The sequence below is a fragment of the Burkholderia sp. 4NA327C6 genome, assembly GCF_005502655.1.
Lineage (GTDB): Bacteria > Pseudomonadota > Gammaproteobacteria > Burkholderiales > Burkholderiaceae > Burkholderia > Burkholderia contaminans.
On sequence record NZ_SCNZ01000051.1, the window covers coordinates 1 to 56,491 of the forward strand.

Annotated in this window: 53 protein-coding genes and 1 pseudogene (1 of these 54 cut by a window edge); 22 read left to right on the plus strand and 32 right to left on the minus strand. The window is 68.0% G+C overall.

Going from position 1 to position 56,491, the window contains the following annotated elements; translation table 11 throughout:
• The first annotated feature begins 8 nt into the window (after positions 1–8).
• A complete protein-coding gene (locus FFS49_RS34450) occupies positions 9–230 on the plus strand; it encodes a hypothetical protein (RefSeq protein WP_039371644.1) in 222 nt (73 codons plus the stop codon).
• A gap of 248 nt (positions 231–478) precedes the next feature.
• The gene (locus FFS49_RS34455; protein WP_105816993.1) at positions 479–1,018 is read left to right on the plus strand and encodes a GNAT family N-acetyltransferase; all 540 of its coding nucleotides are present in this window, start codon (positions 479–481) and stop codon (positions 1,016–1,018) included.
• Between the two features lie 69 nt (positions 1,019–1,087).
• Here the strand turns inward: FFS49_RS34455 and FFS49_RS34460 are convergent, their stop codons facing one another.
• Complete coding sequence (locus FFS49_RS34460; protein WP_226285426.1) at positions 1,088–1,342, minus strand: hypothetical protein; 255 nt, start codon at positions 1,340–1,342, stop codon at positions 1,088–1,090.
• A 19-nt stretch (positions 1,343–1,361) separates the two neighbouring features.
• Positions 1,362–1,727, minus strand: a complete 366-nt coding sequence (locus FFS49_RS34465) for a hypothetical protein (RefSeq protein WP_105816991.1) — start codon at positions 1,725–1,727, stop codon at positions 1,362–1,364.
• Between the two features lie 630 nt (positions 1,728–2,357).
• Here FFS49_RS34465 and FFS49_RS34470 point away from each other — a divergent pair.
• A complete protein-coding gene (locus FFS49_RS34470; RefSeq protein WP_105816990.1) occupies positions 2,358–3,068 on the plus strand; it encodes a response regulator in 711 nt (236 codons plus the stop codon).
• A gap of 51 nt (positions 3,069–3,119) precedes the next feature.
• Here the strand turns inward: FFS49_RS34470 and FFS49_RS42760 are convergent.
• The 10 genes and pseudogenes from FFS49_RS42760 to FFS49_RS34520 all read right to left on the minus strand — a co-directional run.
• Positions 3,120–3,212 (minus strand): annotated as a pseudogene (locus tag FFS49_RS42760) (DUF1641 domain-containing protein); the annotation flags it as partial.
• A 22-nt stretch (positions 3,213–3,234) separates the two neighbouring features.
• The gene (locus FFS49_RS34480) at positions 3,235–4,410 is read right to left on the minus strand and encodes a YncE family protein (protein WP_105816989.1); all 1,176 of its coding nucleotides are present in this window, start codon (positions 4,408–4,410) and stop codon (positions 3,235–3,237) included.
• 61 nt (positions 4,411–4,471) lie between these two features.
• On the minus strand, positions 4,472–5,284 hold the full coding sequence (locus tag FFS49_RS34485) for a creatininase family protein (protein WP_105816988.1): 813 nt from the start codon (positions 5,282–5,284) through the stop codon (positions 4,472–4,474).
• A gap of 230 nt (positions 5,285–5,514) precedes the next feature.
• A complete protein-coding gene (locus tag FFS49_RS34490; RefSeq protein ID WP_105816987.1) occupies positions 5,515–5,913 on the minus strand; it encodes a RidA family protein in 399 nt (132 codons plus the stop codon).
• Between the two features lie 92 nt (positions 5,914–6,005).
• Entirely contained in the window at positions 6,006–6,776 is a 771-nt protein-coding gene (gene benD / locus FFS49_RS34495; protein ID WP_105816986.1) for a benzoate diol dehydrogenase BenD, read from the minus strand.
• Positions 6,777–6,778: 2 nt separating this feature from the next.
• Entirely contained in the window at positions 6,779–7,801 is a 1,023-nt protein-coding gene (gene benC, locus FFS49_RS34500) for a benzoate 1,2-dioxygenase electron transfer component BenC (RefSeq protein WP_105816985.1), read from the minus strand.
• A 45-nt stretch (positions 7,802–7,846) separates the two neighbouring features.
• Positions 7,847–8,335: a benzoate 1,2-dioxygenase small subunit gene (gene benB / locus FFS49_RS34505; protein WP_039371619.1), complete on the minus strand. Its 489-nt coding sequence runs from the start codon at positions 8,333–8,335 to the stop codon at positions 7,847–7,849.
• Positions 8,332–9,690: a Rieske 2Fe-2S domain-containing protein gene (locus tag FFS49_RS34510; RefSeq protein ID WP_105816984.1), complete on the minus strand. Its 1,359-nt coding sequence runs from the start codon at positions 9,688–9,690 to the stop codon at positions 8,332–8,334. The genes benB and FFS49_RS34510 overlap by 4 nt, the downstream gene beginning before the upstream one ends.
• A 121-nt stretch (positions 9,691–9,811) precedes the next feature.
• Complete coding sequence (gene catA, locus FFS49_RS34515; RefSeq protein ID WP_039371613.1) at positions 9,812–10,756, minus strand: catechol 1,2-dioxygenase; 945 nt, start codon at positions 10,754–10,756, stop codon at positions 9,812–9,814.
• A 51-nt stretch (positions 10,757–10,807) separates the two neighbouring features.
• The gene (locus tag FFS49_RS34520; RefSeq protein WP_105816983.1) at positions 10,808–11,944 is read right to left on the minus strand and encodes a muconate/chloromuconate family cycloisomerase; all 1,137 of its coding nucleotides are present in this window, start codon (positions 11,942–11,944) and stop codon (positions 10,808–10,810) included.
• On the opposite strand from FFS49_RS34520, the gene FFS49_RS34525 reads away from it, so the two are divergent.
• A complete protein-coding gene (locus FFS49_RS34525) occupies positions 11,928–12,242 on the plus strand; it encodes a hypothetical protein (protein ID WP_137910296.1) in 315 nt (104 codons plus the stop codon). The two genes, FFS49_RS34520 and FFS49_RS34525, sit on opposite strands and share 17 nt — an antisense overlap.
• 295 nt (positions 12,243–12,537) lie before the next feature.
• Complete coding sequence (locus tag FFS49_RS34530) at positions 12,538–13,185, plus strand: PAS domain-containing protein (protein ID WP_105816982.1); 648 nt, start codon at positions 12,538–12,540, stop codon at positions 13,183–13,185.
• Positions 13,186–13,296: 111 nt separating this feature from the next.
• Here the strand turns inward: FFS49_RS34530 and FFS49_RS34535 are convergent, their stop codons facing one another.
• Positions 13,297–14,421: an aminotransferase gene (locus tag FFS49_RS34535; protein WP_105816981.1), complete on the minus strand. Its 1,125-nt coding sequence runs from the start codon at positions 14,419–14,421 to the stop codon at positions 13,297–13,299.
• A gap of 87 nt (positions 14,422–14,508) precedes the next feature.
• Positions 14,509–15,291 carry a transporter substrate-binding domain-containing protein gene (locus tag FFS49_RS34540; RefSeq protein ID WP_105816980.1) on the minus strand — a complete coding sequence of 261 codons (783 nt, stop codon included), beginning with the start codon at positions 15,289–15,291 and terminating at the stop codon, positions 14,509–14,511.
• A gap of 207 nt (positions 15,292–15,498) precedes the next feature.
• Between FFS49_RS34540 and FFS49_RS34545 the strand changes: the two genes are divergently transcribed.
• The 3 genes from FFS49_RS34545 (at position 15,499) to FFS49_RS34555 (ending at position 18,845) form a co-directional block, all read left to right on the plus strand.
• Positions 15,499–16,470: an ornithine cyclodeaminase family protein gene (locus FFS49_RS34545; RefSeq protein ID WP_105816979.1), complete on the plus strand. Its 972-nt coding sequence runs from the start codon at positions 15,499–15,501 to the stop codon at positions 16,468–16,470.
• Positions 16,471–16,533: 63 nt separating this feature from the next.
• On the plus strand, positions 16,534–17,676 hold the full coding sequence (locus FFS49_RS34550) for a succinylglutamate desuccinylase/aspartoacylase family protein (RefSeq protein ID WP_171026881.1): 1,143 nt from the start codon (positions 16,534–16,536) through the stop codon (positions 17,674–17,676).
• A 44-nt stretch (positions 17,677–17,720) separates the two neighbouring features.
• Positions 17,721–18,845: a succinylglutamate desuccinylase/aspartoacylase family protein gene (locus FFS49_RS34555; RefSeq protein ID WP_105816977.1), complete on the plus strand. Its 1,125-nt coding sequence runs from the start codon at positions 17,721–17,723 to the stop codon at positions 18,843–18,845.
• A gap of 165 nt (positions 18,846–19,010) precedes the next feature.
• On the opposite strand, the gene FFS49_RS34560 is transcribed toward FFS49_RS34555, so the two are convergent.
• Together FFS49_RS34560 and FFS49_RS34565 are read right to left on the minus strand one after the other, a co-directional pair.
• Positions 19,011–19,448: a hypothetical protein gene (locus FFS49_RS34560; protein ID WP_137910297.1), complete on the minus strand. Its 438-nt coding sequence runs from the start codon at positions 19,446–19,448 to the stop codon at positions 19,011–19,013.
• Between the two features lie 204 nt (positions 19,449–19,652).
• The gene (locus FFS49_RS34565; protein ID WP_105816975.1) at positions 19,653–20,555 is read right to left on the minus strand and encodes a LysR family transcriptional regulator; all 903 of its coding nucleotides are present in this window, start codon (positions 20,553–20,555) and stop codon (positions 19,653–19,655) included.
• A 184-nt stretch (positions 20,556–20,739) separates the two neighbouring features.
• Between FFS49_RS34565 and FFS49_RS34570 the strand changes: the two genes are divergently transcribed.
• On the plus strand, positions 20,740–21,516 hold the full coding sequence (locus FFS49_RS34570) for a glucose 1-dehydrogenase (protein ID WP_105816974.1): 777 nt from the start codon (positions 20,740–20,742) through the stop codon (positions 21,514–21,516).
• A gap of 67 nt (positions 21,517–21,583) precedes the next feature.
• Here FFS49_RS34570 and FFS49_RS34575 read toward each other — a convergent pair whose 3' ends face one another.
• Complete coding sequence (locus FFS49_RS34575) at positions 21,584–22,768, minus strand: sugar transporter (protein ID WP_105816973.1); 1,185 nt, start codon at positions 22,766–22,768, stop codon at positions 21,584–21,586.
• Between the two features lie 217 nt (positions 22,769–22,985).
• Here FFS49_RS34575 and FFS49_RS34580 point away from each other — a divergent pair, with 217 nt between their 5' ends.
• A complete protein-coding gene (locus tag FFS49_RS34580) occupies positions 22,986–23,660 on the plus strand; it encodes an HAD family hydrolase (RefSeq protein ID WP_011349726.1) in 675 nt (224 codons plus the stop codon).
• Between the two features lie 109 nt (positions 23,661–23,769).
• On the opposite strand, the gene FFS49_RS34585 is transcribed toward FFS49_RS34580, so the two are convergent.
• Positions 23,770–24,012 (minus strand): DUF6566 family protein, encoded by a 243-nt coding sequence (locus tag FFS49_RS34585; protein WP_105816972.1) that lies wholly within the window; start codon positions 24,010–24,012, stop codon positions 23,770–23,772.
• Positions 24,013–24,355: 343 nt separating this feature from the next.
• Here FFS49_RS34585 and FFS49_RS34590 point away from each other — a divergent pair, with 343 nt between their 5' ends.
• The 9 genes from FFS49_RS34590 (at position 24,356) to treY (ending at position 43,098) form a co-directional block, all read left to right on the plus strand.
• Positions 24,356–24,640 carry a hypothetical protein gene (locus FFS49_RS34590; protein WP_105817150.1) on the plus strand — a complete coding sequence of 95 codons (285 nt, stop codon included), beginning with the start codon at positions 24,356–24,358 and terminating at the stop codon, positions 24,638–24,640.
• 69 nt (positions 24,641–24,709) lie between these two features.
• Entirely contained in the window at positions 24,710–25,198 is a 489-nt protein-coding gene (locus tag FFS49_RS34595; RefSeq protein ID WP_105816971.1) for a phage protein NinX family protein, read from the plus strand.
• A 149-nt stretch (positions 25,199–25,347) separates the two neighbouring features.
• Entirely contained in the window at positions 25,348–28,485 is a 3,138-nt protein-coding gene (locus tag FFS49_RS34600; protein ID WP_137951045.1) for a maltotransferase domain-containing protein, read from the plus strand.
• Positions 28,485–31,898 (plus strand): maltose alpha-D-glucosyltransferase, encoded by a 3,414-nt coding sequence (gene treS / locus FFS49_RS34605; RefSeq protein ID WP_105816969.1) that lies wholly within the window; start codon positions 28,485–28,487, stop codon positions 31,896–31,898. Before FFS49_RS34600 ends, treS begins: the two co-directional genes overlap by 1 nt.
• The gene (gene glgB / locus FFS49_RS34610) at positions 31,895–34,105 is read left to right on the plus strand and encodes a 1,4-alpha-glucan branching protein GlgB (protein ID WP_105816968.1); all 2,211 of its coding nucleotides are present in this window, start codon (positions 31,895–31,897) and stop codon (positions 34,103–34,105) included. Before treS ends, glgB begins: the two co-directional genes overlap by 4 nt.
• A 29-nt stretch (positions 34,106–34,134) precedes the next feature.
• On the plus strand, positions 34,135–36,261 hold the full coding sequence (gene glgX / locus FFS49_RS34615; RefSeq protein ID WP_105817149.1) for a glycogen debranching protein GlgX: 2,127 nt from the start codon (positions 34,135–34,137) through the stop codon (positions 36,259–36,261).
• Positions 36,258–38,129: a malto-oligosyltrehalose trehalohydrolase gene (treZ, locus tag FFS49_RS34620; RefSeq protein WP_105816967.1), complete on the plus strand. Its 1,872-nt coding sequence runs from the start codon at positions 36,258–36,260 to the stop codon at positions 38,127–38,129. The genes glgX and treZ overlap by 4 nt, the downstream gene beginning before the upstream one ends.
• Positions 38,126–40,345, plus strand: a complete 2,220-nt coding sequence (gene malQ, locus FFS49_RS34625; protein ID WP_105816966.1) for a 4-alpha-glucanotransferase — start codon at positions 38,126–38,128, stop codon at positions 40,343–40,345. Before treZ ends, malQ begins: the two co-directional genes overlap by 4 nt.
• On the plus strand, positions 40,342–43,098 hold the full coding sequence (treY, locus tag FFS49_RS34630) for a malto-oligosyltrehalose synthase (RefSeq protein WP_105816965.1): 2,757 nt from the start codon (positions 40,342–40,344) through the stop codon (positions 43,096–43,098). The genes malQ and treY overlap by 4 nt, the downstream gene beginning before the upstream one ends.
• A gap of 294 nt (positions 43,099–43,392) precedes the next feature.
• On the opposite strand, the gene FFS49_RS34635 is transcribed toward treY, so the two are convergent.
• The 3 genes from FFS49_RS34635 to FFS49_RS34645 form a co-directional block, all read right to left on the minus strand.
• Complete coding sequence (locus FFS49_RS34635) at positions 43,393–43,620, minus strand: hypothetical protein (protein WP_105816964.1); 228 nt, start codon at positions 43,618–43,620, stop codon at positions 43,393–43,395.
• A 231-nt stretch (positions 43,621–43,851) separates the two neighbouring features.
• Positions 43,852–44,205 carry a DUF1488 domain-containing protein gene (locus FFS49_RS34640; RefSeq protein WP_105816963.1) on the minus strand — a complete coding sequence of 118 codons (354 nt, stop codon included), beginning with the start codon at positions 44,203–44,205 and terminating at the stop codon, positions 43,852–43,854.
• Positions 44,206–44,412: 207 nt separating this feature from the next.
• Positions 44,413–44,784: a DUF3022 domain-containing protein gene (locus FFS49_RS34645; protein ID WP_105817148.1), complete on the minus strand. Its 372-nt coding sequence runs from the start codon at positions 44,782–44,784 to the stop codon at positions 44,413–44,415.
• Between the two features lie 170 nt (positions 44,785–44,954).
• On the opposite strand from FFS49_RS34645, the gene FFS49_RS34650 reads away from it, so the two are divergent.
• The gene (locus tag FFS49_RS34650; protein ID WP_071336158.1) at positions 44,955–45,311 is read left to right on the plus strand and encodes a DUF3175 domain-containing protein; all 357 of its coding nucleotides are present in this window, start codon (positions 44,955–44,957) and stop codon (positions 45,309–45,311) included.
• A gap of 37 nt (positions 45,312–45,348) precedes the next feature.
• Entirely contained in the window at positions 45,349–46,668 is a 1,320-nt protein-coding gene (locus FFS49_RS34655) for a cation:proton antiporter (protein ID WP_105816962.1), read from the plus strand.
• A gap of 131 nt (positions 46,669–46,799) precedes the next feature.
• Here FFS49_RS34655 and FFS49_RS34660 read toward each other — a convergent pair whose 3' ends face one another.
• The 9 genes from FFS49_RS34660 to FFS49_RS34700 form a co-directional block, all read right to left on the minus strand.
• On the minus strand, positions 46,800–47,186 hold the full coding sequence (locus FFS49_RS34660) for a DUF3022 domain-containing protein (RefSeq protein ID WP_105816961.1): 387 nt from the start codon (positions 47,184–47,186) through the stop codon (positions 46,800–46,802).
• A complete protein-coding gene (locus FFS49_RS34665; protein WP_011349711.1) occupies positions 47,183–47,344 on the minus strand; it encodes a DUF1328 domain-containing protein in 162 nt (53 codons plus the stop codon). The genes FFS49_RS34660 and FFS49_RS34665 overlap by 4 nt, the downstream gene beginning before the upstream one ends.
• 46 nt (positions 47,345–47,390) lie before the next feature.
• The gene (locus FFS49_RS34670) at positions 47,391–47,666 is read right to left on the minus strand and encodes a DUF3008 family protein (protein WP_317633885.1); all 276 of its coding nucleotides are present in this window, start codon (positions 47,664–47,666) and stop codon (positions 47,391–47,393) included.
• Positions 47,663–49,123, minus strand: coding sequence for an RNA polymerase factor sigma-54 (locus FFS49_RS34675; RefSeq protein WP_105816959.1), 1,461 nt, complete (start codon positions 49,121–49,123; stop codon positions 47,663–47,665). The genes FFS49_RS34670 and FFS49_RS34675 overlap by 4 nt, the downstream gene beginning before the upstream one ends.
• A gap of 207 nt (positions 49,124–49,330) precedes the next feature.
• Positions 49,331–49,639, minus strand: coding sequence for a hypothetical protein (locus FFS49_RS34680; protein WP_105816958.1), 309 nt, complete (start codon positions 49,637–49,639; stop codon positions 49,331–49,333).
• 435 nt (positions 49,640–50,074) lie between these two features.
• Positions 50,075–52,381, minus strand: a complete 2,307-nt coding sequence (locus tag FFS49_RS34685; protein ID WP_105816957.1) for an ATP-binding protein — start codon at positions 52,379–52,381, stop codon at positions 50,075–50,077.
• Positions 52,382–52,418: 37 nt separating this feature from the next.
• Positions 52,419–53,786 (minus strand): sigma-54 dependent transcriptional regulator, encoded by a 1,368-nt coding sequence (locus FFS49_RS34690; protein ID WP_105816956.1) that lies wholly within the window; start codon positions 53,784–53,786, stop codon positions 52,419–52,421.
• Between the two features lie 461 nt (positions 53,787–54,247).
• Positions 54,248–54,712, minus strand: coding sequence for a DUF1269 domain-containing protein (locus tag FFS49_RS34695; RefSeq protein WP_105816955.1), 465 nt, complete (start codon positions 54,710–54,712; stop codon positions 54,248–54,250).
• Positions 54,713–54,757: 45 nt separating this feature from the next.
• Positions 54,758–55,396 carry an NAAT family transporter gene (locus FFS49_RS34700; RefSeq protein ID WP_105816954.1) on the minus strand — a complete coding sequence of 213 codons (639 nt, stop codon included), beginning with the start codon at positions 55,394–55,396 and terminating at the stop codon, positions 54,758–54,760.
• Between the two features lie 134 nt (positions 55,397–55,530).
• On the opposite strand from FFS49_RS34700, the gene FFS49_RS34705 reads away from it, so the two are divergent.
• On the plus strand, positions 55,531–55,749 hold the full coding sequence (locus FFS49_RS34705; RefSeq protein ID WP_071336166.1) for a DUF6566 family protein: 219 nt from the start codon (positions 55,531–55,533) through the stop codon (positions 55,747–55,749).
• A gap of 38 nt (positions 55,750–55,787) precedes the next feature.
• On the opposite strand, the gene FFS49_RS34710 is transcribed toward FFS49_RS34705, so the two are convergent.
• Together FFS49_RS34710 and FFS49_RS34715 are read right to left on the minus strand one after the other, a co-directional pair.
• A complete protein-coding gene (locus tag FFS49_RS34710; protein WP_105816953.1) occupies positions 55,788–56,165 on the minus strand; it encodes a DUF5594 family protein in 378 nt (125 codons plus the stop codon).
• A 37-nt stretch (positions 56,166–56,202) separates the two neighbouring features.
• Positions 56,203–56,491: part of an FAD-dependent oxidoreductase coding region (locus FFS49_RS34715; protein WP_171026882.1), annotated on the minus strand (this coding region is incomplete at its 5' end). The annotated region continues 666 nt past the right edge of the window; the window shows 289 of its 955 annotated nt.

The following is a 56,491-nucleotide window of genomic DNA, read 5'->3' on the forward strand; positions in this document are numbered from 1 at the left end:
AGGAAGCGATGAGCGATAACTTCACGTCCAACACCCCGAACCTGTCGGCCTCCGCCATCTGGGCGCTCGAACGTCTCGCCGACGTCCGCTACGGGCGCGATGCGCCGGCGCTCGGCTGGTCGATCGCGAGCGAACTCGTCAGCGCGGGCTTCGTCAGCCATCCCGCGCACGGCCGCTCGGGCGCGTCGATCACGGCCGAAGGCCGGACCTTCCTGAAGAACCGGAAGTAGGCCGCCAGCGGCTGCACCGCAGCCCGTCCGTGCAGGGGTTTTGCTATCATTCCGGCTCCCTGTCTTGCCGAATTGGACATGCCCGCTCGCAGCGGGCCGCCGTCGCCTGCCGTCAATCGCACGTCGTCGCTCGCCGAGGAACAGCGCCGCCCGATCTGCCTGCCGGCGCGTGAACGGAACCCAACCAGCGCGGCATCGACATGCTGACGGCGTGGCCGTCCCATGCCCCCTCCTCTCCGGAAACCGCGATGCCGCCTGTCTCCTCCCCGCCCGTTCTCGACACGCCACGTCTCATCCTCGAAGGCCATCCGCTCGGCGACTTCGAGGCGCTCGCCACGATGTGGGCCGAGCCGAAGGTCGTCGAGCACATCTTCAACGGCGCGCCGTCCGCGCCCCGCGACTCGTGGATGCGCATGCTCGCGTATCGCGGGCTGTGGCCGCTGCTCGGCTATGGCTACTGGGCGATTCGCGAGAAGGCATCGGGCCGCTATGTCGGCGATCTCGGCTTCGCCGATTTCCACCGGCTCATCGAGCCGTCGATTCGCGGCGTGCCGGAAGCCGGCTGGGCCCTCGCGACGTGGGCGCACGGCAAGGGTTACGCGACCGAGGCGCTCTCGGCCGCGCTGGCATGGCTCGACGGGCAACACCGGTTCGAGCGCAGCGTGTGTCTCATCGCGCCGACCAACGTCGCGTCGATCCGCGTGGCGGAAAAGGCGGGTTACGGGGCGCCGGTGCAGATCCGGTTCAACGACACCGACTCGTTGCTGTTCTCGCGCGCGAGCCGATAGGCTGTTGACGACGGACAGGTTGCCGCCCGCGCACCGCATCAACTGGCGGCGCCGGCGCGCCCTCCCTGCTCATTCCCCCGCCGGCTCATAAAGGCGCGTAAAGAGCCCGTTGTCCATCGGCCAGCAGTTGCCGCAATCATCGCGCAAGATCCAGTCGCCGGACTTTACCGAACGCCAGCCCTCCGGTGTGGCGATCGCTCGTCCGCCTTCACGGGTTTCCACCCGATCATGGTCGCCATCGGCGAACCACTGTGTTGCATCGACATAACTGATGCGTTTTCGAAATCGCATACCGCCACCGAAATGTGGAGACCTGAACGGCACGTTCAAGAACGTGTCCGTGTCAATGCATGTGCGGCGCGAAACGCCGTGAAATGGATGCGCGCCACGAAGGAGATCGGGCGGCCATGACATCCGCCCCGGGCGACGGCGGCCGGGGCGCCAGCCCGGCTTCGCGCAACGCCTTCCGGCCCTCCGAGACGAGTGTCTCCAGCGTTTCCCGTGCGGTGATCGAGATCCGGATATCGATCTCCCGCATTCTGCCGATCGCCGTGTGAACCTCGTCGGGTTGATCGGGTGACAGCGCCATCAGGAATGCAGAACGTGTTTCTGCCGCCCGGACGGCCTCGCTCCAGTCGGCACTGGCAACTGCGACTTCGATCGCGTTCGTGAGGGATTCGAGACTCCGGATGATTTGAAGCGGCGTCATTTCGCATTCCTGTCAAAACGTCGTACCGGCCTTACGTTTGCCTCTGGAAGGCGGAGGTGACGTCGGCATCGATTCACACGCGTCGAACCTCGGCAGTGCGTCGCCGAACGGACGCACATGGCGAGCAATGGCACGCTGTCGGTCACCGCCTTCGCATCTGGATTCCTTCGGCGGCCAGCCGGAAGCGGGTGTGCTTCATGCTCGCCACCGAATCGCCACGATTGTAAGGACCTGTCCGTTGCCCGTTTCGTAATATTTTGTAATGATATGTCGAGCAATCTTTACCGGTTTGCGGCCCGGGCAGGCGTGCTTTCCATGCGCCATTTTTCCGCAAACGTTTTCGCGCGCACGACACCACGCCCGCCGTTGCTGCCGGCCGTGAGCCGGATACCACGCCTGACCTTATCGCCCAGCCATCTCCCGTTCCACAGCGACGCGACTTCACACTTGTGCCCGTCTTCCTGGCTGCATGGGCGTGGTGATTCGCGTGCGGACGGGGCGGCCCGGTGATGCAGATTTCGCCACATTCCACGGGAATGTTCAGAAGTATCATGCGCGTCTCTTCAGCTACCCCATGTCGGACTGGGCTTGAGCGCTCGCCACCATCCCGTTTCATCCCCTCGTTTAGCGATGCCCATCCGAATCCTGCTCGTCGAAGACGACGTCCAATTGTCCGCGCTGATCGCGGACTATCTGCGCACGCATCAGTACGAGGTGGACCGCCTGTTCGACGGCACCGACGCCGTAGCCACGATCGTCGCGCGTCACCCCGACCTGGTGCTGCTCGACATCAACCTGCCGGGCAAGGACGGCTTCGAGATTTGTCGCGAGGCACGCATGCAGTACGACGGCATCGTCATCATGATGACGGCCCGCGATGAACAGTTCGACGAGTTGCTCGGCCTGGAATTCGGCGCGGACGACTTTCTCCACAAGCCGGTCGAGCCGCGCATCCTGCTCGCGCGGATCAAGGCCCATCTGCGACGGGTGCGCATGCGCCCGGACGATGCCGCACCGGCATCGCCTCATCGTTTCGAGTTCGGCAAGTTTTCGATCGACCGGGCCGATCGCAAGGTTCGTCTTCCCGACGGCAGCACACCCCGCCTGACGTCGACCGAGTTCGACCTGCTGTGGGCGCTCGTCTGCCGGGCCGGCGAGGTGGTCAGCCGAAAGGACCTGACGCTGCTGCTACGCGGCATCGAGTTCGACGGCTTCGACCGCTCGATCGACGGCCGCATCTCGAAGCTGCGCCGCAAGCTGGGTGACGACCTGACGGAACCGAAGCGGATCAAGACGATCCGCTGCAAGGGCTATCAGTTCAGCAAGCACGGGTGGGATTGATTGGCTGCGATCGGGGGCCTGCGGTCTTCTCGCCGAGCGCGGTAACGGGGGCTCCGGGGCGAGCGCCAGCCGTTGCGCGAACACCTTCAACCCTTCGAGCAACGGCGTCAGCGCGTCCCACAGCGCTTTGTCGTGCAGGAGCCGAACGCGCCGACCGGCTGCCGCCCTACCGCATGTTTCCCGTATGACCGAGCGAATAGCGCCCCGGCTGCGGCCACACCGTCAGGCCGTGCGGCTCCATGCCGACGGGAATCGACCGGACCGCGCCGCTCGCGGTGTCGATCGCGTAGACGACGTCATCGAAGCGTCCCGACAGCCACAGCGTGTTGCCGTCCGCGCTGACGTTGCCCATGTCGGGGCTGCCGCCGCCGGGAATCGGCCAGGTTGCGACCACCTTGCGCGTCGCGAAATCGAGCACCGATACACTGCCCTTGCCGTGACGCGGCCCGTGGACGCGATTGGAGCCGCGATTCGCGATATAGAGCTTCGTGCCGTCGCGGCTCGGGTAGAGGCCGTGCGTTCCGACGCCGGTCGGGATGAAGCCGATCTTCGTGAACGCGTCGCCATCGACGACGTAGACACCGTCCGCCATCATGTCGGCGACATAGAACACCTTGCCATCGGGCGACACGCGGATGTCCTGCGGCATCCCTTTGCGGTCGAGTTCGAGATAGCCGACCACCTTGCGGTTCACGAAATCGATCTTGGCCAGCTTGCCGCCGAACTCGCACGTGAAGAGCGCGTACCGGCCGTCGATCGAAAAGTCGGCATGGTTGATGCCCTTGCATTGCGGCACCTCGAGGCTCGATTTCAGCGCCATCGTTTTCGGGTCGCGGAAGTCGAGCCGCGCATGTGCCTCGGCCACCACGATCGCGTCCTTGCCGTCGGGCGTGAAATACATGTTGTACGGATCGTCGACGTTCACTGTCTTGCCGGGCTTGCCCGTCTTCGGGTCGATCGGCGTCAGGCTGCCGTCGGTTCGCCCTTCCGCATTGTTCGCAACCCACAGCGTCTGCAGGTCCCATGCCGGCACGACGTGCTGCGGGCTACGGCCGACCGCGAACCGGTCGACGACCTTGTACGTGGCCGGGTCGATCACGTAGACGTCGTTCGATCTCAGGTTCGGCACGTAGATGCGCGGCAACGCGCCCGCTACCGCCGCGCTCATGCGGCCGGCCTGCGCCTCGCTGTACAGGTTGTCGGGATGGAGGACGGGCGGCATGCCGGGTACGGTCGCGACGGCGGCCGCCGCGATCGCCCCGCGGGCACCGAAGGCCAGCGCTGCCACGATGACGATCGCGGGGCGGGAGAAGCGGAGGTGACGGCAAAAGCGCGGTTGCATGACGATGCCCCGGTTCGATTGAGTGGAACGACGACAAAAGTAGCGCGATGGCGCGGCTGCGTCAGCGGCCGGCGATTTCCTTTCTGATAGCGTCGACGGTGCGCGACACGATGGCGTCGGTGCCCAGCCGGCCCAGCTCGACACTCGCATGACGCGGATCGCCGCCGTAGACGCCGTCGACGGCGCCCGGCTTCGCGGCGTTGCGCAGCTTGTCGACCCGGACCATGCGCGGCTCGACCGCCAGCAGCAGCGCCGTGTCGGCCAGCCCCGCATGCGTGCCGATATCCGCGGCCGGCACGCCATGCTCGCGCAGGATCTGGTCATAACCGTCGGAACTGGTGCCGTAATATGCGGCCGGCACGAACGCGCGCGCCCCCGTGCCGGCCCACGACTTGTTGAGCCTGGCGACCGACTGCTTGATGTCGTTCTGGTAGCCGCCGTGGTCGCCGAGAAACACGATGTTCGTGAAGCCGTGCACGCGGAAACTGTTGGCGGCGGATTCGAGGGTCTTTTCGAAGGCGTCGTCGGGCACGGTGATCGTGCCCGGGAAGCGCATGTGCGACGTCGGCGGCGCATAGCCGCCCTCGGGCACATAGGCGATGACGGGTGCGACGATCGCGTTGCCGAGGCCTTCCGCGATCCGCTCGGACAGCACCCTGACCCGCGCGTTGTGCTTGCCGAGCGCGACGTACGGCCCGCTTTGCTCGGTCCCGCCGATCGGAATCAGCAGGGTGGTCTTGCCGGCCCGGATGCTGTCGCGCAGTTCGGTCCAGGTCATGTCTTCGAGCTGCACCGTGCCCGGCGCCTGGGCGAGCGCGGCCTGCGCGACGGTGACAGCGAGGGCGGCGAAGACGGCGCGTGGCAGGCATTTCATCGCGGATTCTCGACGGAGGGAAAGGGGTGACGCTGCGTTCCCTCGAACCATAAACGAACTCGCCCGGCTTGTCGCTGACGTGGCGCAACGATTCACGCCGAAGGTCGCGAGAAAGCCATTCGTCAGGATTCCGTCTCGCGTCGCGAAGCCTGCCGCTCCCGGTCAGCACGCGACGAGCCCGTTCGAGGCGCGGTCGAGGGCCTCTCGCGCCCGCTCCTCGTCACCGCCGATCACGCCGGCAATACGGCCACCGCCTTGATCTCGACGATATAGCCGGGCGCGCCGCCCAGCATGTGCGCACCGACCGCCGTCCACGCCGGCTTCGGGTGCGCGGCGAGGTAACGGTCGCGTACCTGCATGAACAACGGCAGGTCGCGCATGTCGGTATGGAAGGTCGTCAGGTCGACCACGTCGTTGAACGACGCGCCGGCGGCTTCCAGCACGAGCTTCAGATTTTCGAACGCTTGCACGATCTGCGCTTCACGGCCTTCGACGATCTGCATCGCCGCATCGCGGCCGATCTGGCCGGATACGTACAGCGTATCGCCGACCTTCAGGCCCGGGGCATAGCCGATTTTCTCGTACACCGCTTCCATTCCCGCCGGAACGATGGCTTTGCGATTACTCATGGGAGTCTCCGTGGCCGGCGTCTTCGCGCCGGCCGGTGGGGTTGTCGATGAATACACGTTGACCGCGTGCAGGCGGCATCACGACACGCCGCTCAACCCGTATCGCCGCCCGCGACCGGCAGCACCGTGCCGGTGATGTAGCTCGCCTCGTCGGACGCGAGGAACAGGATCGGCGCGATCTGTTCGTCGAGGCTGCCGTAGCGCTTGAAGAACGTCGATTCCGTGACCTGGCGCACGGCCTCGCCCATCCATGCCTGTTCCTGCTCGCTGTCGCCGGCCGCATTGCGCGGCACGCGGCGCGGCGGCGCGCTGGTGCCGCCCGGCGCGGTGGCCACGACCCGGATGTTGTGCTCGGCGTATTCCATCGCGAGCGCCGCTGTGAGCGCATTGACGCCGCCTTTCGCCGCCGAGTACGGCACGCGGCGGATGCCGCGCGTCGCGTTCGACGAGACGTTGACGATCGTGCCGCCGCCGCGCGCGAGCAGGTGCGGCAGCACCGCGTGGCATGTATAAAGCGTCGGCATCAGCGAACGGCGGATTTCCGCATCGATCTGCGCCGGTTCGAATTCGGCGAACGGGCGCATGCGGATCGCGCCGCCGACGCCGTTGATCAGGATGTCGATGCCGCCGAACGTCTGCACGGCGTGCGCGATCGCCGCATGCGCACCGTCGTACGTTTCGAGATCGGCGACGAAGCCGGCCGTCTCGCCCCCCGCCGCTTCGGCCGCGACCTCGGCGACGAAATCCGCGCGGTCGACGAACAGCACCCTGCCGCCTTCGGCCGCCGCGCGCAGCGCGACGCCGCGGCCGATGCCCTGCGCGGCGCCCGTGACGACGATGACCTTGCCAGAGAATCGTTGCATGATCACGCCGCCTTTGCCGTGACGTTGGGGGTGAACTTCTCGTAGTGGAAGCTGTTCGGCTTCACGCCTTCGTCGTCGAAATACCTGCGCACCGCGTCGACCATCGGCGGCGGCCCGCACAGATACACGTCGACGTCGCCGTCGTTCAGCGCATCGGCCGGGATGTGCTGTGTGACCCAGCCCTTGCGCGCATGGCTCGACGCCCCATCCGCGACGACCGTCGCGAAGCTGAAGTTCGGCAGTTTCGCCGCGTAGGCTTCGATCGCGTCGACCAGTACGAGGTCGAGATCGCGGGTCACGCCGTAAATCAGGTGCACCTTCTGCTGCGACCCGGTGCGCGCGAGCACCTCGAGCATCGACAGGAACGGCGCGAGCCCCGTGCCGCCCGCGAGGAACAGCAGCGGCCGCTGCACGTCGCGCAGGTAGAAGCTGCCGAGCGGCCCGTGCAGTTGCAGCGTGTCGCCGGGCTGCGCCGATTCGAGCCACGTGCTCATCACGCCGCCGGGAATCTTCTTGATCAGGAAGCTGACCTTCGCATCGGCCGGTGCCGACGAGAACGAATAGGAACGATGTTGCCCGCTCGCGGGCACGTCGATGTTCACGTACTGGCCCGGCAGGAACACGGGCGCGGCCGCGCCGACGTCGAGTTCGAGCACGACGGCCGCATCGTTGTGCTGCTCGACCTTCGTCACCGTCGCGGCAAAGCCGCTCTGGCCCGTCTTGCATGCGACCGACGACGTCGGCACCGCGATCACGCAGTCGCTTTGCGGCACCATCTGGCAGGTCAGCACGAGGCCGCCGTCCTTTTCGTCCTCGGTGAGCGCGTCGTCGATGTAGTCGTCGCCGAGGTCGTAGCGGCCGCTTTCGGCGCGGCACTTGCAGGTGCCGCACACGCCGTCGGAGCAATCCATCGGCAGGTTGATCTTCGCGCGAAAGGCCGCGTCGAGCACCTTCTCGCCGGCCTTGCAGTCGATGAAGCGGGTTACCCCGTCCTCGAAGTTCAGTGCAATCGTGTAGCTGGACATGGCGTCGTCTCCACTTCCTTGTCTTTCATGACGAAACAACGGGCGTCAGACGTGATAGACGTCGAGCACCTGCCGGATGTAGTCGTTCTTCAGCACGATCTTCTTGTACGAGATCAGCAGTTCATCGCCCACCTGGCGCAACGTGACGAACATCGTGCCGAAGAAGTGATCGGTCACGCGGTAGCGGTGGTTCAGCGTGTGAAAGTTGTAGCGCACGTCCACCTCGTCGTCGCGTTCGGCCAGCACCTCGACGTTCGTCACGTTGTGGCTGGTGCGCGGCTCGGGCGTCGATGCGCCGCTGCGCTCCGTCTTGATCCGGAACACGCGATCCTCGAGGCCGCCGCGGTCCGGGTAGTACATCAGCGAGATCTGGCTCTGGTGATCGTCGGTCGGCCGATCGTCGTCGTCCCATGCGGGCATCCAGTACGTGACGTCCTCCGTGTAGCAGGTCAGCCACGCGTCCCACTGGCGATCGTCGAGCAGGCGCGCTTCGCGATACAGCGCCGCGCAGACAGTCCGGTAATCGAAGCTCATGCTGCCACCTCCCCGCGTTCCTTCTTCAGCGCATCGCGCATCACGTTCACCCAATGTTCGTGCTGGCACACGAACAGCCCTTCGTCCTCGCTGCGCTCGCCGGAAATGCGCGGGTTCAGCCCCATCTTCTTCGCGTTCTCGTCGGGCCCGTCGATCCACAGCGGCGCACCGCGCGACAGGTCGTTCCACATCGCCGTGATGCCCGCGTAACCGGCCTGGCATGCGCGGAACTCCTCGAGATCGTCGGCGGTGCCCATGCCCGTCACGTTGAAGAAATCCTCGTACTGGCGGATCCGCACCGTGCGGTCGGCCTCGCTCTCGCCCTTCGGCGCGAAGCAGAAGATCGTGACTTCGGTCCTGTCGACACCGAGCGGCCGCACCACGCGGATCTGCGTGCTGAACTGGTCCATCAGGAACACGTTCGGGTACACGCACAGGTTGCGCGTCTGGTTGACGATGAAGTCGGCCTGCACGTCGCCGACGCGCGCCTTGATCTCTTCACGGTGCTGATACACGGGCCGCACTTCGGGGTTCATCGTCTTGGTCCACAGCAGGATGTGGCCGTTGTCGAAGCCGTACACGCCGGCGACCGACTTGCTCCAGCTGTTCGCATCGACGGCCTTGGTGCCGTCCTCCTTGCGGCGGCCCATCGTCGCCGCGTAATTCCAGTGCACGGTGCTGACGTGGTAGCCGTCGCAGCCGTTCTCCATCTGCATTTTCCAGTTGCCTTCGTAGATGTAGGACGAGTTGCCGCGCAGCACTTCGAGCCCGTTCGGCGCCTGGTCGACGATCTGGTCGATGATCACGCGCGCTTCGCCGAGATACTCCTCGAGCGGCAGCACGTCGGCGCTGAGGCTGCCGAACAGGAAACCGCGATAGTTCGCGAAGCGCGCGACCTTCTTCAGGTCGTGCGAGCCGTGCGTGTTGAACTGCACCGGGTACTCGGTCGTCTTCTCGTCCTTCACCTTCAGCAGCTTGCCGGTGTTCGAGAACGTCCAGCCGTGGAACGGGCACGTGAAGCTGCCCTTGTTGCCGTGCTTGCGGCGGCACAGCATCGCGCCCTTGTGCGCGCAGGCATTGATCACCGCGTGCAGCTCGCCGGTCTTGTCGCGCGTGATCACGATCGGCTGGCGGCCGATCCACGTCGTGTAGTAATCGTTGTTGGCCGGGATCTGGCTTTCGTGCGCCAGGTACACCCAGTTGCTCTCGAAGATGTGCTTCATCTCGAGCTCGTACAGCTCGGCGTTCGTGAAGATGTCGCGGCGGCAGCGGAATACGCCGGCTTCCTTGTCGTCCTGCACGGCGGTGGCGAGCAGGTGATCCAGGTCGGTGGCTTGGTCGGTCGTGGCGGACATGTTGGCTCCTCCCATGCGCGTGCCGCGTCCTGCAAGCACGCTCGCATCGGTAATCGGTTGAATCTCGCGGGAACCCGGCCGGCGGCGGCGTATCGGCGCCGCGCCGGCGGGCGGTTGGCAGTTACGCCGTCGCGGCCGCGCGCAGGCGGTGGACGATCTGGTTGTCCTTGCCCTGCACCAGCGGCGTCAGCACGAAGTTGAACTCGATGTCCTTGTACGCATCGGCCTTCATGCCGAGTGCTGTGCCGCCGGTCTTGTCGACCACGGGCGGGATCAGCTCCTCGCGCGTCGCATACGCGAAGTCATCCCAGATCAGGGGATCGCCTTCGATGTTGAACTGCGTCGTCAGCTTGCGGTGGTCGTGGCTGTCGACGAAGAAGTGCACGTGCGCCGGACGGTTGCCGTGGCGGCCGAGGCGGTTCAGCAGTTGCTGCGTCGCGCCCTGCGGCGGGCAGCCGTAGCCGACCGGCATCAGCGTGCGGAATTCGTATTTGCCGTCGGCGCCCGTCTTCACCGCGCCGCGCAGGTTGAAATCGCTCTGCTTGCCGGTCGGGTCGAAGTGCGAATAGAAGCCGTGCGAGTTCGCGTGCCAGCATTCGACCACCGCGCCCGCGACCGGCTTGCCGTCGAGGCCCGTGACCGTGCCGTGGATCACGAGCGGGCCCGCGCCGTCGTCCGCGTCGAGGTCGATCTTCGACACGCCGTCGCGCACGGGCGCGCCGGCCACGTACAGCGGCCCCTCGATCGTGCGCGGCGTGCCGCCGTCGAGGCCGATCGCCTTGTCCGCGGCATCCATCCGGATGTCGAGAAACTTCTCGAGGCCGAGGCCGGCCGCAAGCAGCGCCGCTTCGCCGTCCTGGCCGAGCTTGTTCAGGTAGTTGACGCCGGCCCACACTTCGTCGGGCGTGATGTCGAGATCGTCGATCGCCTTGAACAGGTCGCCGAGCAGCCGCAGCACGACCTGCTGCGTGCGCGCGTTGCCGCCGTTCGTGCCGCTCGCGCCCGCGTTCGACGCAGCCTTCAGCAGATCCTGCACTTCCCGGGTATCGAAAACTTTGACGCTCATGATGATGTCTCCACGTGTATTGGGGGAATGACGGCCTTTGCCCGGCCAGGGTTATCGCGCGACTTTCGTCAGCCCGTCGCGGGTAAAACGCCTGACCTTGTTCTCGTCGAGTTCGATGCCGAGGCCAGGGCCGTCCGGCACGGTCAGTTCGAAGTCGCTGTAATCGAGCGGCTGCGTCAAGATCTCTTCGGTGATCAGCAGCGGCCCGAACAGTTCGGTGCCCCACTGCAGGTTCGCAAAACTCGCGAACAGATGCGCGGACGCCACCGTGCTGAACGCGCCTTCGAGCATCGTGCCGCCGTACAGCTCGATGCCGGCCGCATCCGCGATCGCGGCGACGCGCTGCGCGGCGAACAGGCCGCCGCTTTGCTCGATCTTGATCGCGAACACGTCCGCGCCGTGATGCTTCGCGATGTCGAACGCGCTGTCGGGGCCCTGCAGGATTTCGTCGGCCATCAGCGCGACCGGGAAGCGGCGCATCAGGCGCGCCAGCGCCGCGGCCGAGGCCACCGGCTGCTCGACCAGTTCGCAGCCGGCATCGGCCAGCGCCGGAATCGCGCGCGCGGCCTGCGTTTCGCTCCACGCCATGTTCACGTCGACACGCACCGACGCGCGATCGCCGACGGCTTTCTTGATCTCGGCCACGTGGCGGATATCGGCCTCGGGCGCCTTCGCGCCGATCTTCAGCTTGAATACGTTGTGGCGGCGCAGGTCGAGCATCCGCTCGGCTTCGGCGATGTCGGTGGCCGTGTCGCCCGATGCGAGCGTCCATGCGACCGGCAGGCGGTCACGTCGGCGGCCGCCGAGCAGCTCGCTCACCGGCACGCCGAGCCGCTTGCCATGCGCGTCGAGCAGCGCGGTTTCCAGCGCGCTCTTCGCGAAGTGGTTGACCTTCGCGAGCTTGCCGAGAAACGCCATCAGCGTCTGGATGCGCGTTGCGTCCTTGCCGATGATCGCCGGCGCGAGATACGTGTCGATCGCCAGCTTCATCGCCTCGGGGCTTTCCGGGCCGTACGCCATGCCGGCGATCGTCGTGCCTTCGCCGAGACCCGTCACGCCGTCGCTGCAGAACACCTTCACGAGCATCAGCGTCTGGCCGTGCATCGTGGCCACCGACAGCTTGTGCGGGCGGATCGTCGGCAGGTCGACGAGGCGGGTTTCGATGCGTTCGATGGTGACGGAGGACATGGGGCACGCCGTGTGGGTGAAGTTCTTGAGGCGATTTATACGTCTCGGCCAGATCGAGCGTCCAATACTTTTAGGCGGTCATTTCAATACCTGGCAGGTATTGAAATTCGGGGATATTCGTTGGATGTCGCTGTTTACCATACCCGTCTTGACAGGTGGTGCGGTCTGGAAGCCATGCTGGATCGGGGGGAGCGGCCACCCGGGATATGGGCAGCCGAAGACGCGAATGGCATCGGTCGCCACGCGCGCGGCGACGCAAAAAAATGGCCTCGGCGTGCCGCTGTCAGGGTTTTCCTGATGCCTCACCCGGAGGGCTCGTGGGCGAATTTCTCGATATGCGCGGTTGGCGGCTGGCTTCGCGTGCGCTTTGTTCGGCTGGTTGTCGGCTCGAGACCCGGTGGCGCTGGCGGGGTTTCCGTATGCAGCGGAGCGTGCTGACAGCGCCCCGTGAACCCGCACCGCCTGTTCATGAATCCGACGTCTATTTCGATCGGATCGGGTTGGTGAAATCGCATGGACGCTCACCGAACTTCAGACTAGCTCCGCGAATTTGCCATTACCATGTGCATTCCGTTGCAAGAGACCGACGATCGATGTCTTCCCCAAAAAAGAGAAAGTCCACTGCCGATCAACTGCTGCTCGACAGATATCGGAATATCGCTGACGGTATCGCTGCGCTGTTTTTCCCCTACGCGGAAGTCGTCATCCACGACCTGACGAGCCAGTCCGTCGCCTACATAGCCAACAACCTGTCAAAGCGCGAGGTCGGCGACGATTCCGCTCTGGAGGAAATAGAAGGTACGGCGATCGAAAATGTGATCGGCCCATACGAGAAGATCAACTGGGATGGCCGTCGGATGCGTTGTGTGAGTGTCCTGGTGCCAGGCGAATCGACAAACCCTGTCGGCGTCATGTGCGTCAATTTCAACGTGGCGGCTTTCGATGATGTCAAGCAAGTGCTCGATTTGTTCATCACGGGCGCTGGACTGGTGCGGCCACCGGAGGAACTGTTCAAGGACGATTGGCAGGAGCGGATCAACGCCTTCCTGCATGGGTGGTTGCGCGAACGGCAGCTTGCGCTCAATTCGCTCTCGCGTGAGCGCAAGCGTGAACTCGTGGAAGCCTTGTATGAGGAAGGCGCGTTCAACGGGAAGAGTGCCGCGAACTATATCGCCAACGTCCTCGACATGGGGCGGGCGACCGTCTACAAACACTTGAAGCAAATGCGCGAAGTTGCATGACGCACGCGGGTGAGCGGCACTGCGGCGCGTACTCGGACGTCGCGTTACTCCGCGGTGCGCAATGTCGGTCCAGGCGGCCGCAGAGCCGCCCGAACGATCAGTGAAAACGAATCAGCTGACTTTGCTCCGCAGGAAGTCCGACACGCGCGCAAGCCCCTCTTCCAGAACGGCTCGGTTGTTCGCATATCCGATCCGCACGTAGCCTTCCATGTCGAGCGCGCTACCGGGCGTAAACATCACACCCGTTGCTTCGAGCAACTCCGTGCAGAATTCGCGCGACGGCATGTCGAACGCATATTTGAGCAGCGCGGTCGTTCCGGACTTCGGCTTGATCCACGAGATCGCCGGCTCCCGCTCGACCCATGCTTCGAGAATCGCCAGATTGGTCCGCACGATGTCGTGATTGCGCTTCAGGATCGCGTCACGATGCTCGAGGGCCAGCGTCGCGAAGTAATCGTCGATCATGCCGACACTGATCGTGTTGTAGTCGCGATGCACGGCGACTGCGTGAATCAGCTCGACGGGGCCAGCGATCCAGCCAAGGCGCAGCCCCGCGAGCGAGTACGTTTTCGACATGCTCGCGGTGCTGATGCCTCGCTCGTAGAGGTCTGCGATCGACGCGCTGTAACCGCTGCCTGCCTGGTCGGTCCCACGATACACTTCGTCGCAGAGCACGTACGCGCCGCGGCGCCGCGCGATCTCGGCGATCTTCCCAAGGAACGCTTCGTCCATCAGCGAGCCGGTCGGGTTGTTCGGGTTGTTGATGGCAATGAGGCGCGTCTTGTCGTCGACGAGCGATTCCAGTTCCGCAAGGTCCGGCAGGAACCGGTTTTCCTCGCGGAGCTTGAGGGTCTTGACGTTAGCGCCGTAACTTTCCGGAATCGAGTAGTGTTGCTGATACGTCGGCAGCACGGAGACCACCGTATCGCCGGGTTCGACAAGCGTCTCGTAAATGAGCGCGTTGCCTCCGATCGCGCCGTGCGTCACGATCACGTTCGATACGGCTTGTCGCGCGTACGTGCCGGCAATCGCTTCACGCAGGCGCTGCGTACCTTCGATCGCACCATACGTCAGCTTCATCGGACGCAGGTCGTCGAGTACGGATTCCTGGCGGCCTGTCATCGTGAGAAGCTGATCGACCGTCAGGGATTCGACGCAGGTCTCCGCGAGGTTATATGTGCAATGGTTTTCATAGAGGTCCATCCAGCGCTCGACGCCGAATTCCTTGATCTTCATGGTCGTTCCTTCAGTGAGATGGGTTGAGCGGCCAGACAGCGGCCACAGGCAATGTGAATGATGTTCGTGCGGTGGTCGCCGTGACGGTTACTTGGCGATGATGTCCCGTTTGAAGTATTGAACCGACAGCTTGCTCAATGTACCGTCCTTCTTCAGTTCGGCAAGCGCCGCGGAGACCTGGCCACGAAGGGCGGCGTCTTGCTTCCTGAACGCCCAGCCGACGCCCTCACCGAGAGTCGCAGGATCTTGTAACGGTTTGCCGAGCATCGCAAAGTCACGGCCCTCCGGTTTGTCCAGGAAGCCTTCCTGAGCTGTTTGCGATTCTTGCACGGCAGCATCCAGGCGACCTGCGGCGAGGTCCGCATACACCAGATTCTGGTCTTGGTACGGTGTAATCGTGATCCCGTGCGGCTCCCAGTTGTGCTTCAGGAAATCCTCCTGGGACGAGCCTTGCAGCACGCCGATACGCTTGCCTTTGAGGCGGTCGACATCCGGCAACAGTCCGGAATCCTTGCGGGCGATCATTACCATCGGGACAACGTAGATCGGCGGAGTGAAATCGACCAGTTGCTTGCGCTTTTGCGTAATGTTCAACGCCGAGTTGACCACGTCGAACTTGCGGGCCTGGAGTGCCGGCAAGAGCCCGTCGAAAGCATTCTCGACCCATACGCACTTGACCTTCATCCTTGCACACACCGCGTTGCCGACGTCGATATCGAACCCCTGCAGTTGCCCCGCCGCCGTTTTGCTCTCGAACGGAGGATAGGCGGCTTCGATGCCGAATTTCAGCGCTGCCTGACTGCCGGCGCACGCAAATCCAGCCGTTCCCAGGGACAGGGCGACGGCGCAAACCAGATGCTTCATCTTCATACCAACTCCGCAGGCGATGATCGAGTAATGGGGCCGCAACCTGTTGATGGGTGGGCCTCGGCGGGCTACCTCGTACGGCACAACACAATGAAGACAAATTGTCCATATGAGACACCTTGGCCAAGTATCACCTTCCAAAACACGAATGTCCATAGTAGACTAAAAATCTACATACGGACATGGAACGGGTTCGCCCGAGATCACTGGATGAATGCTCGACTGAACGATTTGCCGTGCGTCGTGGATGAGGCGCGGGTTCGCGCCGCATTGCCGGAACTGGATATTCGCGGCGCACTGGAGCGGATGTTCCGCTCGCTCGCCGACGGCCGCGCGGTGCAGCCGCCGCAGACGCTGACGCTGTTCCCCGATAACGCCGGTGACTTCATTACCTACCTCGGCACGCTGGCGGACGAGCGCGTGTTCGGCGCGAAGCTTTCGCCGTACGTGCCGACCAGTGGCCGCGCCATCGTGACCGCGTGGACAGCGCTCATGTCGATGGAAACGGGGCGACCGCTGATGTGGTGCGACGCCGGCCTGCTGACCGCCGAGCGCACTGCAGGGGCGACGGCATTGGCGGTTGAGCGTCTCGCGAGGCCCGATGCGGCACGACTGGCGCTGATCGGGACCGGGGCGCTGGGCCTGGCGCACCTGCGCCACCTCGCGGCCGTTCGCGCGTGGCAAACCATTCACGTGTATTCGCCGGAGCTGGCCACAGACCTCGGCAGACGCAATCTGGTGAAATCGATCAATTCGCGGATCGTCGTCACCGAAAGTCTGGACGCATGCGTGCGCGATGCGGACGTCGTCTCCCTTTGCACATCATCCGGCAAGCCAGTGCTGACGGACGGCATGCTGACGCGTCCGGCGCTCGTGACGTCGATCAGCACAAACGTCGCCGACGCGCACGAAATTCCGCCGGCGTGGCTGCCGGAGATGGACGTCTACTGCGACTATCGAGCGACGACACCGATGAGTGCCGGAGAGATGAAAATTGCGGCGGCCAGGTTCGGTTGGAGCGCTGACGCGATTGTGGGTGATCTGCCGGAGCTGGTTGCGAACCGTGCGCGGTTGCCATTGTATGAGCGCCATGCGTTCTTCCGTTCTGTCGGACTCGGGCTGGAAGACATCGCAGTCGCTACGGCGCTTTATCGGCTCGTCGCCGGTGACGTCCGGCATTGATTGAACATGCGCGCCCCGGCGGCATTCATGCCGGCCGCCAAGACGCGCCCGAGGAGACCACACATGACCTATCGACGTATCGAGATCCCTCTGCCGTCCCCGGCGCCGGGCGTTGCGCTCCACCTGACGGCGCATCAGTTCGGTCGCCCCGATAACGGGCGCAGCATCTATCTGCATGCGGGGCTGCATGCCGACGAACACCCGGGCCTGCTGGTCCTGCAACATCTGCTCGAGCGGCTACATGTCCTCGACGAGGCCAATAGAATCAGCGGCTGTGTCACGGTGGTGCCGTACGCAAACCCGATCGGTCTGTCGCAACGATTGTTCGGTCCCGTCGTGGGCCGTTTCGACTTCGAAAACGGGGAAAACTTCAACCGCAACTTTCCATTGCTGGATCGGGCCGTTGCAACACGCCTGCGTGAGGCTGATGCGCGCGGTCTGACGCGGCCCCAGTGGAAGCGCTATTTCCACGGCTTGCTCCTCGAGCGCGACGATCTGAGCCCCGCGGCGGCGATGAAGCTCGAACTGGCGAGGCTCGCAATCGAACACGACATCGTCCTCGATCTGCACTGCGACACGGACGCGGTAGCACACGTCTATGCGTCGACACTGCAGCGCGATCGGGCCATCAAGCTCGCTCACCTGATCGGGGCGCCGGTCGTGATGCTCGAGCCGTCACTGGCAGGTGGCGGCGCATTCGATCAAACGCACTCGAGCGCATGGGGTGAATTGCAGAAGGCCGGTACGTTCAATGCGGACGAATGCGGTTTCTCGGCGACGATCGAATTGCGCGGTCAGGCGGACGTCGACGATGCGCTTGCGCTGGACGATGCCCGGCGTCTATTGCATTTCGCAGAATCGGAGGGGGTGTTGTCTCTGCCCGAGGCAGACGACGATCCGCGACTGGACGAGCCGCCCAAGGTGTTTCCTCTGCAGGGAGCCGCGCATGTCCGATGCCCGTGCGCGGGCGTGATCGTCTACCGGCGCGCGCCCGGAGAGCACGTCAGTGCGGGCGAGACATTCGCGGAAATCGTGCGTCTCGACGGGGAGATCAATTCGCGCGCCCCGGTGATCAGTCCGATCGACGGCGTACTGGTTGTGCGTCAGTTGCAAAAGCTCGTCAGGCCGGGGCAGCGGGCGGCATTGATCGTCGGAGATGCAGCGCTGGATGGACGCGAGCCCGGCAATCTGCTGCTCGATTTCTAATCGCCCTATTGCATGCCGGACCCGCAGGGAATGGGAGTCAAGTGATGGAGAAAGTGGAAATCCCGCTGCCCGGTACCGCTCCGGGGATGCGCCTGATGCTGCGCGAATATGCATTCGGCCCCAAAGATGCGGATCGATCACTTTACGTGCAGGCTGCATTGCACGCGGGCGAGGTGCCGGGGCTTCTCGTCATCCAGCATCTGCTGGAACGGCTCGCGTCGCTGGAGCGCATTGGGGCCTTGCGCGGGCGCATCGCCGTCATGACCTGGGCGAATCCGATCGGTATGCAGCAGGTCGTTGGTGGAGCGCTGACCGGGCGCTTCGATTGCGCAGGAAGCGGCAATTTCGATCGTCGATTCCCGGATATCCGCGCGGAGGTCGTCCGGCGGATCGCGTCTGGCGATCGTCCCCTGACTCGCCGAAACGCGCAGGCGTGGCTGACGACGATCGCGGCGCCGCCGACACACGGTACGGACCCGGTCGAATACCTGAAATCGGTGCTGCTATCCCGCGCATTTGCCTACGATATGGCGCTCGATCTGCATTGCGACAAGACGGCCGTCATGCACGTGTACAGCAATTGGGCGCACGAAGCGCGCGCTGTCGCACTTGCGCGGTGCCTTGCCGCTCCCGTGCTGCTTCTCGAGGAGCACGCTGGTGGCGGAACGTTCGACCAGGCATTTCACGATGCATGGAATGTATTGCGCCAATCCGGCTTGCCATGCGATTCCCGTCAGGGATTCGCCGCGGTTGTCGAGCTGCGTGGACAGCGCGATGTGTCTGATGAGCTAGCGACTCACGACGTCGATGCATTGCTTGACTTTCTGAGAGTCGAGGGCTTTGTCACGGATCGACTGGCAGGGGCACCGCAAAAGGCGCCGGCAATCGCCGCACTCGAAGCCGTCGATCACTTGAAGGCAACGCAAACCGGAATGGTCACGTGGCATGTGCCGGTCGGGACGCGCGTCGAGCGAAATGAGGGGATCGCGGAGATCGTCGGCGAGGCGCGCGATCGGACCGTGTGCCGAACGATGGTCCGATCGCGCACGGACGGGATTCTCGTCGCCAGAATGCATGTCCACTACGTTCTGGCCGGACAGCGGATCGCAATGATCGCGGGGAGCGAGCGAATTCCCGAGCGCATCACGGGGGCGCTTCTTCCGGACTAACTAGCTGTAATGGCTGCGACGCGATCTGACAGGCGGTCGGACCGATGGAGAAAAGGCCGCTAATGACGGAACGCTTCTCTTCGGCGAGTTCCAACCGCGCCATCGACTGGATCACGGCATGAGCGGCGCCAAGCGCAGCGCCATTACGCAGGCGTGAAGCCCCGTTCAGCGGCCGGCACCCGCCACCGACGCCTGCCATTGCGCGGCCACGGCGGCGTAATCGCTGACCTTGAACGCGGAGCCGTCCTTGACGTGGACCCAGCCGAGCGTGCGCTCCGCGAGCGGCTTGTCGTGGTCGTCCGTCGCGATCTTGACGATCGCCTGCGCACGCACATGGACGAGACCGTCCGGATAGTCGGACGACGGGTTCGCCAGCGTCACCGTCACGAACGGCCCGAGATCCTGCAGCAGTTGGGCGGCCGGCGGATGGTCGGCCATCAGCAACGAACCGCCCTTCACGCGGTCGTCCACGCGAATCGCCGTGCCGCCCGGCCGCCGCTGCGCAGCGGTCGGCTGCGACATCCACAGCACGTGATCCGGGTTGAGATAGACCACATCGGGGTCGCCCATCGCGTCGCGGGTTTCAATCCGGGGTATCGGCATGCAGCGTCTCCAGTCGAATATCGGGCACCGAATGCCGGTGCGTCGGCATCCATGATGATGCCGCAATATGTCGGTTTGCCGCGTACCACGCCAGGCCGGATAGCCGTGCGCGACGCACGTTACCGTTTCGCAGGTGCGCCGACGTCGTCGAGCCGTGGCTGACACCGCTTCGCGCCAACGCGACCCGCGGCCGGGCCGCACCGCCTACCCCCGCCACGTCGCGTCCGCGAGCTTCGCCACCAGCTCGTCGTACACGACCCGGATGCGCCGGGGCATCGGCCCGCGCCGCGGCCGATAGACGTGCAGCTTCCACGGCTCGGGCTCGAGGCCGGGCAGCAGCCGCACGAGGCGCCCGTTGTCGACGTACGGCCGGACGAGGTACTCCGAGCACTGCCCCAGCCCCACCCCCGCACAGATGGCCTCGATCTCCACCTCGGTATCGTCCGTCAGGTATGCCGGCGACGACGGGACGAACTGCTGCTCCCCCCGAAACATCCACGGCCACGGGCGGCCGCTCGCGCGATCGATCAGGCACGTCACCGGCATCGATTCGAGGTCCTTGCGGTTTTTGGGCTCACCCAGCCGCCGGATCAGCGACGGTGCGCCGACGATCCACATCGGCAACGGCCCGACCATGCGCGCGACGAAGCGGTTGTCGCCGATCGCCCCGACGCGCACGCCGATGTCGATCTGCTCGTCGACCACCGGCGACGGCACGTCCGACAGCCGCAAGTCGGGCACGAGCCCCGGATACCGCTGCATGAGATCGCCCAGGATCGGCTGGACGTAACGACGCCCCATGCCCGACGGCGCCGTGATCCGCACGACGCCCACCGGCTCGTCGGCCTGGCCGGTCGCGGGGCCGAACAGCCCGTCGACGGCAGCCAGCGCCGTCTGCGCGTCGCGCGCGAAGGCTTGCCCGAACGCGGTGATCCGGATGCTCCGGGTCGTCCGGTGAAACAGCGTTTCGCCGAGCATCTCCTCCAGGTCGCGCACCGCGCGTGTCACCACCTGCGGCGACACGCCGAGGCGCGCGGCCGCCTCGCGGAACGTGGGCGCCGCGGCGGCCGCGGCAAAGATCTTCAGGATGTCGAGTCGATTGAGCATGGAGAACCCTCCTGGCGCGCGCATGCGGCTTCGCGCTTCATTCCCAAAACGGGAATTCTGAATGCGCCATTGTTCCATTTTTTTACGACTCGCGAGCGACCACAATGCTCGTCAAGCGTGCATCGCAACCGATTCGACTCAGCCACATGCGTCGCTTTCAAACATCACTCTGGAGAACTTCATCATGAACGCAAGCACGAAACCGGCCCAACTCGACGGCCGCATCGCCCTGGTAACGGGCGCCAGCTCCGGCATCGGCCGCGCGTCGGCCATCGAACTCGCGCGGCGCGGCGCAAAGGTCGTCGTCTCCGCGCGGCGCAAGCCCGAGCTCGATCAACTGGTCGACGAAATCGTGACCGCCGGCGGCGAAGCGAAGGCCTTCGTCGTGGACGTCGCGAACGAAGACGATCTGCGCAAGCTGTTCGATTTCACGGTATCGACCTACGGCCGCCTCGACATCGCGTTCAACAACGCGGGCACGGAAGGCGTGTTCGCGCCGCTGCTCGAGCAGGATGCCGAGCGGTTCGACATGGTGTTCGAGCCGAACGTGCGCGGTGTATTCAACTCGATGAAGTACGCCGCTGAAATCATGCTGCGGCAGGGTTCGGGCAGCATCATCAACAACGCATCGATGGGCGGGCTGATCGGCTTCGAGAATGCGTCGGTCTATATCGCGAGCAAGCACGCGGTGATCGGGATGACGAAGACCGCTTCGATCGAATGGTTCAAGCGCGGCGTGCGGGTGAACGCGCTGTGCCCGGGGCTGATCGAAACGCCGTTCCATCATCGCGGCATCTGGCCGTCGGAAGAAGCGCAGCAGGCGTTTGCCGCATCGACACCGGCAGGACGCTGGGGCTCTGCCGAGGAGATGGCGACGATCGTCGCGTTCCTTGCATCGGACGACTCCAGCTATGTGTCAGGTCATGCGCTCGTGGCCGACGGCGGCTACTCGGTGGCATGACCCGCGAAGCGCGAGGCCGGGCCGTGGCGACCTGCGCCCCATGCCGGACGCCGCCAGCCGGCGCTGGCTAGGCCGCCGCCTGCCTCGCGTGCAGCCGCAACGCCAGCCACGCGATCCCGACGGCCACCGCGCCGACCACGCCGCCGAACGTGCCGATCCACGGCAGCCCGAAGTCGCCGGCGATATGGTTGCCGATCAGCGCACCCGCGCCGATCCCGACGTTGTACAGCCCGGAGAAGATCGACACCGCGAGGTCGGTCCCCTCCGGCGCCAGCTTCAGCACCCATGCCTGCATCGCCAGCCCGAAGCAGACGATCGCTCCGCCCCAGACCAGCGTATGCACGGAGAGCGTGACGATGTTCAGCGCGCACGGGAACAGGATCAGCAGGCATCCCGCCAGCGCGACGATCGACCCGAGCAGGAAGTCGTCCGGCCGGTGCGGATAGATGCGGTTGAAGCAGATCGCGGCCGGTATGCCGGCGACGCCGAACAGGATCAGCACATACGTGATCCGGCTGCTGCTCGCGTGGTTGACGCTCTGGACGAAAGGCTCGATGTACGTGTACGACGTGAAGTGCGCGGACACGACGAGCACGGTAATCGCGTACAACGCCACCAGCGCGGGCTTGCGCAGGAACACGCCGATGCTGCCGAGCGACCCGGCGCCCTGGCTCGGCGATACAGGCAACGTCGCGCGCAGCAGCAGCAACGCGACGCCGGCCGCGCCGGCAATGATCAGGAACGTGACGCGCCAGCCGAACGTCTCGCCGACCACGCGCCCGAGCGGAATGCCGGCCACCATCGCGATCGCCGTGCCCATCGCCAGCAGGCTGAGCGCGCGGCTTTTCCGGTCGCTCGGTGCGAGCCGCACGGCCAGCGGGACGGAAATCGACCAGAACACCGCATGCGCACATGCGATGCCCAGCCGGCCGACCATCAGCACCGCGAAATTCCACGCGACACCGGTCACGACGTGGCTCGCGATGAATACCAGCAATGCCCCCGTCAGCAGCTTGCGGCGCTCGACGTGGCGCGTGGCCAGCGTCAGCGGCAAGGACACGACGGCCACGGCCCACGCGTAGATCGTCAGCATCAGGCCGACGTCGGTCGGCTGCATGTGCAGGCTGTCGCCGATCGCGCTGAGCAGCGCGACGGGCACGAATTCGGTGGTATTGAAGATGAAGGCGGTGAGTGCCAGGGTCAGGACACCCCACCACGAGTGCTTGGAACTGACGGCGTCCGGTGTAGCCATACCTGGAATCGGCGAGACGAGGGTTGGGGGCGCGCGGCGCGGAGAGCCCGGCCCGGCGATCGCCGCGATTGTACCAGCGGCACATGACACGGCGCGGCACGGGGTGGCGTCGCGTCGGTGGGCCGCGGGACATGGTCATGACATCGCCGCGCGCCGATAATGTGCGGACACGCTTCACGACCCGTTCGCTCGCCCCCTTTCGAGCCAGGAGATACACATGCGCATTGAAACGTCTTTTCTGTTCGATCTCGACGGCACGCTCGTCGACAGCGTCTACCAGCACGTGCTTGCGTGGAAGGAAGCGCTCGATGCCGAAGGCATCGAACTGTCGGTGTGGCGCATCCACCGCAAGATCGGCATGAGCGGCGGCCTGTTTTTGAATCAGTTGCTGCGCGAGACGTCGGGCGACCTCGACGCGGAGCGCGTCGAGCGGCTGGCACGACTCCATGCGGCCGCATACCAGCGGCTGCGCGCGCAGGTCCGGCCGCTGCCGGGTGCGCGCGAACTGCTGGCCGCGCTGTCGTCGGCGGGCATCCGCTGGGCGATCGCGACCAGCGGGCGCATGGAGACGGCCGCCATCAACCTCGAGGCGCTCGGCGTCGATCCGGCGAAGAACGTGGTGGTCACGCGCGACCAGGTCAAGTACGCGAAGCCCGACCCTGACCTGTTCCTGACGGCCGCCGCGCAACTGAACGTGCCGATCGAGCACACGGTCGTGGTCGGCGACAGCATCTGGGACATGCTCGCCGCCGCCCGTTGCCGCTCGCTCGGCGTCGGGCTGCTGTCGGGCGGATACGGCAGCGACGAACTCGAACGCGCGGGCGCGCTGCGCGTATACGACGATCCGGCGGATCTGCTGTGGCACCTCGACGAGATTGCTGCGCGGCCCTGAAACGCCTGCTTCGCCGACGGCGCCCGCGCCGGATCGCCGTCGGCTTCGCCAGGTCGCGAACGACCATCCGGCACATCCCCGCCGTATCGGCACGTGGCCGCCGAGCGGTTCAATCGTCGTCAATGCGCTTGTCGATCAGATAACGGCCCCGCTCGACGCCCGCGAGCAGCGCCTCGTTCTCGGTCATCCAGTCGGGGCCATCGGCCGCCGGCGCGACCCGCTCGATGCGTTCGCCGCCGACATACACCTGTACCTCGTCGCGCCACGCGCCGCGGTCGTTGCGCCGCGCCCACACGCGTATCTCGTGCCCGCGATACGGGTCCCGAATCTGTGCGTCCTGTTGATTTTGCACGGTGGCCTCCTGTACCTATCTGCGATGACGATGCAAAAAATACGCGCCGCATGATCGCCGCGCACCCCGTCGGCCCCGCGCGCACGCGCCGTGCCCGGTGCCCGCCTGCTGGCACGCGGTTTGCGCGCCGATCGCAGACGGAACCGCCATGGGCACGCGCCGCGAGCCCGTGACAGGTTCCTCCCGCAACCGGACGACGATCCGCGCACCGACGCCTTCCCCGGCTCCCGCTCCCCGCGACCCGGTTCGCGGATCGAACGTCCCGACCTTCGCCAAGGAGCCTCGTGTGAATCAAACGACCGATCTGCTCTCCTATCTCGTGACGAGCCAGCTGGCCGCGCGCATGCGGTCCGGCGCATGGCTCACGACCGGTCAGCTCGTCGACGTGCAACGGATGTGGCTCGCGTGCCATCACGCCGAATGCGGATGGCTTGCGCGGGTCAGGATCGCGGACGCATCCGCGACGATCGCGCAAGGGATCTACGACATCGCGGTCGCGAACCGCGATCCCGACAGCGGTGAACGTGTGCGGCTCGACGCCGATTCGCCGGAACTGAACGCGCTGCGCGAACGTTGCGATGTCCTGCTGCAGCGGATCGACGGCAACCGGGACGTCGACGCATGGTGATCGTGCCGTGCCGCGCGACGGGCACGCCGCTTGCGCGATGAGCGCGTTTTGATCCGGCGGAGCCGGCCCATGCGAACCGACGCACTCGACGGAAACGATCTCGACTACTGGTGTGCACGCGCGCTGTGCGCCGATGACGAAGACACGCTGAGTTTCACCGCCGTCGCGCCGCACGTGGTCGTGACGGCTGCATGCGACGCACTCAGGCGGCTCGACGCGTGTTTCGCACCGTCGGCGTCGTGGTCCGACGCGGGCGCGGTGCTCGACCGGGTCGACGATCTTCGGATCGCACGGCACGGCAACGACGTCGAATGCGACGCGACCTTCGTCGACGGCCCGTCCACCTGCGGCGCGCACGGGCGCGATGCGCGCGTGGCACTGCTGCGGGCGTTCGTGCGGGCACGCTTTGGCGACGAAATCGACGCACCGCCGCCGTTCCCGCACCGGATCGAACACGGTGCGGTGGTGCGCAGCGAGCCCGGCGTGCCGCTTCCCGAAACCGATGACGATCGAGCCACGGGCGACAGCACGGATATCCGCTCGGTGCCGCGCATGTAAGTGCATGCATGTACCCAGCAGTCATGTAAAAACGACAGTCCCCGCCGCCGCGGGTCTCCCGCCCGCCCTTGCCCCACGGGGAAACCACCCGGCAGGCACGCGCGTTGCGACGAACCGGCGTCATTGACTGCCGCCCCTACGCCCGCGCCATGGACTCCACGCCGCCCTTTTCTCCGCACCTCTACTTCTGCGACGCCCGCCTCGTCGGGCCGCTCGACGCGTGGCCGCAGACGTTCGCGCATGTCGCCGGCATGGGCTTCGATCATGTGCTCGTCGGCGCGTTCTGGGCCGCGAGCGTCGCCGGCTTTCCGCGCCACGTAGCCGATTTCCACCGGCCGTCCCAATCGTTCGAGACACGCGCGAGCGCGCTCGAAACCTTCTCGCGGCTCGCCCAGCTCGCACACGGCCACGGGCTGCGCCTGCTGCTCGAAGTCGTGCCGGATCGTGTCGCGCGCGAGAACCCGCTGCGCGCCGAGCATCCGGACTGGTACGTCGAGCGCACGCACGACGACGCGCTGATCGATCCGCGCGGCACCGCGCACGCGGCGGATGTCGCCCACGCGAACCTCGGCGATGAAGCCGCGCGCGACGCGCTGTCCGCGTGGTGGTGCAAGCACCTCGCCGCGTTCGCCGATGCGGGCGCCGCCGGCTTCCTGATCGACGCGCCGCATCATCTGCCGGCCGGCTGGTGGCCCGGCTGGCGCGCGGCGCTGCGCCGTACCCGCCCGGACGTCGCGGTGCTCGCCGGCGTGCCCGGCCATGCGCGCGACGCGCTGGCGCAGCTCGAAGGCGCGGGGTTCGACGCGGTGTTTTCATCGGTGCGCTGGTGGGATCTGCGCGCGCCGTGGTTCGTCGACGAACACCGGCTGCTGCGGCGCATCGGCTCGCCGATCGCGTTTCCCGACGCGTTCGACGGCGCGCGCCTTGCCGACGCCTGGCCCGACGCGCCGGATGACACCCTCGCCCGCGCCTATCGCCGCGCGCTGTGGACCGCTGCCGCCGTCGGCACCGGCTGGCTCGTGCCGATGGGCTTCGAGCGTGGCGTCACGGTGCCGCTGATGGCGCGCGACGCCGACGCGGCACGCTACCGCGCCGCGTTCGAGCACGCGCGCTTCGACCTGTCGGGCACGATCGCCGATGCGAACGCGTGGCGCCGCGCCACGCCCGTCGCGGCTGCGCGCGGCGAAATCGTGCAGTTGAGCGCGCCCGGCGCGCCGGCGACCGCGTTGCTGCGCGGCACCGGGCCATCGCTCGAACACGACGAAGCGGCGCTGCTGATCGCGTTGAATCCCGATCTCGACGCAGCGGCGACGGTCGACCCCGCGACGATCCTGCCCGGCGTGCCGGGCGGATTCACGCGCGTCGCCACGCACGACGGCACGCACACCCACCCGCCGGCCGCGCTGCAGTGGCGTGCCGCCGGCGACGGCGACTGGCGCGAAATCCCGTTCGAAGCCGAACCGAACGACCGCTGGCACGCGCGCGTCGTGCTCGATCGGCTCGGCCGCCATGAATTCCGCGTGATTGCCTGGCGCGACGACTGGGCATCGCTCGTCCACGATGTCGCGAAGAAACACGCGGCCGGCCAGGACGTGACGCTCGAACTGCGCGAAGCGCAGCTGCTGCTCGCGACCGCGCTCAAGCTCGCCGATCCGCTCGATGCGCGCGCACTGACCCGGATGAAACGACTCGTCGCCGAATTCAAGGACGCGCCGGCCGACGCGCGGCTCGCGCAGCTCGGCGCGGCGCCGCTCGCCGAAGCGTTCGCGGCGCTGCGCTACCGGCCGTTCGTCACGCACGACACGACGACCTTCCCGGTGGACGTCGAGCGCCGCGCCGCACGCTTCTCCAGCTGGTACGAGATGTTTCCGCGCTCGGCGAGCGACGATCCGCACCGGCACGGCACGTTCGACGACGTGATCGCCCACCTGCCGCGCATCCGCGACATGGGCTTCGACGTACTGTATTTCCCGCCGATCCACCCGATCGGCACGACCGCGCGCAAGGGGCGCAACAACAGCCTGACGGCCGGCCCCGACGACGTCGGCAGCCCGTATGCGATCGGCTCGCCGGACGGCGGCCACACGGCCGTGCATCCGCAGCTCGGCACGCTCGACTCGTTCCGCACGCTGGTCGATGCCGCGCGCGGCCACGGGCTCGAGATCGCGCTCGATTTCGCGATCCAGTGCTCGCCCGACCATCCGTGGCTCGCCGCGCATCCGGGCTGGTTCGCGTGGCGGCCCGACGGGTCGCTGCGCTTCGCGGAGAATCCGCCGAAGCGCTACCAGGACATCGTGAACCCCGATTTCTACGCGCCGGACGCGCTGCCCGACCTGTGGCTCGCGCTGCGCGACGCGGTGCTGTTCTGGGTCGACGCGGGTGTGCGGATCTTCCGCGTCGACAATCCGCACACGAAGCCGCTGCCGTTCTGGGCATGGATGATCGACGACGTGCGCGGCCGCTACCCGGACGTCGTGTTCCTGTCCGAAGCATTCACGCGGCCGGGCATGATGTACCGGCTCGCGAAAGTCGGGTTCTCGCAGTCGTACACGTACTTCACGTGGCGCGAGTCGAAACGCGACTTCATCGACTACCTGACCGAGCTGACGACCGGCCCCGCGCGCGACTTCTACCGGCCGAACTTCTTCGTCAACACGCCCGACATCAATCCGCGCCACCTGCAGAACGCGCCGCGCACGCAGTTCGTGATCCGCGCGGCGCTCGCGGCGACGCTCTCCGGCTCGTGGGGCATGTATTCGGGCTTCGAGCTCGGCGAATCGGCCCCGCTGCCCGACAGCGAGGAATACGCGGACGCGGAGAAGTACGAGCTGCGGGCGCGCGACTGGAGCAAGGCCGCGCATATCGGCGCCGAGGTCGCGCGGCTGAACCGCGCGCGGCGCGCTAACCCGGCGCTGCAGACCCATCTCGGCATCACGTTCGCCGACGCGGACAACGACACGGTGCTCGTGTTCGTGAAGGCGACGCCCGCGTTCGACAGCGTGGTCGTCGTCGCGATCAGCACCGATCCGTGGCATCCACAGGTCGCGAACTTCACGCTCGATGCGTCGCTGTGGCGCGGCCTGGGGCTCGTTGACGGCGAACCGCTCGACGCGCTCGAACAGGACGCCACGCATGCGGAAACCTGGCGAGGGCATCGCCAGTACGTCTCGCTCGATCCGCATGTGCGCCCGTATGCGATCTGGCGGCTCACGCCGTCTCCAGGCGCCGCGCGGGCGGCGGCGCGCGAACCGGGCGACGCCCGGCCCTCCTCGGGAGCCCATGGATGATGAAACGCGAAGATTCCCTCGACGACGTGCGCCGCGCGCAATTCCCGTCGCTGGCGCCGGCCGGCACCCCGCGCCGGCGCCGTGCACGCCGTCGCGCGCCGGCGCTCTGCGCGGACGATCCGCTGTGGTACAAGGACGCGATCATCTACCAGGTGCACGTGAAGTCGTTCTTCGACTCGAACAACGACGGCATCGGCGATTTCCCCGGCCTGATCGCGAAGCTCGACTACATCGCCGAACTCGGCGTCGACACGATCTGGCTGCTGCCGTTCTACCCGTCGCCGCGCCGCGACGACGGCTACGACATCGCCGACTACCGCGGCGTGCATCCCGACTACGGCACGCTCGCCGACGTGCGGCGCTTCATCCGCGAAGCGCATGCGCGCGGCATTCGCGTGATCGCCGAACTGGTGATCAACCACACGTCGGACCAGCATCCGTGGTTCCAGCGCGCGCGCCGCGCGAAGCCGGGTTCGACGCATCGCGACTATTACGTGTGGTCGGACACCGACACGAAATACGCGGGCACGCGGATCATCTTCCTCGATACGGAAACGTCGAACTGGGCGCACGACCCGATCGCCGGCCAGTACTACTGGCACCGCTTCTATTCGCACCAGCCGGACCTGAACTTCGACAACCCGGCCGTCGTGCGCGAGGTGATGCAGGTGATGCGCTTCTGGCTCGACCTCGGCATCGACGGGCTGCGGCTCGACGCGGTGCCGTATCTGGTCGCGCGCGAAGGCACCAGCAACGAGAACCTGCCCGAGACGCACGCGATCCTGAAGCGGATCCGCGCGACGATCGACGCCGAGTATCCGAACCGGATGCTGCTCGCGGAGGCGAACCAGTGGCCGGAAGACGTGCAGGAATACTTCGGCAACGAGGACGAATGCCACATGGCATTCCATTTCCCGCTGATGCCGCGCATCTACATGTCGATCGCGAGCGAGGACCGCTTCCCGATCGTCGACATCATGCGGCAGACGCCGGAACTCGCGCCGAGCAACCAGTGGGCCGTGTTCCTGCGCAACCACGACGAGCTGACGCTCGAGATGGTCACCGACTCCGAGCGCGACCTGCTGTGGCAGACCTATGCGAGCGACCGGCGCGCGCGGCTGAACCTCGGCATCCGGCGCCGGCTCGCGCCGCTGATGGAGCGCGACCGGCGCCGCATCGAGCTGATCAACTCGCTGCTGCTGTCGATGCCGGGCACGCCGGTGATCTACTACGGCGACGAGATCGGGATGGGCGACAACATCCACCTCGGCGACCGCGACGGCGTGCGCACGCCGATGCAGTGGTCGTCGGACCGCAACGGCGGCTTCTCGCGTGCCGACCCCGAACAGCTCGTGCTGCCGCCGGTGATGGGCTCGCTGTACGGCTATGACGCGGTCAACGTCGAGGCGCAGACGCGCGACCCGCATTCGCTGCTGAACTGGACGCGCCGCATCCTGTCGACGCGCCGCGCGTCGCAGGCGTTCGGGCGCGGCAAGATCCGCTTCCTGCGCCCGGAGAACCGCAAGGTGCTCGCGTACCTGCGCGAGCTGGACGGCCACGATCCGGTGCTGTGCGTCGCGAACCTGTCGCGCGCGTCGCAGGCCGTCGAGCTCGACCTGTCCGAATTCGCGGGCCGCGTGCCGATCGAGATGACGTCGGATTCGCCGTTTCCACCGATCGGGCAGCTCACCTACCTGCTCACCTTTCCGCCGTACGGGTTCTTGTGGTTCGTGCTCGCCGAGCACGGCCGCGAGCCGTCGTGGCGGCAGCCTCATGCGGAGCCGCTGCCCGAATACGTGACGCTCGTGATGCGGCGCGGCGATGCGCGGCCGGACGTCGAACAGCTGCACGTGCTCGCGCACGATGCATTGCCCGCCTGGCTCGCGCGGCGGCGCTGGTTCGCATCGAAGGACCGCGCGATCGGCACGGCCCGGCTGAACGTCGTCACGCCGGTGCCGGGTGAACCGTTCCAGTATGCGGAGGCCTGGGTCGAATCCGACGAATCTGGCCATGTCGAACGCTACGTCGTGCCGCTCGCGGCCGCGTGGGGCGGCGAGACCTCGCATCCGCTGTTCGCGCAGCTTGCACTGGCGCGCGTGCGGCGCGGCCATTCGATCGGCTACCTGACCGACGCGTTCGCGCTGCCGGCGTTCGCACACGGGATGCTGCGCAAGCTGCGCGACGGCGCGACGGTGCCGACCACCGACGGCGGCCGGCTCGCGTTCCTGCCGGAAGATGCGCTCGCCGCGCTCGATCCCGGCGACGACGCCGAAGTGCGCTGGCTCGCGGCCGAGCAGAGCAACAGCTCGCTCGTGATCGGCGACGCGATCGTGCTGAAGCTGGTGCGCAAGGTCGCGCACGGCGTGCATCCGGAAGCGGAAATGAGCCGGTACCTGACGCGGATCGGCTACCCGAACACCGCTACGCTCGCGGGTGAAGTCGTGCACGTCGATCCGGACGGCAGGCCGCACACGGTCGCGATCCTGCAGCGCTACGTGGACAACCAGGGCGACGCGTGGACGCGCTCGTTCGACTTCCTGCGGCGCGCGGTGGACGAACTCGCGCTGCCGGCGGCCGGCGAAGACGAGACCGACGACGCGAACGAGGAACCCGACGCGCTGCTCGGCTATGCGGCGTTCGCGGGGATCATCGGCACGCGGCTCGGCCAGCTGCACGTCGCGCTCGCGCAGCCGTCGGACGATCCCGCGTTCGCGCCGGAGCCCGCGACGCCCGGCCACGTCGACGGCTGGTGCGCGGACGCGATCGCGTCGTTCGAGCACGCGCTCGACGTGCTGCACACGCGGCTCGATGCGCTCGATCCCGCGATGCGCGCGGCGGCCGACACGCTGCTCGCGTCGCGCGATGCGGCCGTCCGCGCGCTCGGCGAACTCGTGCCGCGCACGCTCGATGCGCAATGCATGCGGATCCACGGCGATTTCCATCTGGGCCAGGTGCTCGACGTGCAAGGCGACGCGCTGCTGATCGACTTCGAAGGCGAGCCGGCGCGCCCGCTCGAACACCGCCGCGCGAAATCGCATCCGCTGCGCGACGTGGCCGGCCTGCTGCGTTCGCTGTCGTACGTGAGCGCGACCGCGCAATTCGCGATCGAGAAGGCGCCGCCGCAGGCGGCCGGCCGCAAGCGCGCGCTGTTCGACCGCTTCGGGCAGGCCGCCGCCGACCGCTTCGTCGACTGCTATCGCACGGCCGCCGAGCAGGCGCCCGCGCGTTTCGTCGACCCGCGCTACGCCGATCGCCTGCTCGCGCTGTTCCTGATCGACAAGGCGTCGTACGAGCTGTGCTACGAAGCCGCGAACCGCCCCGACTGGCTGAGCGTGCCGGTCGGCGGGCTCGCCGCGCTGGTCGAACGGCTGCTCGATCACGGCGGCGCATCCGACGAAGGAGGAAAGCAATGACCGGGACGCTGTTCGAACGATCCGACATCGATGCGCTGCTCGCCGGCCGTCATCCCGATCCGTTCGCGTGCCTCGGCCCGCACGGGCAGGCCGACCAGGTCGTCGTGCGCGCACTGCTGCCCGGCGCGAAAAGCGTGCATGCGCTGTCGCCGGAAGGCGCCGAGCTCGGCACGCTCGCCTGCGTCGATCGCGCCGGCTGCTTCGCGGGAACGATCCCGCGCAACGGCGGCGCGCCCCACTACCTGCTCGCGATCGACTGGCCGGACGCGCGGCAGGTGATCGACGATGCGTATGCGTTCGGCACGCTGCTCGACGACGCCGTGCTCGCGCGCTTCTCCGCCGGCGACCCGGCCGCCGTGCTCGACTGCCTCGGCGCTACGCCCACGCGCATCGACGATACCGACGGCGTGCGCTTCGCGGTCTGGGCGCCGAACGCGCAGCGCGTGTCGGTGGTCGGCGATTTCAACGGATGGGACGGCCGCCGCCATCCGATGCGGCTGCGGCGGCCGTCGGGCGTGTGGGAGCTGTTCGTGCCGGGCATCGGCGCGGGCGAGTGCTACAAGTACGAGCTGCGCGCGGCCGACGGGCGCGTGCTGCCGCACAAGGCCGATCCCTGCGCACGCGCGACCGAGGCGCCGCCGCGCACGGCATCGGTCGTCGCCGACGTCGCGGCGCTCGACGCGTTCGCGTGGCACGACGACGGCTGGATGCACGCGCGGCCGCACGCCGACCGCTACCGCGTGCCGTGGTCGATCTACGAGGTGCATGCGGAATCGTGGCTACGCGTGCCCGAGGAGATGAACCGCAGCGCGACCTGGGACGAACTCGCCGAGCGGCTGATTCCATACGTGAAGGGGATGGGCTTCACGCACGTCGAGTTCATGCCGATCGCCGAATACCCGTTCGGCGGCTCGTGGGGCTACCAGCCGCTCGCGCAGTTCGCGCCGTCCGCGCGCTTCGGGCCGGTCGACGGTTTCGCGCGCTTCGTCGACCGCGCGCATGCTGCCGGCATCGGCGTGCTCGTCGACTGGGTGCCCGCCCACTTCCCGAACGATGCGCACGGGCTCGCGCAATTCGACGGCAGCGCGCTGTACGAGCATGCCGATCCGCGCGAAGGGATGCACCCGGACTGGAACACGTGCGTGTTCAACGTCGGGCGCACCGAAGTCGGCGCATTCCTCGTCGCGTCGGCGCTCGCGTGGGCGCGGCGGTATCACGTCGACGGCATCCGCGTCGACGCGGTCGCGTCGATGCTGTACCGCGACTATTCGCGTGCGGAAGGCGAGTGGGTGCCGAACGTGCACGGCGGCCGCGAGAACCTCGAATCGGTCGCGTTCCTGCGCATGCTGAACGACACGTTGCACGGTGCGGCCGCGCCGGCGGGCGTCGTCACCGTCGCGGAGGAATCGACCGCGTGGCCGGGCGTCACCGCGCCGACCGGCGACGGCGGGCTCGGCTTCGACTTCAAGTGGAACATGGGCTGGATGCACGACACGCTCGCGTATCTGCACGAAGACCCGATCCACCGCCGCTATCACCACGACCGGATGACGTTCGGGCTCGTGTACGCGTTCTCCGAGCGTTTCGTGCTGCCGCTGTCGCACGACGAAGTCGTGCACGGCAAGGGCTCGCTCGTCGCGAAGATGCCCGGCGACGCATGGCAGCGGCTCGCGACGCTGCGCGCGTACTTCGGCTTCATGTGGGCGCATCCCGGCAAGAAGCTGCTGTTCATGGGCAGCGAGTTCGCGCAATGGGCCGAGTTCGCGCACGACGCGACGCCGCACTGGGACCTGCTCGACGCACCTGCGCATCGCGGCGTGCAGCGGCTCGTGCGCGACCTGAACCGCACCTATGCGGCCGAACCGGCGCTGCATGCGCTCGACTGCCACGCGGCCGGCTTCTCCTGGCTGATCGGCGACGATCGCGACAACAGCGTGTTCGCGTTCGCACGCCGCGACGACGCGGGGCATCTCGTCGTCGCGGTCTGCAACTTCACGCCCGTGCCGCGCGCCGGTTATCGCGTCGGGCTGCCCGCGCCCGGCCACTGGCGCGAACTGATGAACACCGATGCCGCGCCGTACGGCGGCACCAACGCCGGCAACGACGGCGCCGTGTGGGCCGAAGCCGTGCCCGCCCACGGCGAAGCGTGGTCGGCGACCTTGCGCCTGCCGCCGCTCGCGACGCTGTGGCTGACGCCCGCCTCATGAATCGTGCCTTCGACACGGAGATCCGCCCCATGCCGACCGCCCTGCCCACCCGTCTCGAATCCGGCCGCAGCTATCCGCTCGGCGCGACCTGGGACGGCCTCGGGACCAACTTCGCGGTGTTTTCCGCGCACGCGCAGCGCATCCAGCTGTGCGTGTTCGATCCGACCGGCCGCAAGGAGCTTGCGCGCCTGGACCTGCCCGAATGCACCGACGAGATCTGGCACGGCTACCTGCCCAACGCGCATCCGGGCACCGTGTACGGGTTTCGCGCGGACGGCCCGTACCAGCCGCAGCACGGCCATCGCTTCAACCCGACCAAGCTGCTGCTCGACCCGTATGCGCGCAAGCTGGTCGGCCAGTTCCGCTGGTCGGACGCGCTGTTCGGCTATCGCCTGCATTCGAACCGCGCGGACCTGTCGATGGACCGCCGCGACTCGGCGCCCGCGATGCCGAAGTGCGTGGTGGTCGACGAGGCGTTCGACTGGAGCACCGACCGGCGCCCGCGCGTGTCGTGGCGCAATACGGTGATCTACGAGACCCACGTGCGCGGCGCATCGATGCGGCGTGCCGGGTTGCGCCCGCCCGAGCGAGGCACGTTCGCGTCGTTCGCGCATCCGGCGTTCATCGATCACCTGCTGTCGATCGGCGTGACGACGGTCGAGCTGCTGCCCGTCCACGCGTTCCTGCAGCAGCGCGCGCTCGTGAACCGCGGGCTGCGCAACTACTGGGGCTACGACACGGCCGCGTTCTTCGCGCCGGAGCCCGCGTATCTCGCGACGCGGCGGCTCGACGAGATGCGCATCGCGATCCGCCAGCTGCATGCGGCCGGCATCGAGGTCGTGCTCGACGTCGTCTACAACCATACGTGCGAGGGCAACGAGCTCGGCCCGACGCTGTCGTGGCGCGGCCTCGACAACGCGAGCTACTACCGGCTGATGCCGGACAACCGCCGCTTTCATGTCGACGAAACGGGCTGCGGCAACACGCTGAACCTGTCGCATCCGCGCGTCGTGCAGATGGTGATGGATTCGCTGCGCTACTGGGCGACCGCGTTCAACATCGACGGCTTCCGCTTCGACCTCGGCGTGACGCTCGGCCGCGAGGAGCACGGCTTCGATCCCGGCGCGGGCTTTTTCGACGCGTTGCGGCAGGACCCGGTGCTCGCGCAGCGCAAGCTGATCACCGAGCCGTGGGATCTCGGCCCCGGCGGCTATCAGCTCGGCCGCCACCCGCCTGGTTTCGCCGAGTGGAACGACCGCTTTCGCGACACCGTGCGGCGCTTCTGGCGCGGCGACCCGGGCCAGCGGCCGGAGCTCGCCGCGCGCCTTGCGGGCTCGGCCGACCTGTTCAACCATCAGCGCCGGCATACCTGGGCGTCGGTCAATTTCATCACCGCGCACGACGGCTTCACACTCGCCGATCTCGCTTCGTATTCGACCAAACACAACGAAGCCAACGGCGAGGACAACCGCGACGGCCGCGACGACAACTGCAGCGCGAACTGGGGCGTCGAAGGGCCGAGCGACGACGCGGCGATCCGTGACGTGCGCGCACGCGTCGCGCGCTCGATGCTCGCGACGTTGTTCACCGCGCTCGGCACGCCGATGCTGGTGGCCGGCGACGAGTTCGGCCGCACGCAGCACGGCAACAACAACGCGTACTGCCAGGACAACGAGCTGTCGTGGCTCGACTGGGATCTGGCGCGCAGCGACGAGGCGGTGACGCTGATGCGCTTCGTGTCGCGGCTTGCCGCGCTGCGGCGCATGTATCCGGTGATGTCCACGCCGGGCTATCCGTCGGGCGACCGCGACGCGGCGCCGGGCATGGCCGAGATCGGCTGGTTCGACGAGCACGGCGACGCGATGACCGTGCCCGCGTGGCAGGACCACGAGCGCCGCGCGCTGACGATGCGGCGCGTCGGCACGGGCCGCACCGGGCGCACCGAGGCGCTGCTCGTGATGCTGAACGCGTCGTCCGAGACGGTCGTGTTCGCGCCGCCCGCGCCGGCGCTCGACTATCGCGTGCTGGTCGACACGGCCACGCCGGACGCCGGCCCGCGCGGGTGGCCGGCCGACGGCCTCGACGTCGCCGCGCACGCGGCCGCGATCGCGGTGGCCGCCGTGCCGCCCGACCTGTCTCCGGGAGACCCGACATGAGATCACGCCCCGCCCGTCCATCGGGTTCGCACGCGTTCGACACGTCGTTCGGCGCGACCTGCGTCGAGCCCGACCGCACGCGCTTCCGGCTGTGGGCGCCCGCGAGCCGCACGGCCGCCGTCGAAATCGAAGGCGAAAACCTGCCCGCCGTCCCGATGACCGCGATGGGCGACGGCTGGTTCGAGGCCGTCGTGCCGTGCGGCCCCGGTACGCTGTATCGCTACCGGCTCGACGGCGATCTCGCGGTGCCCGATCCCGCGTCGCGCTTCCAGCCTGGCGGCGTGGACGGCCCGAGCCAGGTCGTCGATCCGGCTGCGTACCGCTGGCGCCATGACACGTGGCGCGGCCGCCCGTGGCACGAGACCGTGCTGTACGAGCTGCACGTCGGCGCTTGCGGCGGCCATGCGAGCGTCGAGCGGCGGCTGCCGGACATCGCCGCGCTCGGCGTGACCGCGATCGAGCTGATGCCCGTCAACACGTTTCCCGGCGCGCGCAACTGGGGTTACGACGGCGTGCTGCCGTTCGCGCCCGATCCGTCGTACGGACGGCCGGAGGAACTGAAGGCGCTGATCGATGCCGCGCACGGGCTCGGGCTGCAGGTGTTTCTCGATGTCGTGTACAACCACTTCGGCCCGGAAGGCAACCTGCTGCCACGCTACGCGCCCGCGTTCTTCCGCGCGGACCGGCAGACCGCGTGGGGGCCGGCCATCGACTTTTCGCGCGAGCAGACGAGCGCTTTCTTCATCGAGAACGCGCTGTACTGGCTCGACGAATTCCGTTTCGACGGGCTGCGCATCGATGCCGCGCACGCGATCGACGACGACGCGTGGCTGCGCGAACTCGCGCGCCGCGTACGCGCGACCGCCGGCGACACGCGCCATGTGCACCTCGTGCTCGAAAACGAGCGCAACGCGGCGAGCCTGCTCGGGCCCGGCGGCTTCGACGCGCAATGGAACGACGACTTCCACAACAGCGCGCACGTGCTGCTGACCGGGGAGCGCGACGGCTACTACCGCGCGTACGCCGACGCGCCGCTGCGCCATCTCGCGCGCACGCTCGGCGAAGGCTTCGCGTACCAGGGCGAGCCGTCGCCGCTGCACGACGGCGCCCCGCGCGGCGAACCGAGCGCGCACCTGCCGCCGACCGCGTTCGTCGCATTCCTGCAGAACCACGACCAGGTCGGCAACCGCGCCTTCGGCGAACGGCTGCGCACGCTCGCGAACGAAGACGCGGTGCGCGCGGCGACCGCGCTGCTGCTGCTCGCGCCGTCGATCCCGCTGCTGTTCATGGGCGAGGAAGACGGCAGCACGCAGCCGTTCCAGTTCTTCACCGACTATCGCGGCGCGCTCGCCGACGCGGTGCGCGAAGGCCGCCGCCGCGAGTTCGCGGCCTTTCCGGCGTTCACCGACGCCGCGCATCGCGACGCGATTCCCGATCCGAACGACATCGCGACGTTCGTGCGTTCGACGCTGCACGGCAGCAGCGACGAAACCACGCCCGACACCGACGCATGGCGGCGCTTCTACCGCAGCGCGCTGACGGTGCGTGCGGCGCTCGTGACACCGAACCTGCCCGGCGCGCGCGCACTCGGCGTCGACGTGCTTGCAGGCGACGGCGACCCGCAGGCGCTCGCCGCGCGCTGGCGCCTCGGCGACGGCAGCACGCTGACGATCGCGTTGAATCTCGGCTCCCACGACGCGGTGCTGCCCGCGCTGCCGGTCGGCAAGATCGTGTTCGAGACGCCGCCACGTGCACGCGACCGGTTGCGCGACCTGCGGCTGCCGCCCCGCGCGTGCATCGTGTGGCGCGACGGCGAGGTCAACCACGATGCGCGGCAGCACCGCTTGAATGGGCAAGGACGATCATGACTTCCGACGTGTCGATCGACGAACTCGCGCGCGCGGCCGGCCTGGAAACCGACTGGACCGATGCGGGCGGCAGCGCGCGGCGGGTGGACGATGAAGCCCTCGTCGCGCTCGTCGACGCGCTCGGCTGGCCGTGCGGCACGGCGGCCCAGCGAGTGGAAAGCGCCGCCGCGCTCGCCGACGCGAACGCGGCGCCCCCGCGCATCGTCACCGGCGACGCCGGCCTGCCGCTGACGCTGCCGGCCGCGATCGCCCCGCCCGGCGCGCGCTTCCGGATCACGTTCGAAGCAGGCGGCCATGTGGACGGCCGTGTGGGCGGCGAAGGCGAACACGGCACGCTGCCGCCGCTCGCGATCCCCGGCTATCACGTGCTCGACGTCGGCGACCAGCGCATCGGACTCACGATCGCGCCGCCGCGCCCGCAACCGGTCGACCCGCGCGCGACGGATGCGGGCGGCCGCTGGGGCATCGCGGCGCAGCTCTACAGCCTGCGCCGCGCCGGCGACGACGGCGCGGGCGACTACACTGCGCTCGCGCGGCTGGCCGCGCATGCGGCACGGCACGGTGCGCAGGCGGTGGCGATCAGCCCGACGCACGCCGGCTTTCCGGCGCTGCCCACGCATGACAGCCCGTATTCGCCGTCGTCGCGGCGCTGGCACAACGTCGCGTATCTCGACTGCGATGCGGTGCCGGGCGCCGCGGCCGTGCATCACGCAAACGGTGCCGCGGCCGACGCACCGCTGATCGACTGGCCGCACGTGCTGCCGCTGAAACTGCGGCGCCTGCGTGCGTGCTTCGACGCATGGCGCGCCAGCGACGACCCGTCACGTGACGCATTCGAGCGGTTTCGCGCCACGGGCGGGGCGGCGCTCGTGGCGCATGCGCGCTTCGACGCATTGCAGGCGTTCTGCCTCGAGCACGGGGCGGGCGTTGACTGGCGGAAATGGCCGGCGCCGTGGCGCGAGCCGGGATCGGCTGAAGTCGATGCGTTCGCGCACGCCCATGCCGACACGGTCGCGTTCCACATGTACCTGCAATGGTGCGCGTCGCGTGCGCTCGGCGACGCGCAGCACGCGGCACGCGGTGCGGGCATGGCCACCGGGCTGATCGCCGATCTCGCGGTCGGCTCGGATCGCGCGGGCAGCGACGCGTGGGCGCACGGCGCGACGCTGCTGCGCGGGGTGTCGCTCGGGGCGCCGCCCGACCTGTTCAACGCGGCCGGCCAGGCGTGGGGGGTGACGACCTGGACGCCCGCCGCGCTGCGTGAGGAAGGCTTCGTGCCGTTCGTCGAGCTGTTGCGCTCGGCGTTCGCACATGCGGGCGGCATCCGCGTCGATCACGTGCTCGGTTTCGCGCGGATGTGGATCGTGCCGGACGGCGGCTCGCCGCGCGACGGCGCCTACCTGCGCTATCCGGTCGACGATCTCGTGCGGCTCGTCGCGCTCGAGGCGGCCCGTCATCGCGCGCTGGCGATCGGCGAGGATCTCGGCACGGTGCCGGCCGGCTTCCGCGAACGGCTCGGCGCGCAGGGCATCGCCGGGATGCGCGTGCTGTGGTTCGAACGGGACGCCGACGGCACCTTCCGGCCGCCGTCGGCCTGGGATCGCGACGCGATCGCGATGACGTCGACGCACGATCTGCCGACCGTGGCCGGCTGGTGGCGCGGGATCGATCTGGCCTGGCGGCGGATCGCGGCCGAGGCGGCGCAGCAGTCCGACGACACGGATGCGCGCAACGTGGCGCCGCCTGCGCGGGCGGACGAGATGACCGGGCACGAGCACGACGACACCGTGCCGCGCGCGGCCCCCTCGGCCGACACCACGCCGCCCCCGGAAGCCGGCCCTGCCACTCCGCCGCCCGCCGTCGACCCCGACGTCGTCGCCGTGCATGCAGCGCGCGCCACCGAACGCGCGGCGCTGTGGCGCGCGTTGCAGCACGCAGGCTGCGCGCCGGCCGGTGACGCCGCCCCGCCGGCCGCTTCGCCGCCCGTCGCCGAGATACTCGCGTACGTCGCGCGCAACCCTTCGCGGCTCGCGATCCTGCCGCTCGAGGATCTCCTTGCGCTCGACATGCAGCCGAACCTGCCGGGGCCGCCCTGCGGGCACCCGAACTGGCGGCAGCGCCTGCCACGCGCGATCGACGCGCTGTTCGACGCCGACGTGCGCGACCGCATCGCGGCCGTGGTGCGCGCACGCGGTTCGCGGGAGCCCGGCCCATGACGCCACGCGCGACGCTGCGACTGCAGCTGCATGCGGGCTTCACGTTCGACGACGCGGCCGCGCACGCCGGCTATTTCGCGCGGCTCGGCGTGAGCCACCTGTACCTGTCACCGGTCGCGACGGCCGAACCCGGTTCGCGGCACGGCTACGACACCGTGGATTACGGCATGCTCAACCCCGAACTCGGCGGCGAAGCCGGCTTCGTCCGGCTCGTCGATGCGCTGCGCGCCCACGGGCTGGGCGTGATCGTCGACATCGTGCCGAACCACATGGGCGTAGGCGGTTCGTTGAACGGCTGGTGGAACGACGTGCTCGAATGGGGCCCCGCGAGCCCGTACGCGCACCACTTCGACATCGACTGGCACTCGCCCGACGCGGCGCTCGACGGCAAGGTGCTGCTGCCCTGCCTCGGCACGCCGTACGGTGAAGCGCTCGCGGCCGGCGACATCACGCTAGAGGCCGACCCGGCTACGGGACGCTTCTTCGTGTCGTGCCCCGGGCGACGGCTGCCGGTGGCCGCCGCCACCTACGCGGAACTCCTGCGTATCGCGAACCGTGCGGACCTGAACGCGCTCGCCGAACGCTTCGACGCCGCGCCGCCGCGCGACAGCACACGCCTGGCCGCCGCGCATGCGGCGCTGCGCGATCACGCGGCCACGCACGGCCCGCATGCGCTCGACGCGGTGCTGCGCGGCGCCGATCCGCGCCGCGCGCGCTCCCGCGCCTGCCTGCATCGGCTGCTCGAACGCCAGCACTACCGGCTCGCGTGGTGGCGCACGGCCGCCGACGAGCTGAACTGGCGGCGCTTCTTCGACATCGCGACGCTCGCGGCCATCCGCGTCGACGACGATGCGGTGTTCGATGCCGTCCATGCGCTGCCGCTGCGGCTTCATGCGGCCGGCTACATCGATGGCCTGCGCGTCGATCACGTGGACGGCCTCGCCGATCCGCGCGCGTATTGCCGGCGGCTGCATGAGCGGCTTGCCGCGCAACGCGACGCGCGGCCGTACATCGTCGTCGAGAAGATCCTCGCCCCCGGCGAAACGCTGCGCGCCGACTGGGCCGTCGACGGCACGACCGGCTACGACTTCATGAACGACGTCGGCGCACTGCTGCACGACCCGGCCGGCGCCGCGCCGCTCGCCGCGCACTGGGCGCACGTGTCGGGTTCGTCGCTCACGTTCGCGCAGGAAGCGCTCGACGGCAAGCGGCGCGTGCTGATGCGCCAGCTCGCCGTCGAGCATGCGCGCGCCGCGCGGGCGTTGCACGGCGTCGCGCGTGCGGCACCCGCGACGCGCGACGTCAGCCTGATCGCGATTCGACGCGTACTGGGTGAACTCGCGGTGCAGTTGCCCGTGTACCGGATGTATCCGGTACAGGACGAAGAACCCGCCGACGCCGACCGTCATGTGCTCGCGCAGGCGTACGAACGGGCGTATGCGGCCGTCGATCCTGCCGACCGGTTCGCACTCGATCACGTCGCGACCTGGCTCGGGTGGCCGGTCGCACGCGTGCCGCGCGCGGACGCCGCCGCACTGCACGCGGCGCGCGTCGCGTTCGCGCAGCTCACCGCGCCGCTGGCTGCGAAGGGCGTCGAGGATACGGCCCACTACCGTTACGGCCGGCTCCTGTCGCGCAACGAGGTCGGCGCCGACGCCGGTGACTTCAGCCTGTCGCGCGGCGCGTTCCATGCGCGCAACCGGCGCCGTGCGCACACCGTGCCGCACGGGCTCGTCGCCACCGCCACGCACGACCACAAGCGCGGCGAGGATGCCCGCGCGCGGCTGGCCGTGCTCAGCGAGATCCCCGACGCGTGGCGCGCGGTGTCGCTCGACTGGTCCGCGCTCAACCGGCCGCATCGCGGCGGCGCGCATCGCGACCTCGCATGGGCGCCGGGGTCGGCCGCCGAGGCGATGCTGTACCAGACGCTCGCGGGCTGCTGGCCGCCCGGTCTCGTGCCCGACGACGCGGCGGGGCTCGCGGCGCTCACCGAACGCGTCGTGCAGTGGCAGACGAAAGCACTGCGCGAGACGAAGCGTCACACCGACTGGCTCGCGCCCGATATGCGCTACGAGCGCGATTGCGAAGCGTTCGTCCGCGCGATCCTGAGGCCCCGAGGCGCCGGCGACTTCGCGCACCGGCTCCATGCGTTCGTCGCGCGGATCGCGCCGGCGGGCGTCGTCAACAGCCTGACGCAGGCCGTGCTGCGGATGGCATCGCCCGGCGTGCCCGACCTGTATCAAGGGTCTGAATCATGGGATCACTCGCTCGTCGATCCGGACAACCGCCGTGACGTGCCGTTCGCGGCGCTCGCGGCCGAACGGGTCGACGGGCCGGTCGCATCGTATCTGGCGGCGTGGCCCGACGGGCGCGTGAAGCGGGCACTGGTCGAGCGCATGCTGGCGCTGCGCGCGCGATGGCCGGCGACGTTCGCGAGCGGCGCGTACGTGCCGCTGCGCGTACGCGGCCCGCTCGGGCGTCATGTGGTGGCGTTTGCGCGCTGCAGCGACGAGGCCACCGTGGTGGTGGTCGCGACACGGCTTGCGGGCCGATTGCTCGGCGACGCACCGGAATTGCCGCGCGTGGAACCCGCGCAATGGGGCGATACGGCGGTCGTGCTGCCGCGCGATATCGACGGGCCATGGATGGACGGGCTGGAGGCGCGGGATGCGGCCGACGTGGCGGGAGGGTTGATCAAGCTCGGCGACTGGCTGGCCGCGCTACCGGTTGCCGTGCTGATGGCCGTGCATTGAACAAGCGAACCGTGATCGTCCAGCGCACACTCGTTTCCGACCGATGAAACGCCGGGCGGCCGTCGCCCCATCGTCACTTCGATCGTTCCCCAAACCACGAGTAAAAAATCGAATTTGTGCAAAATGGCCTGCGTATAACCGTTTTTGTGCATTCAAAATCGATTTACGCCCGAAACGAGCTTCCCTAATCGGTTTTGTGCACTGGCCGGGCCGACCAACAGGAGCACGCCTCACGCCAACCCGCCCGCCGGCAACCAGCAGCTAGCCGCTACACGGGCAACCCGCATACGCCCGTCACGCGTCGGTGAGGTCGGGCTCGCTCGCGTCGTTGCGCTGCACGCATTGCACGACCGACAGTCCGTCGGGCGTCAACGCAGGCCGGCGCTCGCCGGAAACGTCGTCGTGCTGCATCACGATCAGGCGCTGTTCGACCAGCGCAAAGACATCCTCTCGATCGATCTGGATCTGCTCCGGTGCGCGATGCACCAGGAGCAGCGTGGCGAATTCATGTGCGGTCAGCATGCTCGTTCCCCCGTTGGCGGCTGCGCGAGATACGCGGCCGCGAGCAGCTATGCATGCACGGACCATGCCGGTTTGCGTGGTGCCTCCGTCGTCCATGCCGCGTGCGCGCGGCGCGATGTGGCACCACACGGGCGGCCCATGCGCGGTGCAAAGTTTTCAACGGTGTGTAATGCGGAAGGAAAAACGGAAGGGGCGAAACTCGCGCACGACACGCCGGGAACGCCAGCGGGGTCAGGATCGCCGGGACCGGAACAGGCCCGCTCGCGCACGGCCGGCCGGCGCACGGAAATAGCCGCTGTGCAGCACCACGCCGCCGTTACCGTTGCCGTTGCTGCCCCCGTCGTCGCCGCCCAGCACGTCGGCGCATGCGGCTTCGATGCGTGTGCGGCCCTGTTCGAACGCGTCGCGCAAGTCGGCCTCCAGCGCGGAGCGTGCGCCGAAATGATCTTCCAGCGCCTCGACCGTGATTGCGCCGGTTTGCAGTTCGCCATCGACATCGACGACGAAACGCAACTGCAGCGCCGCCCCGTCGAACACGGGCGGCTCGTCGACCAGCGTCACGCGGCGTGCGGAATCGGTGGCCATGGTCTCAGGCGCCCCGCGCCGAAAGGCGATCGGCCGGCGCGTCCGCGACGGTGAGAATGGCTGCCCTGCAATGCCCCGACCTGCTGCTCATGAGACCCTCCGTCCACGTGGTGGCACGCGTCGTGCCATGCATGTCGCGCCGCAAGCGGCGTGCCTGCGAGCCTGTCCTCTCGTGCAAATCGCGTATCGAAACGCCGACCGCCGCGGCTACTGCAGACGGCGCGCGGCATCGAGCATTGCATCGGTCAGCTCGATCGTCAGCGTCGCGTGTTCGTCCGGCAGGCGGTCGACCAGATCCTCCACGGTGGCGTGCAGGATCGCGTGCACGCGCATCCGCGTGCTTTCGTCGAGATCCGCATAGCGCTCCATCGTGTCGCAGTCGAGCACGAGCTCGACCGAATGCCGTGCGGTCTCGGGCGGCCGATCGGCCGCCTCCGCCCACGCCGCCTGAAACGTGATCCTGCCCGTTGCGACGTCGACATGGACCGTCGTATCGAGATCGTCCGCGTCGATCGTGTCGCCATCGGCATCGTGGTCGATCTCGTCGTTTTCCAGCCAGATCCGGGAATGCGATTGCATGATGTCCTCCTGCGTGATGGCGGGATCGCATGTCCTGCCGGTCTTTTCCAGCAACACCCGTGCCGCGGCCCGCACGGGTTCGTCGTACGGATGAAGCACGCCGCGCGGCACGGGGCTTGCGCCGCCAACACGCGTCACTACACCCCTGTCCCCCAAATGGAGCCCACGTAATGCCTTCCGCTACCGCCACCCACGCACACGGCAAGCGCCTGACTCGGCGCCCGGGCCGCGCCCGCGGCACCGACCCGCACCACCGCAAGCGCTGGTCCGCCGACGTGATGCAAAAAAGCGATGCGCTCGACATCGAACCCGACATCTTCAAGTCCGATGACCCGGCCGCGATCGCCGCGTCGCTCAAGCATTCGGCCGAACGCAGCCGCCGCCGCAAGGCGTCGCCGTTCCAGTCGGCGATGTCGATGCTGAACTTCTACGTGAACCGCGCGGGCCGCAACCTGCCGAAAACGCGCCGCGCAACGCTCGAGCGCGCGAAGCGGAAGCTGCGCGAGGCGTTCGGCCGCAAGCCGTGACGGCACGCGGCCACCTGATCGATCTGTTACCGCACACATGCACGAAACCCTCTGGTACCTGATCGTCGGCACGGTACTGCTGGGCATGGGCGTCGCGACGTCCGCGCTGCGCCACCTGCCCGTCAGCACTGCGATGATCTATCTCGCGGTGGGCATCGCGCTCGGCCCGGCCGGCGCCGGCCTGCTGAACCTCGACCTCGAACGCGACGCGCGGCTGCTGCGTGAAATCGTCGAGATCGCGCTGCTCGTCTCGCTGTTCGCGATCGGGCTGCGGCTGCGCGTACCGCTTACCGACCGGCTGTGGCTCGTGCCGTGCCGCCTCGGGCTGCTCGCGATGATCGTCACGGTGCCGCTGCTCGCCGCCTGCGCCGTGCTGGCACTCGGGCTCGGCTGGGGCCCCGCGTTGCTGCTCGCGGCGATCCTCGCGCCGACCGACCCCGTGCTCGCACACGACGTACAGGTGCACGATCCGGGCGACCGCGATCTCGTGCGCTTCGCGTTGTCCGGCGAAGGCGGCATGAACGACGGCATCGCGCTGCCGTTCGCGCTGGCGGGGCTCGCGCTGTGCGGCACGCCCGACGCGACGGACGGGCTGCCGCCACTGTCGGGCACGTTCGCGCTCGTCACGCTGTGGGGCATCGCCGGCGCGGCCGCGATCGGCGGCGGGCTCGGCTGGATGACGACGATGACGATCGGGTGGCTGCGCACGCGTCACGCCCAGGCGCTCGGCCTCGAAGGCTTCTTCGCGCTCGCGCTGATCGTGCTGTCGTTCGGCGCCGCGCAGCTCGCGCATACGTTCGGCTTCATCGCGACGTTCGCGGCCGGGGTCGCGATGCGCCGCGTCGAGCATCGCGCAAGCGGCGACCGAAGGCCGCGCGAAGCGATCGGCCAGATCGACTCGGAAGACGTCGTCGCGACCGAGAAGCATCCGGAGAAAGCACATGCGTTCATGGCCGAATCGGTGCTCGGCTTCACGATCGAACTCGAACGGATCGCGGAAGCCATCGTGATGACGATGATCGGCAGCCTGCTCGCGACCCTGCCCGGCCCGCTGCTCACGTGGGGCGCGGCCGCGCTGGCCGTCGTGCTGTTCGTCGCCGTACGCCCGCTGGCGGTGCTGGCCACGCTCACCGGGTCGCGCGCGACGCATGCGCAGCGACGGCTGATGGCGTGGTTCGGCATCCGCGGCATCGGCTCGTTCTACTACCTGCTGTTCGCGCTCGAACACGGGCCCGCCGAAACGGTGCGCCCGCTCGCGGCCCCCGTGCTCGCCGTCGTGTCGGCATCGGTGATCGCGCACGGGATCACGGCGACGCCGCTGATGAACTGGTATCACCGGCTGCAGCAGCGGCGCTGAGGCATGCATGCCCGCCACGGGGGGGGGGCGGCGCCGGGGTATGCGAGGGAAGCATCCCCACGCGCTCGCCGCGTTCGGGATGCAGCGGCCACGCGGATCGCCGTGTCGGCAACCCGCGAGCGGCAGCAGTGTCAGGGCGCGCGCAGCGCAGCGTCGAGTTCGGCGCGCGTCACGTCGAGCGCGACGTTGCATTCGATCGCCGCCTCCTCGACGCGCGGCTTGCGCTCGTCCACCGCGCGCCGCGCGTGGTCGCACAGAACCGTGCGCACGCGCAGCCGGTCGGCCGCGCCGAGCGACGCATAGCGCGTGATCACGTCCGGCTCGAACCGCAGATCGACCGTGCAACGCCATTCGCGCGCGTCCTCGTCGGACGGCACACGCACCCACGACACCTGGATCGTCAGCCGCCCGGACGTGTCGTCCGCGTGCACGACGACGGTCGATTCCGACGGAAAGCCGTTCGCGAGCGCGTGTTCGAGCTCCGCGATGCGCTGCGACCGGTCGGTTGCGCCGCTCATCGTCGCACGACGCCCAACAGCAGCGTGACGAGGAAGATCACGACGAAGATGTAGAACAGGATCTTCGCGATCTCGGCCGCGCCGGCCGCGATCCCGCCGAAGCCGAACACGGCGGCGACGATCGCGATGATGAAGAAGATGACGGCGTATCGCAGCATGGATACCTCCTGGATGGCAGCAGTGGTCAATACACGTCGTCGCCGGTCACGCATCACGCTTGTGCTCCGGTTTGCCGCGCTTCGGCGTGGACGCCGTTTTTACGCGTTTCCTTGTACTCATCGACCCGGCCGTCGACTTCGCCGGCGGCACGAGGTCCTGCATGTTCGTCCTGCCTCGTCCGGCGGACGGCGCGGCGCACGCCGTCCGCCGCCGAGCTTGTGACTTTGCCCGCATGGATGCACGCCTGTCGTGGGCGCACGCGTCGACGCGACGGTCGGCACCCGCATGCGCACGCGATGGGCGCGCCCGGGCCGCCATCATGCGGCGTCGCGGCGCCGCAGGTCGGCCGGCGGAATCTTCATCGCCTGGCGATACTTCGTGACCGTGCGACGTGCAAGCAGGATGCCGCGGCCCGCGAGGTTCTGCGCGAGCGTGACGTCGGACAGCGGATCGGTGTGCCGCTCGGCCGCGATCATGTCGCGGATTAGCACCTTCGCGGCCGCTGCCGAGCACACGCCCTTGCCGGCCGCCTCGAGCTTGCGCGGGAAGAAATGCTTGAACTCGAACGTGCCGTGCGGCGTAGCCATGTACTTGTTGCCCGTTGCGCGCGACACGGTCGATTCGTGCAGGTCGAGTTCCTCGGCGATGTCGCGCAGCACGAGCGGCTTCATCGCGATCTCGCCGTAGCGGAAGAAATCGCGCTGCCGCGCGACGATGCATTCGCCGACGCGCTGGATCGTCTCGAAGCGCTTCTGCACGTTGCGGATCAGCCAGCGCGCTTCCTGCAGCTGCTGGCCGAGCGGCGAATCGCGTTCGCCGCTCGACTGCGCGAACAGCGTCGCATAGCGTTCATGCAGCCGCGCACGCGGCAACACGGCCGGGTTGATCGTCACGATCCACTCGTCGCGCACCTGGCGCACGATCACGTCGGGCACCACGTAGTCGCCGCGCGTGCTGCCGTAATGATTGCCGGGGCGCGGGTCGAGCCCGCGCACCAGCGCGCAGGCCGCCTGCAGCGTCGCCGCATTGCAGCCGATCCGCCGCTGGATCTCGGCCGTCTCGCGGCGGGCAAGACGCTCGAGGTGCTCGCGCGCGATTGCCTTCGCCTCCGCGAGCGCCGGCGTGCTGGCCGGCATCGCGTCGAGTTGCAGCACGAGACACTCCGACAGCGAGCGCGCGGCCAGGCCCGGGCGGTCGAGCATCTGCACGAGCCGCAGCGCGATCGCAAGATCCTGCTCCGACAGCAGCAGCGCGGGGTCGGCCGCGACCAGCAGTTCGGCCAGTTCCTGGCGCAGGTAGCCGTCGTCGTCGAGCGCGTCGATCACGATGCGCGCGGCTTCGCGGTCGCGCCGGTTCAACGGATAGAGCCGCAATGCATCGTGCAACTGCTGATTCAGCGACGGCTCCGCGGCCAGCCATTCGCCGGGCGACTGGCCACCCGCATCGTCGCCCTGGCGGCTCGTGCCGTGCGACGCAGGCGCGGCCGTCAACGACACTTCGGACAACTCGGGCACTTCGGGGGCTTCGCCGTCGTGCGGGCGAGCGTCGTCGGGCTCGGATGCCGCTTCGGGCGCGGCGGCTTCGGCCGGCTGCACGGGTGCATCGGCTGCCGCCTCCTCCTCTGCCTGGCCATCCTCGAGGAACGGATTCTGATCGAGCGCCTGCCGCAACTCCTGTTGAAATTCGAGCGAGGACAACTGCAGCAACCGCAGCGACTGCTGAAGCCTCGGCGTAAGTGCCAGATGCTGTCGCATCTGCAGCGCAAGCGAGACGGACATCGATGGTCCTCCTGACGTTTCGGGGTTTAGCTTCGTATTCGGTCAGGATTCATGCAGTTTCCATGCCAAGCGGGCCGATCGCTGCGCGCCGCGCGTCACGCGGGTTCGTACCCCGCGTTGCCGACCAGCGGTGCCGCCTTTTTACAAGGTGTCGGCAAGTTTTGGGCACGCGTTTCGCGCACCGTCACACGCAGGCCGTCGAATGAATCAGTACTGCATCGACGGCGGCGTGCCCGGCAGCGGTGGGTCGCCCGGCGTGCCGTTCGGGCCGGGCGGCGGCACGTCGGCCGGGTCGCCGCCAACCGCGCCCGGCGGCATCGTGTTGCCCGGCGACGGACGCGTCTCGTAACGCGTATTGGCATCGGGCATCGTCACGCCAGGCGACGGCGGGTGGGCGCCGGGCGGCGCGGGCGGCGCGCCCCGTGCGCCGTAGGGACCAGGTTGCGTGCATGCGGCCAGCGCGCACGCGGCGGCCAGCAGGCATGCACCCGTACGTATCGTGCGGGTCGGTTTCATCGAACACCTCCTGACATCCGCGGCAGCCGCGGAATCGGTTGGGCAGGTTGCGACCAATCCGCAATCCCCGTGCCGTCCGTTCACGCGTCACGCGCGCAGTCCCGCAGTGCGCCTGGCGCAAGGACCACCGTCGTTCGCTGCGATGCGTGCCTGCTTGCCGCCATGCGTCGTACGCGGCCATCACGAGCCACAGCTCGCGGGCATCGTCGCGCACGCGCGCCGCAAGCGCATGTGTGTGAGCGGGCCCGCATGCACGCCGCAGCGCGAATCTCGCCGCCTTGGTCGCGCCGAACGTCTCTTCTCCGAGCGGCCGCACGTCGGCCTTGCCCTCGAACATCCCGTGCGCGCGATGCCGCCTGCCGGCCTTCGTTCAAGCTCGGCCCCGCGTCGCCGAAACAGGCCTTCGCGATAGCGAAACCAAAAATGGCCGCCGCGTCAGCCGTCCTGCTTCGTCACGCGCACGATCTTGTCCGCCAGTTCGCGCACGTCGACCGGCTTGCACAGATAGCCGTCGAACCCGGCCTCGAGCGCACGGCGTTCGTCGGCCAGGCCCGCATGCGCGGTCACGGCGAGCACCCGCACGCCTGCCGGCCCGCCGCCGACGTTCATGCCGGCGCGCCGCAACGCGTCGAGCAGCCAGAAGCCGTCGCCATCGGGCATCGCGAGATCGGACAGCACGACCGTCGGCCGCAGGTCGGCGGCCACCGCGAGCGCCTCGCGCCCCGACGACGCGATCGCGACGGCCGCGCCGAACGTCGTCAGCGCCGCGGTGAGGCTCTCGCGCGTCGTCGGATCGTCATCGACGATCAGGATGCGATGCGTATCGAGCGTGAGCGGGGCGCGATGGCCGTCCAGGTGCGCACTCCCCCACGCCATCGCGCCGACCGGCTGCCAGCCGGCCGGCAGCGTCACCGTAAACGTCGCGCCGCGATTGCGGCCCGCGCTTTCGACCGTCACGGTGCCGCCGTGCAACTGCGCGATATGCCGCACGATCGACAGGCCGAGCCCGAGCCCGCGCCGCGACGACGCCGGCGAATCCTCCGCGCGGCGGAACATGTCGAACACGTACGGCAGGAACGCCGGCACGATGCCCTGCCCCGTGTCGCTCACGGTCAGCACCACCCGCGCGTCGTTGCGTGCGAGCCCGACCGTCACGCTGCCGCCCGTCGGCGTGAACTTCAGCGCATTCGACACGAGGTTCGACAGCATCTGCCGCAAGCGCTCGGCATCACCCGACACCACGCAGGTCGACACCGCACAGTCGAATTCGAGCACGATGCCGGCCGACGACGCGGCCGTCTGGAACGCGCCGACCGAATCGGAGAACAGCCGCACGACGTCCACCGGCATCGCGTCGAGCTGCAGCTTGCCGGTGGCGAGCGACGACGCGTCGAGGATGTCGCCGACCATCCGCGTGAGCGAGCGCGCGCTGCGGTCGATCGCGTCGATCGCCTGCTGTTGCAGCGCGCTGTCGCCCGAATTGCGCAGCACCTCGACCCAGCCGTAGATCACGTTCAACGGCGTGCGCAGCTCGTGCGACACCGTCGCGAGCAGTTCGTCCTTCAGGCGGTTCGACGTATCGGCCTGGTCGCGCGCATCGCGTGCGCCCTGCAGCGACCGTTGCGCACGTAAGTCGCGGCGGCGCTGCGCGCCGGTTTCGCGCAGCGTCAGCGCCAGTGCGACGAAAGCTCGCACGTCGCCGCGTACCGGGCCCGCCGACACGGTCGCACGAAAGCGCCGGCCGTCGCGCCGCACGCACAGCAGGTCGATCGGGCCGATCGCTGCGTGCATGTCGTCGAACGACTCGACGAGCGGCTTGCGTTTCAGCCAGCGCATCGCCACCAGCGATTCGAACATGCGCCCATGCGCATGGCTTTCGTCGTAGCCGAACATGCGTTGCGCGGCCGGGTTCCAGCTGACGATGCGGCCGTCGGTATCGATGCCGACGATCGCGTCGGGCGACGCGTCGACGACGGCGCGCTGCAACCGCGACGCATCGGCCCGCGAACGGTCCGGGCCGGCGTCGCGCAGCAGCAGCACGGCGCCGTCGACGTTGCCGTCCGCATCGCCGAGCGGCGCGGCCACCTCGACGATCGGCACCGGCGCCCCACCCTCTACCTGCAGCCAGTGACGATCCGACGCGACACCCTCGCCGCCGAGCGCGAGCTCGAGCGGTGTCGATTGAACGCGCCGGCCGTCGCGATCGACGATCCGCAGCACGTCGCGCGCGGCGCGGCCTATCGCATCGTCCGGCCGGCAGCCGACGAGTGCGGCCGCGGCGGCGTTGATGCAGGTGAGCCGCCCGTTCGTATCGGTGGCGATCACGCCATGCGGCAACGCCTGCAGCACGGCTTCGAGCCGCCGGCGCGCGGCGGCTTCGCGCCGTAGCGCCGCGTTGTTCGTGAAACGCGCGTGGCGCAGCATCGACGCGATCGCGCAGACGAGCGCGCAGATCAGCACGAAGGTGCCGAGCCGCACGAGGCGGTCAGGCAGCGGCTGCGTATAGGCGGCGGGATCAGAGAGGAACAGCGTCCACACGAGCAGGCCGCTGACGACGGTCGCGGCCATCCCGAACAGGAACGACGTGGCCCATGCGGCGCCCGCGAGCAGCGGGTAGTAGAGGACGAGCGGCAGGTTCACGCCGCCGAAGCGGATCGCGAGCGCCTGCAGGACGGTGGCGATCGCAACCAGCATCACGGCCGTGACGTAGTTGCCGGCGCGTGTGCGCGAAATATCGATCATCGATCATGCTCCTGCCGGCGAGTCGGTCGCGGTGGCATCAGGATTCCGGCTTGCCCGCCTCGTCTTCGAGCTGGGCGAGCCGGTTGTAGATCGTCTTCAGGCTGACGTCGAGCACCTCGGCCGCCTGCGCCTTCACGCCGCCGCATTGCGCGATCGTGCCGAGGATCAGCCGCCGGTCGGCTTCCTCGAGCGACGTGCCGAACGGCACGGTCACACGATCCTCGTGCGAATCGACCATGTTCGACAGTTCGTCCATGATCGGCGGCGGCAGCGTATCGATCACGTCCGCGTCGCAGAAGATGCTCGCGCGCTGCACGAAGTTGCGCAGCTCGCGTACGTTACCGGGCCACGCATAAGTCTTCAGCGCGTCGCGCGCGGCCGGCGCGAAGCTCAGGTTCCGGCCGCTTTCGGCGTTGAACTGCTGCAGGAATGCATCGGCCAGCATCGGGATATCGTCGCCGCGCTCGCGCAGCGACGGCAGCGGGATCGGGAACACGTTGATCCGGTGGAACAGGTCGGGCCGCAGCTTGCCGTCGGCCATCGCGGCTTCCGGGTCGCGGTTGGTCGCCGCGACGATGCGTACGTCGACGTCGATCTCGCGCGTCGAGCCGAGCCGCGTGAGACGCCCCGTCTCGAGCACGCGCAGCAGCTTGACCTGCGACTCGAGCGGCATCTCGGTGATTTCGTCGAGAAACAGCGTGCCGCCGTCCGCGCGTTCGAAGAAGCCCTTGTGCTGGCGCTCCGCACCCGTGAAGCTGCCGCGGTCATGGCCGAACATCTCGCTCTCGACGAGGTTCGCGGCGATCGCGCCGCAGTTCACCGCGAGGAACGGGCCGCGTCGGCGCAGGCTCAGGTCGTGCACCGTCTGCGCGGCCAGCTCCTTGCCGGTGCCCGATTCGCCCGTCAGCAGCACCGACGCCTCGGTGCGTGCGACCCGGCCGATTGCGTCGTAGACAGTCTGCATCGCGGGCGAGCTGCCGAGCATGCGGCCGAAGCGGCCGAGGCGCTTCAGCTCCGAGCGCAGTTCGGCAATCTCTTCATGCAGCGCGGTGGTGCGCGGCACGCGCGCGAAGATGCTGTTCAACCGCTGCATGTTCAGCGGCTTCACCAGGTAGTCGGTCGCGCCGCGCCGCAGCGCGTCGATCGCGGTCTCGAGGCTCGCGTGGCCGGTGGTCATCACCATTTCGCAGTGCGAACGCTTGGGCAACGCATCGAAGAGATCCATCCCGTTGCCGTCCGGCAGCACGAGATCGCACAGAATGAGGTCGGGGGTATTCGTCGTGACGAGCGTGCGCGCTTCTTCCAGCGTCGCGGCCGTGTCACAGGCCAGCTGCTGCGTGCGCGCGAGCGCCGCGAGCATCGTCCGCGTATCGGCATCGTCTTCGACGATCAGGACGTAGGGCATCGTGGCTCCTTGTGAGGCGGCCCGGCGCGCTTGCCTGCCGGGACCGCGGCGGATGGTAGCGAGGTCCGGCCGTCGGTCGCACGACGATATGACTTGATCGATGCACTCGTGCGGATGGGCGGTCCTCCCGTGAAAAGCGGTCCCTATCAGTATAGGAGAGGCATGTCGCGCATTCGCCGATCATCGAATAAATCTATCCGCGTACGTCACCTGCATTGCAAGATTCAATGCGCGGCAATCGGTAAGAACGTCATCGTATCAAGGGGATCATGTGGCGCGAAGTCGCGCAGATCACGTCATTTGCACGCATTGACGCGCAATGCGGTCAAACTTTCCGGTCTGATTTTTCGCATGTCGAAATCCTCGCATGACGACAGTGACCGCGCGATCGCTTGCGTTCGATTCAGACCCTGCCGCGTGACTTGCCGCGCATCGCGCATTCCATCCGCTGCGTCGATCCGTCAGTCGGTCGAGGCCTGACGTCCGCCGTCGCGCATTGTCGAAATCGCTTCGACGAGTTTCAGTTCGTCGTCGATCGACAGCGTCGTGTCGATCACCTCTCCGCCGAACGGTGCGAGCGCCGTGCTCAGTGCGTAGATATCGAGTTGCGTCGCGGCCATCCCGAGCGACACGGTGCCGGGGCGCGCCTTGCGCGCGACGCGGTCGAGCAGCGCATCGTCCACCGGTTTCTCGCGCCATGCATCGAGCGACGATTCGAGATGCTCGACCACGCTGTCGAGCAGCGATCCGGGCGGCGTGCGCCCCGGGTCGACTGCATGCGCGCGCAACTGTCCGTCGGCTGCGCACTCGACGATCGCCACGCCCGACAGCGCGACGACGTGCCGGTCGCGCAACGTATCGAGTTCGGCGAGCGCGCGATGAGCGGCCGCGAGGTCGGGATAGGACAATACGATCAGCGTGTTCATCAGCCACTCCGTGTGATCAGGCAGCCGGTTCGGGGTGCGCCGCGCTCAATGCGGCAACCCGAACGCGGCCTTCAGGCTCGCGACGATCATCTGCATCGCGATCGCCGCGAGAATCATGCCCATCAGCCGTTGCGTCACCGCCGTCACGCGCGGCGACAGGTAATGGCCGATCAGCGGTGCCGACAGCAGCGAGACGGCCAGCAACACGAGAAACGCGGCGAGCCCGAGTGCGAACGCAAATACCTGCCCGGTCGACAACGCGCCATGCCCGAGCACGATCATCGTCGCGATCGTGCCGGGGCCGACGAGCAGCGGGATCGTCAGCGGATAGATCGCGACGCTCTCGGCCGCGGCGGGATCGGCGCCTTCGTCGTCGCCCGGCGAATGCTGGCGGCTCGGCGCGCCGTGCAGCATCGACAGCGCGATCAGCAGCACCAGCAGCCCGCCCGCGAGTCGGAAATCGTCGATCGTCAAGCCGAACACATGCAGGATCGCGCCGCCTGCGACCGCCGACACGATGCAGCCGACCGTCACGCCGATCGTGGCCGTCAGCGCGACCTTGCGGCGCACGCCGTCCGCCGCGCCTTCCGTCAGCGACAGGAACACGGGGATGTTCGCGATCGGGTTCATGATCGCGAACAGCGCCGCGAACACCTTGATGGAGAAAGTCAGGTCGACGGCCACTGGTTCGCTCCCGTCTCGCATGTCGACACGTGCGTCGAATCGCGCGAGGGTTCCGCTTGGTTTCGGATGCACGGCGCACGCCATGCTGCTACGATCGACGCACCGCGTTCACGCATGACGGAGGGCTCCGACCGATGCAAGCCACCGATACCTTCATGGATCACGAGATTCGCGTCGATGCGACGCGCAACGCGAACGGCGCGTGGGTCGCGCAGGTGCGGATCTTCCGCGACGGCGCGCCGGTCGACCTGCCCGCGCCCGAACTCGTCACACCCGAATGGCTCACGTGCGACGAAGCACTGCGCGGCGGCATCGACCAGGGCCGGGTGATCATTAGGACACGCGACCGGTAGCGGCAACCGGCGCATCGGCACGCATCGCGCGACGCGATTCACGCATCGAAATCCAGATCGCCGATCAGGATCTCGCGATCGCGCTGGGTGCGCGTGCTGAAATCGACCGGCAATTCCATCTGCCAGCGTTCGATCGTGACCGGCAGCGCCGCGAGATAGCAATCGAAGCGGCTGCGGTCGGGCTCGGCCAGCAACGCATCGATCGCATCGTCACGCCACGCGAGCCGCGCATTCAGCCGGTTCGGCAATCCGACCGTCGACGTGAGCCCGATCACGTCGACACAGGTCGGGCTACCTTGCCCGTCGTGCGGCACGACGTCCACCCTCACTTCGCCAGGCTGATACAGGCCGAGTACGCGCGCCGCGATGCGCGGCGCAAACTCGGTTTCGAAACGTGCACGTACGTCGGGATTCATCTCGCCTCCGGGTTTGAACCAAGTCGTCACACCGCTGTCACGCGGCTGCAATCTGCCGCTCAAATGCCGCTTCCGCCTTCAGGCTGTCGAGATCGCGGCCAACCGTCGCGACCGCGAGCCGTGTGTTGCCGCGCCAGTACGCGATCGAGCAATCGTGCGCGCCGAGGTCGCCATCGATCTCGACACGATCGAATTGCTCCGCATGCCCGACATAGTTGACCGTCAGGTCGTAATGCTGGCTCCAGAAGAACGGCACCGCGTCGAACGGCCGCTGCTGCCCGAGCATGTTGCGCGCGGCGACGCTGCCCTGCCGCTCGGCGACGACC

What these genes read in the sequence shown, in the direction of transcription:
- FFS49_RS34480 (WP_105816989.1), bottom strand. Translation starts at nt 4,410, where the DNA reads ATGCAACCGCGCTTTTGCCGTCACCTCCGCTTCTCCCGCCCCGCGATC.
- FFS49_RS34575 (WP_105816973.1), bottom strand. Translation starts at nt 22,768, where the DNA reads ATGGCTACACCGGACGCCGTCAGTTCCAAGCACTCGTGGTGGGGTGTC.
- treS (WP_105816969.1), top strand. Translation starts at nt 28,485, where the DNA reads ATGAAACGCGAAGATTCCCTCGACGACGTGCGCCGCGCGCAATTCCCG.
- FFS49_RS34690 (WP_105816956.1), bottom strand. Translation starts at nt 53,786, where the DNA reads ATGCCCTACGTCCTGATCGTCGAAGACGATGCCGATACGCGGACGATG.
- benB (WP_039371619.1), bottom strand. Translation starts at nt 8,335, where the DNA reads ATGAGCTTCGATTACCGGACTGTCTGCGCGGCGCTGTATCGCGAAGCG.
- benD (WP_105816986.1), bottom strand. Translation starts at nt 6,776, where the DNA reads ATGCAACGATTCTCTGGCAAGGTCATCGTCGTCACGGGCGCCGCGCAG.
- benC (WP_105816985.1), bottom strand. Translation starts at nt 7,801, where the DNA reads ATGTCCAGCTACACGATTGCACTGAACTTCGAGGACGGGGTAACCCGC.
- catA (WP_039371613.1), bottom strand. Translation starts at nt 10,756, where the DNA reads ATGAGCGTCAAAGTTTTCGATACCCGGGAAGTGCAGGATCTGCTGAAG.
- malQ (WP_105816966.1), top strand. Translation starts at nt 38,126, where the DNA reads ATGACTTCCGACGTGTCGATCGACGAACTCGCGCGCGCGGCCGGCCTG.
- FFS49_RS34635 (WP_105816964.1), bottom strand. Translation starts at nt 43,620, where the DNA reads ATGCTGACCGCACATGAATTCGCCACGCTGCTCCTGGTGCATCGCGCA.
- FFS49_RS34540 (WP_105816980.1), bottom strand. Translation starts at nt 15,291, where the DNA reads ATGAAGATGAAGCATCTGGTTTGCGCCGTCGCCCTGTCCCTGGGAACG.
- FFS49_RS34640 (WP_105816963.1), bottom strand. Translation starts at nt 44,205, where the DNA reads ATGGCCACCGATTCCGCACGCCGCGTGACGCTGGTCGACGAGCCGCCC.
- FFS49_RS34695 (WP_105816955.1), bottom strand. Translation starts at nt 54,712, where the DNA reads ATGAACACGCTGATCGTATTGTCCTATCCCGACCTCGCGGCCGCTCAT.
- FFS49_RS34710 (WP_105816953.1), bottom strand. Translation starts at nt 56,165, where the DNA reads ATGAATCCCGACGTACGTGCACGTTTCGAAACCGAGTTTGCGCCGCGC.
- FFS49_RS34590 (WP_105817150.1), top strand. Translation starts at nt 24,356, where the DNA reads ATGCGGTCCGGCGCATGGCTCACGACCGGTCAGCTCGTCGACGTGCAA.
- FFS49_RS34520 (WP_105816983.1), bottom strand. Translation starts at nt 11,944, where the DNA reads ATGTCCTCCGTCACCATCGAACGCATCGAAACCCGCCTCGTCGACCTG.
- FFS49_RS34560 (WP_137910297.1), bottom strand. Translation starts at nt 19,448, where the DNA reads ATGCCGATACCCCGGATTGAAACCCGCGACGCGATGGGCGACCCCGAT.
- FFS49_RS34580 (WP_011349726.1), top strand. Translation starts at nt 22,986, where the DNA reads ATGCGCATTGAAACGTCTTTTCTGTTCGATCTCGACGGCACGCTCGTC.
- FFS49_RS34570 (WP_105816974.1), top strand. Translation starts at nt 20,740, where the DNA reads ATGAACGCAAGCACGAAACCGGCCCAACTCGACGGCCGCATCGCCCTG.
- FFS49_RS34645 (WP_105817148.1), bottom strand. Translation starts at nt 44,784, where the DNA reads ATGCAATCGCATTCCCGGATCTGGCTGGAAAACGACGAGATCGACCAC.
- FFS49_RS34675 (WP_105816959.1), bottom strand. Translation starts at nt 49,123, where the DNA reads ATGTCCGTCTCGCTTGCGCTGCAGATGCGACAGCATCTGGCACTTACG.
- FFS49_RS34705 (WP_071336166.1), top strand. Translation starts at nt 55,531, where the DNA reads ATGCAAGCCACCGATACCTTCATGGATCACGAGATTCGCGTCGATGCG.
- FFS49_RS34530 (WP_105816982.1), top strand. Translation starts at nt 12,538, where the DNA reads ATGTCTTCCCCAAAAAAGAGAAAGTCCACTGCCGATCAACTGCTGCTC.
- FFS49_RS34660 (WP_105816961.1), bottom strand. Translation starts at nt 47,186, where the DNA reads ATGAGCGGCGCAACCGACCGGTCGCAGCGCATCGCGGAGCTCGAACAC.
- FFS49_RS34650 (WP_071336158.1), top strand. Translation starts at nt 44,955, where the DNA reads ATGCCTTCCGCTACCGCCACCCACGCACACGGCAAGCGCCTGACTCGG.
- FFS49_RS34600 (WP_137951045.1), top strand. Translation starts at nt 25,348, where the DNA reads ATGGACTCCACGCCGCCCTTTTCTCCGCACCTCTACTTCTGCGACGCC.
- FFS49_RS34545 (WP_105816979.1), top strand. Translation starts at nt 15,499, where the DNA reads ATGAATGCTCGACTGAACGATTTGCCGTGCGTCGTGGATGAGGCGCGG.
- FFS49_RS34665 (WP_011349711.1), bottom strand. Translation starts at nt 47,344, where the DNA reads ATGCTGCGATACGCCGTCATCTTCTTCATCATCGCGATCGTCGCCGCC.
- FFS49_RS34595 (WP_105816971.1), top strand. Translation starts at nt 24,710, where the DNA reads ATGCGAACCGACGCACTCGACGGAAACGATCTCGACTACTGGTGTGCA.
- FFS49_RS34680 (WP_105816958.1), bottom strand. Translation starts at nt 49,639, where the DNA reads ATGAAACCGACCCGCACGATACGTACGGGTGCATGCCTGCTGGCCGCC.
- FFS49_RS34670 (WP_317633885.1), bottom strand. Translation starts at nt 47,666, where the DNA reads ATGATGGCGGCCCGGGCGCGCCCATCGCGTGCGCATGCGGGTGCCGAC.
- FFS49_RS34455 (WP_105816993.1), top strand. Translation starts at nt 479, where the DNA reads ATGCCGCCTGTCTCCTCCCCGCCCGTTCTCGACACGCCACGTCTCATC.
- treZ (WP_105816967.1), top strand. Translation starts at nt 36,258, where the DNA reads ATGAGATCACGCCCCGCCCGTCCATCGGGTTCGCACGCGTTCGACACG.
- FFS49_RS34485 (WP_105816988.1), bottom strand. Translation starts at nt 5,284, where the DNA reads ATGAAATGCCTGCCACGCGCCGTCTTCGCCGCCCTCGCTGTCACCGTC.
- FFS49_RS34655 (WP_105816962.1), top strand. Translation starts at nt 45,349, where the DNA reads ATGCACGAAACCCTCTGGTACCTGATCGTCGGCACGGTACTGCTGGGC.
- FFS49_RS34510 (WP_105816984.1), bottom strand. Translation starts at nt 9,690, where the DNA reads ATGTCCGCCACGACCGACCAAGCCACCGACCTGGATCACCTGCTCGCC.
- FFS49_RS34465 (WP_105816991.1), bottom strand. Translation starts at nt 1,727, where the DNA reads ATGACGCCGCTTCAAATCATCCGGAGTCTCGAATCCCTCACGAACGCG.
- treY (WP_105816965.1), top strand. Translation starts at nt 40,342, where the DNA reads ATGACGCCACGCGCGACGCTGCGACTGCAGCTGCATGCGGGCTTCACG.
- FFS49_RS34535 (WP_105816981.1), bottom strand. Translation starts at nt 14,421, where the DNA reads ATGAAGATCAAGGAATTCGGCGTCGAGCGCTGGATGGACCTCTATGAA.
- glgX (WP_105817149.1), top strand. Translation starts at nt 34,135, where the DNA reads ATGCCGACCGCCCTGCCCACCCGTCTCGAATCCGGCCGCAGCTATCCG.
- glgB (WP_105816968.1), top strand. Translation starts at nt 31,895, where the DNA reads ATGACCGGGACGCTGTTCGAACGATCCGACATCGATGCGCTGCTCGCC.
- FFS49_RS34550 (WP_171026881.1), top strand. Translation starts at nt 16,534, where the DNA reads ATGACCTATCGACGTATCGAGATCCCTCTGCCGTCCCCGGCGCCGGGC.
- FFS49_RS34490 (WP_105816987.1), bottom strand. Translation starts at nt 5,913, where the DNA reads ATGAGTAATCGCAAAGCCATCGTTCCGGCGGGAATGGAAGCGGTGTAC.
- FFS49_RS34685 (WP_105816957.1), bottom strand. Translation starts at nt 52,381, where the DNA reads ATGATCGATATTTCGCGCACACGCGCCGGCAACTACGTCACGGCCGTG.
- FFS49_RS34470 (WP_105816990.1), top strand. Translation starts at nt 2,358, where the DNA reads ATGCCCATCCGAATCCTGCTCGTCGAAGACGACGTCCAATTGTCCGCG.
- FFS49_RS34450 (WP_039371644.1), top strand. Translation starts at nt 9, where the DNA reads ATGAGCGATAACTTCACGTCCAACACCCCGAACCTGTCGGCCTCCGCC.
- FFS49_RS34555 (WP_105816977.1), top strand. Translation starts at nt 17,721, where the DNA reads ATGGAGAAAGTGGAAATCCCGCTGCCCGGTACCGCTCCGGGGATGCGC.
- FFS49_RS34565 (WP_105816975.1), bottom strand. Translation starts at nt 20,555, where the DNA reads ATGCTCAATCGACTCGACATCCTGAAGATCTTTGCCGCGGCCGCCGCG.
- FFS49_RS34525 (WP_137910296.1), top strand. Translation starts at nt 11,928, where the DNA reads ATGGTGACGGAGGACATGGGGCACGCCGTGTGGGTGAAGTTCTTGAGG.